Source organism: Streptomyces sp. JH002 (genome assembly GCF_050916115.1).
Lineage (GTDB): Bacteria > Actinomycetota > Actinomycetes > Streptomycetales > Streptomycetaceae > Streptomyces > Streptomyces xiamenensis.
Map to the genome: position 1 here is coordinate 1,995,749 of NZ_CP087989.1, position 54,896 is coordinate 2,050,644.

Sequence of the window (54,896 nt, forward strand, 5' to 3'; positions counted from 1 at the left end):
TCGCTGCATCTGGTGGTTCCCAAGGGGCAAGAGGGTGTCGAGCCTGGCGGACCAGCCTGTCAACGGCCGGTGACAGGGCCGCTCCCGTCAGGTTTCCCGGGTGTAACGCCGCGGGCCGCCGTCATACACCCGCGTAGGCGGGTTGTGCGCGCTGTCCGGCGGTATCGGCCGTCCCGCCGTCCTGCGGGCGGCCGGTGCCCGTGCCGCGCAGGTATACGACCCAGGTGACCACGCAGCATGCCACGTAGAAGGCGAGGAAGGACACGAAGGCGGCGGTGCCGGTGCCGGTGGACAGGAAGGACTGGCGGAAGGCGAGGTTGATGCCGAGGCCGCCGAGCGCGCCCACCGCGCCGATCAGCCCGATGGCCGCGCCGGACAGCCGCCGCCCGTAGGCCGCCGCGGCCTCGCCGGTGAGGCCGAGGGCGTGCGCCTTGGCGTGGTAGATGCCGGGGATCATCTTGTACGTCGAGCCGTTGCCGAGTCCGGTGAGGACGAACAGGGCGATGAAGCCGATCAGGAAGACCGGCAGCGACTCCTGTTGCGAGGCCAGGATCACCACGCCGGTGGCCGCCGCCATGCCGCAGAAGGTGTACAGGGTGATGCGCGCCCCGCCGAACCGGTCCGCCAACGCGCCGCCGACGGGCCGGATGAGCGAGCCGAGCAGCGGGCCGAGGAAGGTGATGGAGGCGGCCTGGAGCGGGGTGCGGTCGAACTGGTTCTGGAGCACGAGCCCGAAGGCGAAGCTGTAGCCGATGAACGAGCCGAAGGTGCCGATGTACAGGAACGACATGATCCAGGTGTGGCCGTCGCGCACCGATTCGCGCGCGGCGCCGGTGTCGTTGGTGACGGTCTCCAGGTTGTCCATGTGGCGCCAGGCGAGGACGGCGGCGAGCACGATGAGCGGGGCGTAGACGGCGAGCAGCACGCGCGGGCTGCCGTCGCCCGCGGTGGCGATGACCAGCAGGCCGGCGAGCTGGATGACGGGGACGCCGATGTTGCCGCCGCCCGCGTTGAGGCCGAGCGCCCAGCCCTTCTTCCGCAGCGGGAAGAAGGAGTTGATGTTGGTCATGGAGGAGGCGAAGTTGCCGCCGCCGACGCCGGTGAGGACGGCGACCAGCAGGAAGGTGGTGTACGAGGTGCCCGGTTCCATCACGATCCAGGCGGCGGCGGTGGGCAGCAGCAGCATGGCGGCGGAGACCACCGTCCAGTTGCGGCCCCCGAACCGGGCGACGGCGAAGGTGTACGGGACGCGGACGATCGCGCCGACGAGGGTGGCGACCGAGACGAGGAAGAACTTGCCGGCCGCGTCGATGCCGTACTCCGGGCCCATGAACAGCACCAGGACCGACCACAGGGTCCAGATGGAGAAGCCGATGTGCTCGGAGAGGATGGAGAAGGCGAGGTTGCGGCGGGCGATGCGTTCGCCCTTCTCGGCCCAGAACCGCTCGTCCTCGGGGTCCCAGTGCTGGATCCAGCGCCCGCCGGGGCGACGGGTGCGGGCTCCGGCGGCCGGGGCCGGCCCGGCTCCCGCCTGTGGTGCTGGTCCTGTCATGGCGCCTCCCTCGGGGGTGTGTCTGCACGGGCACCGTAGACGGGCCGGATGTCCGTGGCGATCGCCTCAGATGTCACGCAGGCAACCGTGCACTCACGGCGGGCCCGCGGGCCCGGTGAGCGTCCCCGGCCCGCCGGTCTGCTAAGCATGGAGGGGTCCGAACTCCCGTACTGCACAAGGCGACAAGGACCTCTACATGCCCGAATCCCCCACATCCCCCACACCCCCCACCTCCCACCGGCCCGCCTCGCGGGTCACCCGCCGGGCGCTGATCGGCACCGCCGGCGCGGTGGCGGCGGGCGCCGTGGTGACCCCGGCGGTCATCGCGGCGACGGGCGGCTCCGGTGACGGCGACAGCGCCGGTGACGGCGCCGGCAAGGCCGGTGACGCGGCACCGGCCGGTACGACGCCGCAGTCGTTCCCGAAGACCCGCAGCGCGGCGGCCACCGGCGAGGAGGCGGTGCGTACCGCCTTCCCGATCGGCTTCGTCGGTGTCGCCTGGGCCGGCGCCCGTCACGCCACCGGCGGCGGCATACGGTTCACCGGCGCGGACGGTGACGAGGCCGGCGCGTGGACGCCGCTGAGCGGCGGCGGCTGTTCCGACAGCAACGGCGGCCGGCTGCTGGTGGCCGCCCGGCAGGCCACCGGTTACGAACTGCGGGCGCCGCAGGGGGCCACCGACTTGCTGTCGGTCGCCCTGGACACCGCGCGCGGCCCGCGCCACGAGATCCCGGTGCCCACGGACCCGACCCGGGTGCGTGGCGTGGAGTACCTCTCCCGGGCGGCCTGGGGTGCGGACGAGTCGCTGCGTTTCCTGCCGGACGGCAGCGAGAACACCCCCACCGAGTTCTACGCGTTCCAGACCCTGACGGTGCACCACACCGTCACGCCGAACGACGACCCGGACCCGGCGGCCACGGTGCGCGGGATCTACGAGTTCCACGCGCTCACCAACGACTGGGGCGACATCGGCTACCACTTCCTCATCGACGAGGAGGGCCGGATCTACGAGGGCCGTTACTCGGGCGAGGGCGGCCTTCCGGCGCACAACGAGGAAGGCGACCTCGTGACCGCCTTCCACGTGGGCGGCTTCAACTCCGGGAACCTGGGCATCGCGCTGCTCGGCGATCTGACGGAGCGGCCTCCGACGGACGCGGCCCGCGCCTCCCTCACCCGCCTGGTGCGCACGGCGTTCCGGCTGCACGGCCGTGACCCGCTGGCGGACGTCACCTACGTGAACCCGGTCAACGGTGTCGAGAAGGACGTCGCGGAGATCAGCGGGCACCGTGACTGGCTGGAGACGGACTGCCCCGGTGAGGTGATGTACGCGGAGCTGGCGGCGCTGCGCGAGGCGGTCGCCTCGCAGCGCTGACCGCCGCCCGCGAGCAGGGCCCGTACGCCAAGTACGCCCCGTAGGGCCCCTGCGGCCCGCACCCCGGTGACGCCCAACGTGCCGCCCTCGCGTGTTCACGTGGGCGTCGCCGGGGGCCGGCCGCTGCGGCGCGCCGTGTTCATCCCCGCTCCCCAGGATCGGGATGTCGCGGTACAACGTGTCCGAGGAGGCCCCCATGATGCGAAAGCTCGCCGTCCTTGCCGTACTGTCCGGGCTGCTGTTGACCACCGTCACACCGGCGGTGGCGGCGGTGGCCGAGGAGGATCGGGGCAGGCCGCCGCTGCCCGCGCTCCCGAACGAGATCAACGGCGGTGCCTGGCCCACCTCCCACCTCCAGGGAGTGGCGGTGGACCGGGAGAAGGGCTTCATGTACTGGTCCTTCACGCAGATGCTGGTGAAGACCGATCTGCGCGGCAACGTCATCGGCACGGTGGAGGGCCTGACCGGGCACCTCGGGGATCTCGACCTGAACCCCCGGGACGGCCGGGTCTACGGCTCGCTGGAGTACAAGGCGGAAGAGGCGTTCTACATCGCCATCTTCGATGTGCGCAAGGTCGACCGCGTCGGCATGAACGCCGAGCGGGACGGCGTGATGACGGCCGTGTATCTGCCCGAGGTGGTCGAGGACTTCACCGCCGACATGGACGGTGACGGTCATTTCGACGGTGACACGGGCGACACCGCCGACCACCGGTACGGGTGCAGCGGCATCGACGGGGTGGCGTTCGGGCCGGGGTTCGGCAAGCGGCCCGGGCAGGGCCGGGACACCCTGAAGGTGGCGTACGGGGTCTACTCGAACACGGAGCGGACCGACAACGACCACCAGGTGATCCTGGAGTACGACGTGCGCGACTGGCGGCGGTACGAGCGCCCGCTGTCGCAGGCGGCCCCGCACCACAGCGGCCCGTCCCGTACGGACGGCAAGTTCTTCGCGTACACCGGCAACACCCGGTACGGGGTGCAGAACCTGGAGTACGACCCCCACACCGGCGACTGGTTCCTGGCGGTGTACGAGGGGGCGAAGGCCGGTTTCCCGAACTATTCGTTCTTCGTGGTCGACGGCACGGCGCGGCCGGTGCGCGGGGAGATCAAGGGGCAGCCCGAGCGTGAACGCGGTGACCTGCTGAAGGTGAGTGACGGCTTCGACTTCCACGGTCAGTACGGCTTCGAGGCGCTGGGCGACGGCACGTACTACGTGGCCGACAGCGTCCGGGTGGTCGGCCCGGACGGGGTGGCCCGGCAGGAGGGCTTCGCCGAGAAGTACCGCTGGACGGGGCGTTCGGCGGGCGCGGAGCGCGACCGGCCGCCGTTCTCACCGGTGGCCGCGGGCTGATTCGGCCTTCCGCCGGCTGCGGGCGCGGTGCCGGGCGACGTTGGCGCGGTTCCCGCACAGCTCCGGCATGCAGTAGCGGCGGCGCCCGGCACGGCTGGTGTCCACGAACAGGCCGTCGCAGGTGGGCGAGGCGCAGGGCCGGAAGCGGGTGTGGCCCAGGGTGCGCAGGGTGCCGAGCAGGCCGGTGGCGGTGAGCACGGCGAGCCGGTCGGCGAGGGGGGTGGCGGGGTCGGTGGCCACGTACCACTGCCACTCCCGGTCGGCGTCGCGTTCCAGTACGGGGGCGGTGGCGGCGCGGGTGAGCAGGGCGTTGGCGCCGGCGGCGGTCGCGTCCTCGGTGCCGGCCTCCAGGACGGCGCGCAGGTCATCGCGCAGGTGGTGGACCTGGCGGAGGTCGGCGGGGGTGGGGGCGGGGTGGTCGATGCCGTGTTCGTTGAGGAAGTCGGCCAGCCCGGCGGGGTCGCCGAGCATCTCGCCGGCGCTCTTCCACACGAGGGGCGAGGTGTTGACGAGGTCGGTGGCGAGTCCCGCCCCGGCGGCGTAATCGGAAAAAGAGACTTTCATGCCTTACCTCGTCCTGGTACGGTAACCGCTGTAACTCCTCTACACACCTTAACGCGGAGGTGGCGGTTTCCCATGCGGACCTCGACACGGGCTCAGGCACGGATACGGCACGGCTGGCGCTGGCTGCGCCGGGTCGGCGCGGACGCGGCGTACGGCATCGACGCCGGCAACGCGATCCGGCACGGCCATCAGCCCACCAAGCGGCGGCGCCCCGCGTAGCCTGGGGCGGCATGATCGTCTGGCTGAACGGCACCTTCGGGGCCGGCAAGACCACCACCACCCGGCACCTGGCCGGCCTGCTCCCGGGGTCGTACGTCTTCGACGCCGAGCAGGTCGGCTACCTGCTGCGAGGTGTCCTGGCCGGCCGGCACCCGGCACGGAACTTCCAGGAGTGGCACCCGTGGCGTTCGCTGGTCGTGGCGACCGCCCGGGAGCTGCTCGGCTTCACCGGCGGCGGGCCGCTGATCATCCCGCAGACGGTGCTGACCCGGGCGTACTGGGACGAGCTGGCGAACGGCTTCGCCACCGAACCCGCCGTCCCCGTACACCACTTCGTGCTGCACACCGACCCGGACACGCTCGCCCACCGGATCACCACCGACACCGCCCCGGAGACCAGCACCCCCGAGGCCAGGCAGTGGCGGCTCGGCCACATCGAGCGGTACACGACGGCCCTGCCCTGGCTGCGCACCGAGGCGCACCTCATCGACACCACCCACACTCCCCCGGCGGAGGTCGCGCGCACCATCGCCGGACGGCTCTAAAACGTTCGACGCGCGGGGCCTGTCTCGGGCAGCATCACGCGATGGAACCGCACGAGATCTGGCCGCTGTACGGCCTGCGCCTGACCACCCCCCGCCTTGAACTGCGCCTGCCCGGCCTGGAGGAACTGGCCGAGCTCGCGGCCGTGGCGGGGAACGGGGTGCACGAGGACGGCGCCATGCCGTTCAGCTTCCCCTGGAGCGACGCCGCCCCGCAGCAGCGGGCGCGCGCCACCTTCCAGCATCTGCTGGGCACCGTCGCCGCCTGGCGCCCGGAGGCGTGGGCGCTGAGCCTGGCGGTACGGCACGAGGGGCGCGTCATCGGCCGCCAGGACGTCATGGCCACCGACTTCGCGGTGACCGCGGAGGCCGAGACCGGCTCCTGGCTGGGCCTGCCGCACCAGGGCCGGGGCCTGGGAACCGAGATGCGGGCGGCGGCGCTACACCTGGCCTTCGAGGGTCTGGGCGCGCGCTCGATGACCTCCGCGGCGATGACCGACAACCCGCGCTCGCTCGGCGTCTCGCGCCGGCTCGGCTACCGCGACGACGGCATCACCACCGCGTCCGTGCAGGGCCGCCCGCGCACCCTCCAGCGGCTGCGGGTGGACCGCGCCGACTGGCAGGCCCACCGTACGGTCCCGGTGACGGTGCACGGGCTCACGGACGGCTGCCGGGAGCTGTTCGGCCTCAGCCTTCCCTGACCGCCAGCAGATAGCCCTGGTGGCGGCGGGAGTCGGCACCGGGCTCGCGCAGCGAACGCAGGCTGACGGTGAACCCGGCGGCGGTCAGCGCGTCCGCGAAGGTGTCCACCGGCCACAGCCAGCCCGGCGTCACCTTGTGATCGAAGGGCACCGGTTCCCGCGCGGCACCTGCCGCTGTGGACTGGAAGCCGAGCAGCAGGTGCCCGCCCGGGGCCAGCACCCGGTGGAACTCGGCCAGCGCGAGCGGCACCTGCGCGGGTGGCAGATGGATGAGCGAGTACCAGCCCAGCGCGCCGGCCAGCGAACCTCCCCCGGGGACGTGCGGGCGCAGGTCGAGCATGGTGCCGGTCTCGAACCGCAGCCCCGGGTACGCGGCGCGGGCCAGCGCGACGAACTCCGGGGTCAGGTCGACCCCGAAGGCGTCGACGCCGAGCCCGTCCAGATGCGCCGTCACATGACCCGGCCCACAACCGATGTCGGCCACCGGACCGGCGTCCCGGACCAGATCGGCGAAGACGGAGAGCAGGGCCAAGTCGTACGCCTGCCGGGGGAACTGCTCCTGCACGAACTCCTGATACATGCCGGACATCGCCCCGTAGGCGTCCCGGGTGGCGGCGGCGGTGGCTTCTTCGGAGGTGGCCATGGCCGCGGACTTTACGCGTCCGGGCGAGGCGATGCCGGAAGAGGTCCTGATGTTTTGCGGATGAGTGTCTAACCTGACGATCAGGACTGACCGTTCATTGAGTGGGGGCCCATGCACGGCAACGAAACGGGGGCGGGAAGCGGCGACGCCGAAGAGACCAGACGGCTGCGCCACGAGCCCGACCCCGACACGTACAAGCTGCCCGGCCGAACCCGGCCGGACCAGCCGGAACCCGTCGAGACCCCCACCACCGTCACCCAGCCCCTGCCGCCACCCGGCCCGTACCCGGTGATCGCCGGCCGCTACCAGCTGCGCAGGCAGCTCGGCCGCGGCGGGATGGGCGTGGTGTGGGAGGCCATGGACACGCGGCTGGGGCGGCCGGTCGCGGTCAAGGGCGTGCTGCTGCGCGGCGGCATCGACCCGTCCACCCAGGCCGAGCTGGTCGAACGCGCCCGCCGCGAGGCCCAGGCCATCGCCCGCATCGGCCACCAGAACGTCATCGCCGTCCACGACATCATCGAGGGCGCCGCCGAGATGGTGGAGGCGGAGGACGGCACCGGCGCCGAGGGCGAGGTGTGGATCGTCATGGAACTGCTCGACGCCCGCTCGCTCGCCGACATCCTGCGCGAGGAGGGCCGCCTCCCGGTGCACCGCGCGGCCCGGATCGCGCTCCAGGTGCTGCGCGGCCTGCGCGCCGTGCACGCGGCCGGAGTGCTGCACCGCGACGTCAAACCGCACAACATCCTCTTCCGGCGGGGCGGCAGGGCCCTGCTGATGGACTTCGGCATCGCCACCTTCGAGGGGGCGGCCCAGGTCACCCGCTCGCACTCGGTCATCGGTACGCCGCGCTATCTCGCCCCCGAACTGGGCCACTTCTCGCCCGGGCCCGAACGCAGGGCCTCGCAGGCCTCCGACCTGTGGTCGCTGGGCGTCACGCTGTACGAAATGGTGGAGGGCCGACCGCCGTTCAGCGGCCTGGACGCCCTGGAGATCCAGCAGGCTGCGCTCAACTCCCCCACCCCGCCCATGCGGTACGCGGGTCCGCTGGCACCGCTGATCGAGGGCCTGCTGCGCAAGCTGCCCCGGCACCGGATATCGGCGCAGGAGGCGGAGGACGGGCTGCGCCGGATCGCCCGCGAGGAGCCGCCGGCGATCCCCGGACCGCCGAAGGAGCCGCCACCGGAACTCCCGCCGCCCCCGGGCTCCCGCCGCCGGTGGGCGCCGGCCGCGGCGATCGCCCTGGTCCTCGCGCTGCTGGCGGGCGGCGGCTGGCTGCTGTGGGGCCCGGGAGGCGGGGGCGGGCTGTCCGACACCTCGCCCACCATCCAGGGCGCGGAGACCCGGGGCCTGCTGCGGATCGGCGTGAAGTCGGGACAGCCCGGCATGAGCGAGCTGGTCGACGGCGAATGGCGCGGCTTCGACATCGAGTTCGCCAAAATGATCGCCACGGACCTGGGCTTCGACCCGGACACCGAGGTGCAGTTCGTGCCGGTGTCGAGCGTGAACCGGGAGAAGCTGCTGGGCCAGCGGCAGCTGGACCTGGTCGTCGCCACATACAGCATCACGCCCGAACGCCAGGCGGAGGGCGTCACGTTCGCCGGCCCGTACTTCATCACCGGCCAGACGATGCTCATGCGACAGGGCATGTACGAGGACGTCTCGGGTCCGGCGGACTTCCCGCAGGGCACCCGGGTGTGCACCGGCGACAACTCCACATCGGTGGGCGCCCTGGAACAGGACTGGCCGGGGAGGTTCGTGGTGGACACCCGGTCGGACTACGACACGTGCGTGAACCTGCTCCTGGACCGCACCTACGACGCGGTGATCACGGACGATCTGATCCTGGCCGGATTCCAGGCCCAGCACCCGGACGAACTGGAGATGCTCCCCCGCTCCTTCACCACGGAACGCTACGGCGTCGGCCTCCAGTCCGACGAGGGCGCACTGCGCGACACGGTGTGCGGGGTGATCCGCGACGTGATCCGGGACGGGCGCTGGCAGCAGCTCTACCAGAACGAATTGCAGGACCTCCTGGGCGGCGAATCCCGCGACAGCCCGTCCCTCCAGGACCTGGAGCGGTGCGAGGACGGTTAGCCGCACATCCGCCGGAGGACCACCGGTCACGGCACCGTCGGCTCGCCGCCGCCCAGGCGCCAGCCGGGGGGCGGGGCGAGCCGGGCCGCGCGCACGGCGTCCTGATCGAGGACGAACTCGCACCACACCACCTTGCCGGGGTCCCGGGCCCCCACACCCCAGCAGTCCGACAGCGCCTCCACCAGCCACAGCCCGCGTCCGGTCTCCCCGCCCTCGTCCAGGTCGCGCACCCGTGGCCGCCCGTCGCCGCTGTCGTGCACCTCCAGGCGCAGGACGGCGTCGTTGGTGAGCCAGAGATGGAGGGAGAAGCCACGGCCCGGCGGCACGCCGTGCGTGATCGCGTTCGTCGCCAACTCGCTCACACACACCAGTACCTCGTCGGCCCGCCGCTCGATCCGCCAGTCGCTCAATGCTTTTCGGACAAACCGACGAGCCGCGAAGACGTTGCGCTTGTCGCGCCGGAAGAAGCGCTCACGTACACAGATCTGATGAAAGTCCTCGTCCACGCCCCCAACGGTGGCGTTGCGTGCATAAGCTCCAACAGTGCGTGAAGCCGTACGGCTTGAGCGTACGGACGGATTTCGGTCACGTACGGAACCCGATGGGGAGTGGGATCACATGGCCCCGAGGAGCAGTCAGCGCAAGAAGAACACCACGACGATGAAGACGGTCGGCGCCGTCCTCAGCCGCCTCCGCACGCACGCCGGCCTCTCACAGAGCGCCCTCGCGGAGCTTGCGTGCGTGGCCCAGGAAACCATCGCCTCCATCGAACAGGGAAGAAGGCCCCTTCTTCCGCACCTGGCGGAGCGGCTGGACGATGTCCTGGAGACCAAGGGGGTGCTCTGGGTGATGGTGGACAACCTGCCGGACGAGGCCAAGTTTCCGATCTGGGTCCTGGAGTTCGTGGCTCACGAGCAGGAGGCCGTCTCCCTTTCCACGTACGAGAACCAGGTGGTTCCCGGACTGCTCCAGACCGGGGCTTACGCGAGGGCCGTCTTCCAGAATGCCCTCCCCACATTGACCGACGAGGACATCGAGACCAAGGTCGCTGCCCGGCTGCAGCGGCAAGCAGTACTTCGCCGTGACACGGATCCGCTGTACGCCAGCTTCATCCTCTCGGAAGCGGTGCTGAGCGACAGGATCGGTGGCCAGGAGGTATACCGCGACCTGATCCGTCATTTGCGGGAGTGTGCTGATCTGCCCGGGGTGGCGATCCAGATCATGCCGCTTGGCCGAGAGCACCATGCGGGCCTGGATGGCCCGTTCGTTCTGCTGGAAACACCTGATCACCAGCACCTCGGCTACACCGAGACACAGCGCGGCAGCCATCTCTTCCAAGATCCCTATGAGGTGAGCATCCTGTCGCAGAAATATGCAATGCTGCGGTCACAGGCTCTCAACCCGGAGGAGAGCAAGCGCCTGTTGGACCGGTTGCTAGGAGAGTCATGAACAGCACACTGACCTGGTTCAAGAGCAGCTACAGCGGCACTGAGGGCGGCAACTGCTTGGAGGTGGCCTTCACCTGGCAGAAGTCCAGCTACAGCAACACCGAGGGCGGCGCCTGCGTCGAGGTGGCCCGCTGCCCGGGCGACACCGTGCACATCCGTGATTCCAAGAACCTCACTGGCCCCATCCTCACCGTAAGTCCGGACTCATGGTCGCACTTCACCGCATCCGTAGCGCGCATCAGCGACTGAAGCCGATGTTCGGCGGCGTGGGGATTCTGATCGCGGTCAGTCTCATCGCCCTCGCCGCCGTTCTCGGTTACCGGACCGGACGTGACCAGGAGCAGGGGCCGACCGTTGCCTCACTCATGCGTGAGCGCGCGCAGGCGACGGCCGAGGAGTACCGGTCCGTGTACCGGGACGACGAACTGGCGCAGAAGGTGACGCGCATTCACGTCACCCTGGACAACTCGGGTGCCCCGTACTTCATCGCCGTGCTGAGCGACGGCCGGGATGTCGACTCGGAGGCGCTGTGCGCGCAGGTGACGGACTTCCTCTCCCACCAGCGCGGGCTCGACTTCTCTCCCGGCCACACGGAGTTGGTGTTCACCGCCGAGGGCGAGATGCTGCGCAACTTCACCACCGTTCTGTCCAGGGTGACCGTCGCGACCGACGGTGACTCCTAGCCCTGGACCGTCACCGGGTAACGGGGGCCACCTTCGCCACATGCAGGGTGTAGCTCTGATTCCACGCTCGGCGCTCGGCACGAGAACGGCCGCGTAGGGCCGGAAGCGCAGGTCCGGGCGGTGTCACACCGGGGTGTTAGGGTCCGGCCATGCCGCGCACGGACACAGCGTCACGAACCATCGCCGCCCCTCTCGATCGCGTCTGGGACGCCCTCGTCGACCCGGAGGCGCTCGCGGTGTGGCTCCCACCGGCCGGGATGACGGGCAGGTTCGAGCGGTTCGACCCCCGGCCGGGTGGGTCGTACCGGCTGGTGCTGACCTACGCCGACGCGTCCGGCGCGCCGGGCAAGGCGACCGCGGACTCCGACATCGTCGAGGCGCGGTTCGTCGACATCGTCCCCGGGGTTCGGGTGGTGCAGGCGGTGGACTTCGTCTCCGACGATCCCGCCAACGCGGGCACCATGACCATGACCTGGCAGGTCAGCGCGGTCGCGGCGGGAACACGGGTCGACATCGTGGCAACCGATGTCCCGGACGGCATCACGGCGGAGGATCACGCCGAGGGCCTCGCCTCCTCGCTGGCGAACCTCGCCGCCCACACGGAGCGGTAGCCCTCGACCGAAGGGCCCCCTGCGCCTCGGCGGAACGGCCGGGCCGCGACCGTGAAGGCGCACGTCGCATCGACCACGAACGCCGCCGTCCGGTGGTGGCTGCCACCGGAGGGTCGCCGACAGCGCGGTGACGGTGCTCTGTGTCCGGTGGTCCACCGGAGCTTTGGCAAAGGTTCATGCCCTGCACCCTTCGGGCGGCGGGCCCCGGCCTCCCGATCGGTTAGCTTCTGCGGAAACCCTCGCCCCGGCCGGAAGGTCCGCCATGAGCCCGTCCCCGTCCCCGTCCTCCTCCCCGGCCGCCGGGCTCCGGCGGCGGCTCGGAGTGTTCGACGCCGTCGTGATCGGACTCGGGTCGATGATCGGGGCGGGGATCTTCGCGGCGCTCGCCCCGGCCGCCCGTGCGGCCGGGGGCTGGCTGCTGCTGGGGCTTGGGCTGGCGGCCGTCGTCGCGTACTGCAACGCGATGTCGTCGGCGCGGCTGGCGGCGAGGTACCCGGCCTCCGGGGGGACGTATGTCTACGGGCGCGAGCGGCTCGGACCGTTCTGGGGCTATCTGGCCGGCTGGGGATTCGTGGTCGGCAAGACCGCGTCCTGCGCGGCGATGGCCCTGACGGTGGGTGTCTACGCGTGGCCGGGACAAGCGCACGCGGTGGCGGTGGCGGCCGTGGTGGCGGTGACGGCCGTCAACTGTCTCGGGGTGCGGAAGTCGGCGCTGGTCACCCGCGTAGTGGTGGCCGTGGTGCTGGCGGTGCTCGCGGCGGTGGTGACGGCGTGTCTGGTGCCGGGGCGCGGTCCGGACGTGGCGGGCGGCGTTCCCGCGGCGGCGGTCGGCTGGGGCGGGGTGCTGGAGGCGGCGGGGCTGCTGTTCTTCGCGTTCGCGGGGTACGCGCGCATCGCGACGCTCGGGGAGGAGGTGCGGGATCCGGCGCGGACGATTCCGCGCGCGATCCCGGTGGCGCTGGGGATCACGCTGGTGGTGTACGTGCTGGTGGCGGTGGCGGTGTTGACGGCGCTGGGGGCGGGTGGTCTCGGCGCGTCCGGCGCGCCGCTGGCGGACGCGGTGCGGGCGGCGGGGTCCGGCTGGCTGGCGCCGGTGGTGCGGGTGGGTGCGGTGCTGGCCGCGCTCGGTTCGCTGCTGGCGCTGCTGCTCGGGGTCTCGCGCACGGTGCTGGCGATGGCGCGGGACCGGCATCTGCCCTCGGGGCTGGCGGCGGTGCACCCGCGGTTCGCGGTGCCGCAGCGGGCGGAGCTGGCGATCGGCGCCGTGGTGGCGGTGGTCGCGGCGACGGCGGATGTGCGGGGGGTGATCGGGTTCTCGTCGTTCGCGGTGCTGGTGTACTACGCGGTCGCCAACGCCTCGGCGTGGACGCTGAGCCCGGCGGAGGGGCGGCCGGTGCCGCTGATTCCGGTGGTCGGCTTCGTGGGCTGCGCGCTGCTGGCGGCGGCGCTGCCGGTGGCCTCGGTGGTGACGGGGGCGGCGGTGCTGACGGCGGGGGCGGTGGCGTACGCGGTACGGGGCCGGTGGCGCTGACGGCGCGCGCCCGGCCGTTGTCAGTGACGCGTGCGAGGGTGACGGCATGCTGGGGATCAGGGTGCGGACCGAGGACGGGCAGGCGCGGGACCGGCTGACGGCCGGTGAGCTGGCCGCGCTGGTGCGGCGGATCGGCGGCGCGGGAGACCGCTTCGTGGTGGTGGAGCGCCTTCCCGATGTGCCGGATGTCTACGTCCAGGTGTGGCACGAGGAGGGCGGGGCGTACACGCTGGAGCACCGGGACGGGGATCCGGAGCGGCACTTCACGACGACGGTGGACGCGCCCGGTCCGGTGGCCGAGGCGCTCACGGGCTGGGCGCGGTCGGGCGAGGGCTGGGACGCCGGGCTGGTGTGGGAGCGGCTGACGTTCCCGCAGGAGGCGACGGACGGCGAGGACTCGCGGGAGATGGAGGACGCACAGGCACCGCCGCTGACCCGGGCGTTCGCCGAGCTGGAGGCGGCGGGCATCACGGCGCGGGAGAACTTCGCCTGCTGCCGCGCCTGCGGCCTCGCGGAGATCCGCGGGGCGGGCGCGCCGGACGCCCGGGGGTTCGTCTTCCTCACCTCCGAGCCGTACCGCGAGGCGTCGCTGCTGTACGGCGGGTTCGACGGCTCGGCGCAGACCACGGCCGCCATCGGCCGGGAGGTGGTGGCCGGGCTGGAACGGCGGGGGCTGAGCGTGGTGTGGGACGGGGATCCGGGCTCGGCGATCACCGTGCGCACGCCCGCCGCGAACGGCACCCCCGGCGGCGCATGAGGCGCCGGGGGGCACCGGGGAGCACCGGGGGTCCCCTTGCCGGGGTGCGAGGGGATTCCGCCGCGACGGTCCGGCCGGGACGCGTGGTCCATCGGCGGCGAGGGCGGCCGGGTGCACGGGGCGATCCGGACGGAGGCGCCGCGCGCGGCCGATCTCAGTCGCGCGGTGCCGACACCTGGCCTCTGGTGACGAGCCACCACAGGGCGAACGCGCCCAGCGCCGCCGTCTTGAGCGCCGGCCACCAGTCCCACTCCTGTGGCCAGGCGCTCAGGGTGAGCCCGGCGACGACGGCGGCGGAGGCGAGCGGCAGTTGGGCGGTGGCGGCGAAGGTGGTGCGGGTGCCGAGGTCACCCGCGCCCATGGCGCGGGCGGCGGCCCACGGCAGCGGGGCGGTGGCGAGCAGCAGAACGGTCACCCACGGGGTCACCAGGCCGCACAGGCCGAGCGCGGCGACCGCGCCGTACACCCCTGCCTGGCCGGCCGCGTAGAGCCGGACGGTGCGGCGCGGGCCGAGCAGTCCGGTGACGGTGAGTTTGCCGACGGCGCGGTCACCGTCCAGGTCGGCCAGGTTGAGCACGAGCAGTTGCAGGAACTGCAGGGCCGCCAGGACGGCGACGCAGGCCCATGCCTGGGCGGTGACGCCCCCGAGCTGGGCGAGGCAGGCGAGCAGCGGCAGCAGCCCGTGCAGCGAGAGCGCGCAGGCGAGTTCGCCGCCGGCCCGGTAGTTGAGGCGGAACGGTGGCGCGGTGTAGAACCACGCGAGCAGCAGGAAGCCGACCGCCAGCAGCCGGGTGCCGGGGGTGGGCAGCAGGGCGAGCAGGAACACCGTGCCCAGCAGCAGCACGAACGCGGCGGCCAGCCCGGTGGTGGGGGCGAGGGTCCGCTCGGTGAGCACGCGGCTGCCGCCGGACCAGGCGGTGGGGGCGGGGTTGGCGCGGTCGGCGTCCAGGTCGAAGTAGTCGTTGCAGTAGTACGTCATGAGGTGGGCGCCGCAGCCGAAGGCGAGCACCAGGGTGAACAGGCCGGCGTCGAACCGTGCCCCGGCGTGCACCGCGAGTTCCGTTCCGGCGCACAGCACCAGCAGGCTGTGGAAGAGGAACTTCGGCCTGCCGAGCCGGATCAGTGCCCCCAGCCGCCGTCCGGTTCCCCGTTCTGGCCGCGCGGGTGCCTGTGGGACCGCTGTCACCGTCAACTCCTCTGTTCCTCGGGTGCGTTGAGGCCCAGTGAAGCCGGGTGGGACGGGTGTCGAGCAGGGGGCACGCAGGGGCGCCTGGGGTGGGAGGGGCCTGAGTTACGCGCGGGTGCGCCGCGCGCGTTACGGCGTGCGCCGGTCGATCAGGGCGGCGAGGCCGTCCAGGACCCGGGCCAGGCCGAAGCTGTAGCCGTGGTCGGGGGCGTTCGCGCTGCGGTACGCCTGACCTGCGGCCGTGCCGACCCGGCCAGCGAGCGGGAAGCGTTCGGGGTCGTGGATCCTGGCCAGGACGGGGGCGTGGGCCTCCCACCACTGCTGGTCGGTGAGGGCGCTCCCCGCTTCGGTGGCGCGCTGGTCGAGGGCGGCGCGGGCGGTGCCCTGGACGAAGGCGAGGAGGTGGGTGAGCGCGGCGTCCATGTCGAGGTCGTCCAGCCCCAGACCGTCGAGGGCGCGCAGTTCGTGCTCGTACTTGGCGATCACGCCGGGCCCCAGGGGCGGGCGGCTGGTGGGGAGCCGGGCGACCCAGGGGTGGCGCTCGAAGAGGTCACGGTTGGCGTCGGCGACCGCGGTGACCCGGTCGCGCCAGGGGGTCTCCGGCGGCCACGGCGGGCGGGGCATGTCCTGGTAGACGGTGTCGAGCATGAGGTCGAGGAGGACGGCCTTGCCCGGGATGTAGGTGTAGAGCGTCATGGGGGTGACACCGAGTTCCTGGGCGACGCGGCGCATGGTGACGGCGTCCAGGCCGCCCGGGTCGGCGTCGGCCACGGCGATGGCGGCGCGGATCACCCCGTCGACGCTGCGTGCCGGGCGTGGGCCGCGGCCGACCGGCCCGGAGCCGGGTTCGCGCCACAGCAGCCGGAGGGCGCGGCCGGCGTCGGTCTCCCTGTCGGTGTCCATGGCCGTCATTTTCTCCCGCCCGCGCGCGTACTGCGTACAGCGTACTTTGTACTGTGTATAGAGTACGCTGTACGCCCGCTGTGTCCCCCCGCGCCCACCCCCGCACCGTCCCCGCGCCGCACCACCCACTCACCGAGGAGACCGCCCGCCATGCACCACGCCACCACGCCCGCGGACAGCCATGACGTCATCCAGGTCCGCGGCGCCCGGGAGAACAATCTGCGCGGCGTGGACGTCGACATACCCAAGCGCCGGCTGACCGTCTTCACCGGCGTCTCCGGCTCCGGGAAGTCCTCACTCGTCTTCGGCACCATCGCCGCCGAGTCCCAACGGCTGATCAGCGAGACGTACACGGCGTTCGTCCAGTCCTACATGCCGAGCCTGGGCCGCCCCGACGTCGACGGGCTGCACCACCTCACCGCCGCGATCGTCGTCGACCAGGAGCGGATGGGCGCCAACTCCCGTTCCACGGTGGGCACCGCCACCGACGCGTACACCATGCTGCGGATCGTCTACAGCCGCCTCGGCATCCCGTACGTGGGCACCTCCAGCGCCTTCAGCTTCAACAGCGCCGAGGGCATGTGCCAGCGCTGCGAAGGGCTCGGCGAGGTCTCCGAGATCGACATCGACCAGCTCGTGAACCGCGAACTCTCCCTCAACCAGGGCGCCATCACCGTCCCGAACTTCACCGTCGACTCCTGGTACTGGCAGACGATGGTGCTGTCCGGGTTCTACGACCCGGACGTCCCGCTCAAGGACTTCACCGCTCAGCAGTGGGAGGACTTCCTCCACAAGCCCGCGACCAAGGTGAAGATCAGCACCAACAACATCACCTACGAGGGCCTGCTGGTGAAGGTCCAGCGGGTGATCCTGGCCAAGGACCGCGACGCGATGCAGCCGCACCTGCGGGCGTTCGTGGACCGGGCCGTACGGTTCGCCCCGTGTCCCGAGTGCGGCGGTGCCCGGCTGAACGCCGCCGCGCTGGGCGCCCGGATCAACGGCTGGAACATCGCCGACTGCTCCTCCGCCCAGATCAGCGAACTCGCCACGTTCCTGCGGGACGTGCGGGACCCCTCCGTCACCCCGCTGCTGGAGAGCCTGCGTCATCTGCTCGACTCACTCGTGGAGATCGGCCTGGGTTACCTCTCGCTGGACCGCCCCTCGGGCACCCTGTCGGGCGGCGAGGCGCAGCGCGTGAAGATGGTGCGGCATCTGGGATCGAGCATCACCGATGTCACCTACGTCTTCGACGAACCCACCACCGGACTGCACCCGCACGACATCCAGCGCATGAACGACCTGCTGCTGCGGCTGCGCGACAAGGGCAACACCGTCCTGGTCGTCGAACACAAACCAGAAGTCATCCGCATCGCCGACCACATCATCGACCTGGGCCCCGGCGCCGGCACCGCCGGCGGCGAGATCTGCTACACCGGGGACGTGCCGGGGCTGCGGGCCTCGGGGACGCTGACCGGGCGGCACCTGGAGCACCGGACCACGCTCAAGGAGCGGGTGCGCACCCCGAGCGGGCACATCGCGGTGCGCGGCGCCGACCGGCACAATCTGCGCGGGGTGGACGTGGATGTGCCGCTGGGCGTGCTGACCGTGGTCACGGGGGTGGCCGGATCGGGGAAGAGCTCGCTGGTCCACGGGTACGTGTCGGGCCGGGAGGGGGTGGCGGTCGCCGACCAGTCGCCGATCCGGGGCTCGCGGCGCTCCAACCCGGCCACGTACACCGGACTGCTCGGCCCGATCCGTACCGCTTTCGCCAAGGCGAACGGGGTGAAGGCGGCGCTTTTCAGTGCCAATTCGGAGGGCGCCTGCCCGAACTGCAACGGTCTGGGGCTGGTGTACACCGACCTCGCGATGATGGCCGGGGTGGCGTCGGTGTGCGAGCGGTGCGAGGGGCGCCGGTTCACGGACGAGGTGCTCACGTACACGCTGCGCGGCAAGAACATCAGCGAGGTGCTCGGGATGTCGGTCGCCGAGGCGTACGCCTTCTTCCCCGGCGGGCAGGCGCACGCCGTGCTGGGCCGGCTGGCCGATGTGGGGCTGGGCTATCTGCGGCTGGGGCAGCCGCTGAACACCCTGTCGGGCGGGGAGCGGCAGCGGCTGAAGCTGGCGATCCACATGGCGGAGAAGTCGGCGGTGTACGTCCTGGACGAGCCGACGACCGGGCTGCACATGGCGGATGTGGACAAGCTGCTCGCGCTGCTGGACCGGCTGGTGGACGACGGGAACACCGTGGTGTGCGTCGAGCACCACCAGGCGGTGATGGCGCACGCGGACTGGATCATCGACCTGGGGCCGGGCGGGGGCTCGGACGGCGGGCAGGTGGTGTTCACGGGAACGCCGGCGGAGCTGGTGGCGGCGGCCGACGGGGAGCCGGCGTCGCTGACCGGACGGCATCTGCGGGAGTACGCCGGACGGTAGCGGCCGGCGTTCACGCGGGTGGGGCGGGGCGGAACCGCCCGGCCCCACCGCACAGCGGTCCGCCCTCAGCCGAGGTGCTGCGTCACCCGGTTGAGGGTCTCGGCCAGCACGACCTGGCCGTCCCGCGACCACAGGACATCGTTGAACAGCTCGACCTCGGTCCAGCCGGTGTAGCCGGCCTTGCCGACCTCGTCCGCGAACCAGCGCATGTCCACCGAACCGTCGCCGATCTGGCCCCGGCCGGTGAGCACACCCGCCGGCAGCGGGGTCACCCAGTCGGCCAGCTGGAAGCTGTGGATGCGGCCACCGGCCCCGGCCCGCGCGATGCCCTGCGCGATCCGGTCGTCCCACCACAGGTGGTAGGTGTCCACGACCACGCCCACCTGCTCGGCGGGGAACCGCTCCGCGAGGTCCAGCGCCTGGTCCAGCGTGGAGACGACGCAGCGGTCCGCCGCGTACATCGGGTGCAGCGGCTCGATGGCCAGCCGCACACCGCGCTCCGCCCCGTACGGGCCCAGCTCGGCGAGCGCGTCGGCGACCCGCTCGCGGGCCGCGACCAGATCACGGTCGCCGGCCGGCAGCCCGCCGGAGACCAGCACCACCGTGTCGGTGCCCAGCTCGGCAGCCTCGTCGATCGCCCGCCGGTTGTCGTCCAGCGCGGCGGCCCGCTCGGCACGGTCGGTGGCGGTGAAGAACCCGCCCCGGCACAGCGTGGTGACCGTCAGCCCGGCGTCGCGCACCAGGCGCGCGGCGGCGGCCACCCCGTACTCCTGTACCGGCTCACGCCACAGGCCCACACCCTCGATGCCCAGGTCGGTGCAGCCCTTGACCAGTTCGGGCAGGCTGAGCTGCTTGACGGTCATCTGGTTGATCGAGAACTTCACGGCTGCTCCACCCCGTAGACCGACAGCAGGGACTTCATCCGGGCCTGCGCGAGCGCCGGGTCCGGGAACAGGCCAAGGCCGTCCGCCAGTTCGTAGGCGCGGGCGAAGTGCGGCAGAGAGCGCGCCGACTGGAGCCCGCCGACCATGGTGAAGTGCTCCTGGTGGCCCGACAGCCAGGCCAGGAAGACCACGCCGGTCTTGTAGTAGCGGGTCGGGGTCTGGAACAGGTGCCGGGACAGCTCCACGGTCGGGTCCAGCAGCGCCCGGAAACCGGCCGTGTCGCCGGTGTCCAGGGTGCGCACGGCCTGCGCCGCCACCGGGCCCAGCGGATCGAAGATGCCCAGCAGCGCGTGGGAGAAGCCCTGTTCGTCGCCGGCGATCAGCTCGGGGTAGTGGAAGTCGTCGCCCGTGTAGCAGCGCACGCCCCGGGGGAGGCGGCGGCGCAGCGCGACCTCGCGGCCCGCGTCCAGCAGCGACACCTTGACGCCGTCCACCTTGTCGGGGTGGTCGGCGATGATCTCCAGGAAGGTCTCGGTGGCCGCGTCCAGGTCCTCGCTGCCCCAGTAACCGGTCAGCGCGGGATCGAACATCGGGCCCAGCCAGTGCAGGACGACCGGCTCGGCGGCCTGCCGCAGCAGCTCGCCATAGATCTTCAGATAGTCGTCCGGACCGGTGGCGGAGGCGGCCAGCGCGCGCGAGGCCATCAGGATGGCCTGCGCGCCGGTCTCCTCCACGACGGCCAGCTGTTCCTCGTAGGCCGCGCGCACCTGGTCCAGCGTGTACGGACCCGCGCCAGTCAGCTGGTCGGTGCCCACGCCGCAGGCGATCCGGCCGCCCACGGCCCTGGCCTCGGCGCCGGAGCGGCGGATCAGCTCGGCGGCACCGGCCCAGTCCAGGCCCATGCCGCGCTGCGCGGTGTCCATCGCCTCGGCCACGCCGAGGCCGTGCGACCACAGGTGGCGGCGGAAGGCGAGGGTGGCGTCCCAGTCCACGACGGCCGGGCCGTCGGGGGTGGTGTCCGCGAACGGGTCGGCCACGACATGCGCGGCCGAGAAGACGATGCGGGAGGTCAGCGGGCCCTCACCGGCGGCGGGGAGAGCGGGGGCGGTACGGGGCGTGTAGTCCCGTACGGTGCCCGTCGCGTCGGGGAGTCGGATCATCGGTTCGGTCTCCCCGTCCTTACAGGCTCAGCTCGGGAACGTCCAGGCGGCGGCCCTCGGCGGAGGACTTCAGGCCCAGCTCGGCCAGCTGCACACCGCGCGCGCCGGCCAGCAGGTCCCAGCTGTAGGGCTCGTCCAGCACCACGTGGCGCAGGAACAGCTCCCACTGGGCCTTGAACCCGTTGTCGAACTCGGCGTTGTCCGGCACCTCCTGCCACTGCTCGCGGAAGGTCTCGGTGGCGGGCAGGTCCGGGTTCCACACCGGCTTGGGGGTGGCGGAGCGGTGCTGCACACGGCAGTTGCGCAGCCCGGCGACGGCGGAGCCGTGCGTGCCGTCCACCTGGAACTCCACCAGCTCGTCACGGTTGACGCGCACCGACCAGGAGGAGTTGATCTGGGCGACGGCGCCGCCGGCCAGCTGGAAGATGCCGTAGGCGGAGTCGTCGGCGGTGGCCTCGTACGCCTGGCCGTTCTCGTCCCAGCGGCGCGGGATGTGGGTGGCGGTCAGCGCCTGGACGGTCTCGACGCGGCCGAACAGCTCGTGCAGCACGTACTCCCAGTGCGGGAACATGTCGACGACGATGCCGCCGCCGTCCTCGGAGCGGTAGTTCCAGGACGGGCGCTGGGCGGGCTGCCAGTCGCCCTCGAAGACCCAGTAGCCGAACTCGCCGCGCACCGAGAGGATCTCGCCGAAGAAGCCGCCGTCGATGAGCCGCTTGAGCTTGAGCAGGCCGGGCAGGAACAGCTTGTCCTGGACCACGCCGTGCTTGATGCCCGCGTCGCGCGCCTGGCGGGCCAGCGCGAGGGCGCCGTCCAGGCCGGTGGCGGTGGGCTTCTCGGTGTAGATGTGCTTGCCGGCGGCGATGGCCTTCTTCAGGGCCTCCTCGCGGGCGAGCGTGATCTGGGCGTCGAAGTAGATGTCGACGCTGTCGTCGGCCAGGACGGAGTCCAGGTCGGTGGAGATGTGGGAGGCGTCCAGGCCGTGCTGGTCGGCGAGCGCCTTGAGGGCGTGCTCGCGGCGGCCGACGAGGATCGGCTCGGGCCAGATCACGGTGCCGTCGGCGAGCGGGAGGCCGCCCTGTTCGCGCAGGGCGAGGATCGAACGGACCAGGTGCTGGCGGTATCCCATGCGCCCGGTGACGCCGTTCATGGCGATGCGGACGGTCCTGCGGTTCGGCGTATCGGTCATGGGCCGGATTCCCTCTCGGAGTGGCAGCGCGGCGGCGGCACCGTTAGTAAGCGCTTTCTATCAGGGGAGACGCTAACCTGCCCACAGCGGATGGGACAAGTGGCAGCACGGAAAGCGGGGCGGAGCATGTCGGTGACGCTGGCGGATGTGGCGGCGCGGGCGGGGGTGTCAGCGGCAACGGTCTCCCGGGTGCTCAACGGCAACTACCCGGTGGCCGGTTCCACCCGCTCCCGGGTGCTGCGCGCCGTGGACGAACTGGAGTACGTGGTCAACGGCCCCGCCAGCGCGCTCGCCGCCGCCACCTCCGACCTGGTGGGGGTACTGGTCAACGACATCGCCGACCCCTTCTTCGGGGTGATGGCCTCCGCGATCCAGTCCCAGATCGGGCCGGACGGGGAACACGACGCCCCGCACAGCCAGAAGATGGCGATCATCTGCAACACCGGCGGATCCCCCGAGCGCGAACTCACCTACCTCACCCTGCTGCTGCGCCAGCGCGCCGCGGCCGTGGTACTCACCGGCGGCACGGTCGAGGACCCCGAGCACCTGGCAGCCCTGGCCACCCGGCTGCGGCGGCTGGAGGCCGGAGGCACCCGGGTGGTGCTGTGCGGCCGGCAGCCGCTCGGGCCGGTGGCGGCCGACGGGGGCCCGGCGGGGACCCGGGAGACGGAGCGGGAGACCGCGCGGGAACCGGAACGGGACGAGTCCTGGGGCCCCTCCCCCGTGGCGCTCACCTTCGACAACTTCGGCGGCGCGCGCCGCCTCACCGCGCACCTGCTCTCCCTGGGCCACCGCCGGATCGGCTACCTCGCCGGGCCGGCCGCCCGCACCACCACCCGGCACCGGCTGGAGGGCCACCGCGCCGCGCTGGCCGGGGCAGGCGCGGGAGGCCCGCAGGACACGGAACGGCTCACCGTGCACGGCGGCTACGACCGGTCCTCCGGCTACGACGGCGCGCTGGAACTGCTGCGCCGCGAGCCGGAGCTGACCGCCGTGGTGGCCGCCAACGACACCGTCGCCCTGGGCGCCTGCGCGGCGCTGCGCGACCGGGGACTGCGCATCCCCGAGGACATCTCGGTGGCCGGCTTCGACGACCTCCCGTTCGCGATCGACGCCGCGCCCGCGCTGACGACCGTACGGATCCCGCTGCACGAGGCAGGGGCGCGCGCCGGCCGGCTGGCGCTCGGCCGCGAGGACGCCCCCGCCGGCCGCGTGGCCACGCTCCCGGCCGATCTCATGGTCCGCGCCTCCACCGCGCCGCCCCGCACCACCGCCTGATCCGGCCGCACCCGCGGCGGCACCGGTCGTGGCGGCGGACTCCGGTCCTCCCGCACCGAAGGTGCGGCATTCCGCATCCACGCTACGGTGGATGCGGAGGGTGACCACATGGCTTCCTTTCGATCCCCGTTCCGTCGCCTCCAGGGCGCCGCCGTCCTGGTCCTGCTGCTCGTCTACATCGCCGCCATCACCGTGGTGCAGTACCAGACGGCCTCCGGCCACCTCGCCCGCTGGGCCAGCTTCTCGCTGCTCGCCCCGCTCGCCGCCGCCGGACTGCTCGTCTTCTGGCAGGCGCTGGTCATCGCCGTGGTCACCTTCGGTGCCGCCTTCACGCTGTACGGGTTCCACGTCCCCGATCTGTCCATCGGCGGCCGGATCACCGTGCTGCTCGCGGTCGCGCTCGCCTGCCTGCTGTCGCTGGTGGTCACCCGCATCCGGGAGGACCGCGAGCGGCGCGTCACCCGGCTGACGGTGGCCACGGAACGGCTGACCCTGCTCAGCGACGCCAGCAGCCGGATCGGCAGCACCCTGGACGTGCGCCGCACCGCCGACGAGCTGACCGAGGTCGCGGTCCCCCGGCTGGCGGATCTGGTGACGGTGGATCTGTACGACTCGGTGCTGCGCGGCGAGGAGCCCCGCACCCAGCGGTTCCCCGGCCCGGTCACGCTGCGCCGGGTGGCCCAGCGGTCGGTGCTGGAGGGCATCCCCGAGGTCATGCTGGACATCGGCGAGTCGCTGGAGTACCCGTCGGAATCGCCGCACGGGCGCGCCGTGGCGGCCAGTGGGGAGTACCGGGCGCGGGTGCTGGACTCGGCGGCGGTCGCCGACTGGTTCGCGAGGGATCCGGAGCGGGCGGAGCGGGTGCGCGAGTACGGCGTGCACTCCGGCGTGGTGGTGCCGCTGCGCGCCCGGGGCGCGACGCTGGGCGTGGCGATGTTCGTACGGCACCGCCGTCCGGAGGGCTTCGACCAGGCCGATCTGCTGCTCGCGCAGGAGATCGGCGCGCGGGCGGCCGTATGCCTGGACAACGCGCGCCGCTACACGCACGAGCGGTCCACCTCGCTGACGCTCCAGCGCAGTCTGCTGCCGCGCGGCCGGCCCGACCTGGCCGCCGTGGAAGTGGCCTCCCGCTATCTGCCGGCCGACTCGACGGCGGGGGTGGGCGGCGACTGGTACGACGTCATCCCCCTGTCCGGGGCACGGGTGGCCCTGGTGGTGGGCGATGTGGTGGGGCACGGCCTGCACGCCTCCGCCACGATGGGGCGGCTGCGGGCCACGGTGCGGACCCTGGCCGACATCGATCTGCCGCCCGACGAGCTGCTCACCCACCTCGACGATGTCGTGATCCGGATGCGGGGCGAGAACGAACAGCCGCAGGACTGGCCCGAGGAGCCGGGAGGACCGGGCGGCGCGCAGAGCATGGAGACCGGAGCCACCTGCCTGTACGCGGTGTACGACCCGGTGTCGCGGACCTGCGCCCTCGCCAGGGCGGGGCACCCGGCCCCCGCCCTGGTCCGTCCCGATGGCACGGTGGAGATGATCGATCTGCCGGCCGGGCCGCCGCTCGGTCTCGGCGGCCTGCCGTTCGAGTCGGTGGAGATCACGCTGCCCGAGGGCAGCGTGCTGGCCCTGTACACGGACGGCCTGCTGGAGTCGTACCGCCAGGATCTCGATCAGGGCCTGGCCGAGCTGAGCGGGCTGCTGGCCCGGCCCGCCGCCTCGCTGGAGGCGACCTGCGACATGGTGCTGAAGTCCCTGGTGGACCAACACCACACCGACGACATCGCGCTGCTGCTGGCCCGCACCCGCGCCCTCTCCCCGGCCCAGGTCTCCACGTGGGAGGTGCCGGCCGAGCCCACGGCCGTGAGCCGGGCCCGCGAACTGGCGGCCCGGCAGCTGACCAGCTGGGGCCTGGAGAACGCGGTGTTCACCACCGAACTCGTCGTCAGTGAGCTGGTCACCAACGCCATACGGCACGCGGGCGGCCCCATCCAGCTGCGGGTGATCCGCGAGCGCGGCGTGATCTGCGAGGTGTCGGACGGCAGCAGCACCTCGCCCCATCTGCGCCGGGCGCGGGCGTACGACGAGAACGGCCGCGGGCTGTTCATCGTCGCCCACCTCACGCAGCGGTGGGGCAGCCGGCAGAGCAGCACCGGAAAGACGATCTGGGCCGAGGTGCCCGAGGAGCCGGAGGACTTCCCGGGCATCGCCGAGGTGCCGGCCCTGTGAGGGCCGCGGCGCGGGGGCGACGAACTCCGGCTGCGCCGTACCCGCCGGCCGTCGCTCCCCCGCGGTCCGGGCCCGTCCCCTGACCCGCGCCCCCCTGTGGGGCCCGGCGTCCGCACGAGGGCTCCGCCGTTGTCAGAGCGCCGCAGTAGGGTCGGCGGCATGACGGAGGATCAGCGCGAGACCCTGCCCGAGCCCCTGGCGACCGGCCCCCTGGACGTACGGCTGCTCGCGCTCGAACAGGTGCCGGAGGAGACCACGTTCGACGACGCGCCGATCACGTACAGCCTGGTGGCGCTGTGGCACGGGCAACGGCTGCTGCTGGTCCTGGAACGCAAGCGCCGGACGTGGGAGCTGCCGGGCGGCGGCATCGACCCGGGCGAGACCCCGCGCGTGGCGGCGGCCCGCGAGCTGCGTGAGGAGGCGGGCCAGCTGATCGCGCCCGAGGCACTGCGTTTCACGGGCTTCGCCAAGACCGCCTTCGGTGACCGTCCCATGGCGTACGGGGCGGTGTACGAGGCGCAGACGACGGCACCGCAGCCGTTCGCGCCGAACGAGGAGATCGAGGCCATCCACTGGTGGGCGGGGGAACCCAGCCTCCCCGGCGGCTCCCTGCAGACGGTGGACACCTACCTGGGCGAGCGCACCCGGGCACCGGGCCCGGCACGGCCCTGACCCTCAGCCGACCTCGCGCGGTTCCCCGTCGGCGAAGCCGACCCATCCGCCCACTGCCCGTTCTCCCGCTTCGCTCCGCGCGGTACTCGGCGTAGCGCACTCGGCGTACGCTGCCGCTCATGGGGAGAGCAGAGGGTTTCACGTACCGCGAGCTGGGCGACGGGACGGTGCGGATCACGCACCGGGAGCGGCCCGCGGGGAGGCTGCGCGGGGAGCGGGCCGCCGCGTTTCTCGCCGAGATCGCCGGCGGCGCCGACCCACAGCTGGTGATGGCGCGCTGGACCGGCAACTACCGGCGCGGCAACGAGCGCACGGCGAAACAGCACCCGCGCAACCGCTGACCGGCGCCGCTAGGACCTAGCCCGCGACCGGCGCCGTTTCCTCCTCGCCCGCGTAGGTGCGCCACAGCGCCGCGTACCGGCCGCCGCGTGCCAGGAGTTCGGCGTGGGTGCCGTCCTCCACCACCGCGCCGTGGTCCAGCACCACCACCCGGTCGGCGCGGGCGGCGGTGGTCAGCCGGTGGGCGACGACCAGGGTGGTGCGGCGCACCGCCAGCCGGTCGGTGGCCCGGTTGACCAGGGCCTCGGTCGCCAGGTCCAGGGCCGCCGTGGCCTCGTCGAGCAGCAGGATGTCCGGGCGTACCAGCTCGGCGCGGGCGAGCGCGATCAGCTGCCGCTGACCGGCCGACAGGGCGCGGCCCCGCTCCCCCACCTGCTGCCGGAAGCCGCCGGGCAGCGCGGCGATCATGTGGTGGGCGCCGACCGCGCGGGCCGCCGCCTCCACCTCCGCGTCGCTCGCGTCGGGGCGGCCGTACGCGATGGCGTCCCGCACCGTCCCCTCGAACAGGTACGGCTCCTGCGGGACGACGCCGAGCCGGTGCCGGTAGCCGGGGAGGTCGAGGGTGCGCAGGTCGGCGCCGTCCACCCGGACCGCGCCCGCGGTCGGGTCGTAGTAGCGGGCGACGAGCTTCACCAGCGTGGACTTGCCGGCGCCGGTCTCGCCGACGAAGGCGACGGTCTGGCCGGCCGGGATGGTGAGGTTCACCCCGCGCAGGGCCTCCTCGCCCGCCTCGGCGGCGGCCTCGGTGCCCCGGTAGGCGAACCGGACGTTGTCGAACTCCACCTCCCCGCGCAGCCGCTCGGCCACCGCACGGGGCCGTTCGGCGGCCGGGGTGGTGGTGGGCTCGGCGAGCAGTTCCTGGATGCGGCCCAGCGAGACCACAGCCTGCTGGTAGCCGTCGAAGACCTGGGAGAGCTGCTGCACGGGGGCGAAGAACAGCTCGATGTACAGCAGGTACGCCACCAGCGCGCCCGCCGTGAGCGTCCCGGCGCCGACCCGGCCGGCGCCCACCAGCAGCACTCCGGCGGTGGCCAGGGTGGCGAGCAACTGCACGAAGGGGAAGTACACGGAGATCAGCCACTGGCCGCGCAGCCGCGCCCGGCGGTAGCCGTCCGAGCGGTCGGTGAACCGCTCGTACCCGTCGCTCTCGCGGCGGAACGCCTGCACCATCCGCAGCCCGGCGACGGACTCCTGGAGGTCGGCGTTGACGCCGCTGACCCGCTCGCGGGCCAGCTCGTACGCCTTGACGCTGTGCCGCCGGAAAACAACGGTGCCCACGGTCAGCGGGATCAGGGTGGCCAGGACGACGAGGGCGAGTTGGAGGTCGATGGCGACGAGGACGCCCATGATGCCGAAGAACGTCATCACGGCCACCAGCGCCTGCACCAGGCCGGTCTGGAGGAAGGAGGTGAGGGCGTCGACGTCGGTGGTCATCCGGGTCATGACCCGGCCGGTCAGCTCGCGCTCGTAGTAGTCCAGGCCCAGCCGCTGGAGGTGGGCGAAGATCTTGACGCGCAGGGAGTACAGGGCGCGTTCACCGGTGCGGCCCACCGCGCGGATGGCGCCGGCCTGTGCGGCCCACTGGGTGAGCACGACCAGCAGCGCGAGGACGGCGGCGGTCCACACCGCGCCGTAGGCGGCTTTCTCCACACCCTGGTCGATGCCGTGCCGGATGAGGACGGGCAGCAGCAGCGCGGCGGCGGCGTCGGCGACCACCAGCAGGAGGGCGAGGAGCAGCGGGACGCGCAGTCCGGCCAGCAGGCGGCGCAGTCCGTAGCCGCCGGTCTCGGCGCGGGCGGCGGCGTCCTCGTCGATGTCGGGGGTGTCGGTGGCGGGCGGCAGGGCGGCGACCTGGGCGAGCAGCTCGGGGTCGGCGGCGGTGCCGCCCATCAGGGCGGTGGCGGCGGTGTCGGGGCCGCCCGCCGTGCGCTGCCACAGGCCGGGGGTGGTGCCGTCCGCGCCGGGGCCCCCGTCCGCCCGGCCGCCGTCGGCGCCGTCGTCGTCACCATCGGCGAGCGGGGCGGCCGGGGCGAGCCCGGCCGGGTCGCGGGGGGCCGTGCCCCACTCGTCGGGGTCGCTCAGCAGCCGGCGGTACAGCTCGCTGCGGGCGGAGAGTTCGGCGTGGGTGCCGGTGTCGGCGAGGCGTCCGCCGTCGAGGACGGCGATGCGGTCGGCGAGCTGGAGGGTGGATTGCCGGTGGGCGATGAGCAGAGTGGTGCGCCCGGCCATCACGGAGCGCAGCGCGTCGTGGATCTCGCGCTCCACGCGGGCGTCGACGGCGGAGGTGGCGTCGTCGAGGATGAGCAGCCGGGGGTCGGTGAGGATGGCGCGGGCGAGTGCGACGCGCTGGCGCTGGCCACCGGACAGGGTCATGCCCTGTTCGCCGACGACGGTGTCGTAGCCGTCGGGCAGGGCGCGGATGAAGTCGTCGGCCTGGGCGGCGCGGGCGGCGGCGGTGATCTGCTCGTCGGTGGCGTCGGGGTGGCCGTAGGCGAGGTTGGCGCGGATGGTGTCGGAGAACAGGAAGCTGTCCTCGGGGACGAGACCGATGGCCGCGCGCAGCGAGTCGTAGGTCAGCTCGCGGGTGTCGTGGCCGCCGACCCTGATGGTGCCGCTGTCGGGGTCGTAGAAGCGGGGCAGCAGCAGCGAGACGGTGGATTTGCCGCTGCCGGAGGGGCCGATGACGGCGAGGGTCTCGCCGGGTTCGATGCGCAGGCTGAGGTCGGTGAGGACGGGGTTGGCCTCCCCGTAGCCGAAGCCGACGCGGTCGAACTCGACGCTGGCGGGGGCGTCGGCGGGCAGCGCGCGGGCGTCGGGGGCCTCGGTGATCTCGGGTTCGGCGTCGATGAGTTCCAGGACGCGTTCGACGCCGGCGCGGGCCTGCTGGCCGACGGTGAGGACCATGGTGAGCATCCGGACCGGGCCGACCAGCTGGGCGAGGTAGGTGGAGAAGGCGACGAAGGTGCCCAGGGTGATCTCGCCGCGGGTGGCGAGCCAGCCGCCGAGGGCGAGCATGGCGACCTGGCCGAGTGAGGGGATGGCCTGGAAGGCGGGGACGTACCGGGCGTTGAGCCGTACGGTGCGCAGCCGGGCGGCGAACAGTTCGCGGCTGATGGCGCGCAGTTTGCCGCTCTCCTGCTCCTCCTGGCCGAAGCCCTTGACGACGCGGACGCCGGTGATGGCGCCGTCGACGACGCCCGCGACGGCGCCGGCCCGGTTCTGGGCGTGCCAGGTGGCGGGGTAGAGCCGACGGCGGCTGATGCTCGCGATCCAGGCGAGCAGGGGGATGACGGCGAGGGAGACGAGGGTCAGCAGGGGGGACAGGACGAGCATCACCGCCAGGGAGACGGCGAAGAGCATGAAGTTGCCGATGACCATCGGCATCATGAAGAGCAGGCCCTGGATGAGGCTGAGGTCGCTGGTGGCGCGGCCGACGACCTGCCCGGTGGAGAGCTGGTCCTGGCGGCGGCCGTCCAGGCGGGTGAGGGAGCGGAACATCGCGGTGCGCAGGTCGTGCTGCACGTCGATGCCGAGGCGTCCGCCGTAGTAGCGGCGGGCGAAGGTGAGGCCGTAGATCACGGCGGCCGCGGCGAGGAGCAGGCCGATCCACAGGCCGAGTCCGCCCTGGCCGCCGACGACGATGTCATCGATGATGATCTTGGTGATGAGCGGCATGAGGGCCATGACGCCCATGCCGGCCAGGGAAGCGCCGAGGGACAGCAGCATGTTGCGGCGGTGACGCCAGCAGTACGCGGTGAGCCGTCGTATCCAGCCCTTGGTGCCGCTGTGGTCGGTGTCCGCCACGTGATGCCTCCCGTTGATCAGTGCCGGAGTGCTCAACACCAGCGTCGGGTCATTTCATCCCACCGCAACAGTGTGAAGAAAGGGATTTGCACGTTCCGCGCGACGATCCGTATCGTCTCACTCATGTCAGCTTCCCAGGCAATCACGAACGGGCTGTGCGCCGCCGCGCGGCAGTTCCAGCTCAGCCCCCGCCCGCGCGTGCGGCGTCCGGCCCTGGTCCGCCAGGACTCGCCCGCCGTCCCGACCGTCTGACCACAGCTTTTCCCGAGTCCTCACGCCACCAGGGCCGTCCGGTGTCAGCTCATCGACACGGACAGGCCCGCCGCCTTGGCGCTGCCTGTCCTCACACCCGAGGACCTCACCCGTGGCACGCCGTCGTCTCGCCCTTTCACAGAACTTTCTGCATCACACCCCCAGCATTCGTACGATCGTGCACGCCTCCGGCGTGCGCCCCGGCGAACTGGTCGTGGAACCCGGCGCCGGGGAGGGCCACCTCTCCCACGCGCTGGCCGCCGCCACCGGCCGGGTCATCGCCTACGAGATCGACCGGACACTGGCCGGCCGGTTCCCCGACCACCCCCGCATCCGCCTCGTCCAGGGAGACTTCCTGCGCGCCACGCCACCCCGCGAACCGTTCGCGGTGGTCGGCAACATCCCGTACTCACGGACCACCGACATCGTCCGCTGGTGCCTGGCCGCACCCCGGCTGACCTCGGCCACCCTCCTCACCCAGCTGGAGTACGCGCGCAGGCGCACCGGGGACTTCGGCAGCTGGCCGCTGCTGACCGTCCGCAGCTGGCCCTGGTACGCGTGGCGGCTCGGGCCGCGCGTCCACCGGCAGCACTTCGTCCCGGTGCCGCGCGGCGACTCGGCCGTGCTGCGCCTGGAACGCCGCCCCGAAACGCTGCTGCCGGCGGCGGACCTGGGACCGTACGGCGCATTCGTCGACCTGGGCTTCACCGGCCGGGGCGGCTCCCTGCACGCGACCCTGACCCACCACTACGGCCGCCGCCGTACCCGCGCCCTGGACCTCGACCGCTCCCTGCCGTGCGGTCTGGTGCCGCCGGAGGTCTGGCTGCGGCTGTACCGGGAGCTACGCTGCCGGGCATGACGGACGAGGGGCGGACGGACGAGGGCTGTACGGACGAACGGCTCGCGGGCGGACTCGGCAGCGGCGGGGAGGTGATCCGCCGGGGCCCGGTGGTGAACCGCCCCGCCCCGCCGAACGCGCCCGACCTGCACCGGTACCTGCGCGCCCTGCGCCGGGCCGGGTTCACCGGGGCGCCGGAGCCGGTGCGGCTCACCCCGGACGGCCGGGAGGAGGTCACCTTCCTGCCGGGCGAGGTGGCCGTGCCGCCCTTCCCCGCCTGGTCGCGGACGGCGGGCGCGCTGCGTTCGGTGGGCGCGCTGCTGCGCGCGTTCCACGAGGCGAGCGCGGCCCTCCCGACCGCCCCGGACGCCGGATGGTCGCGGGAACTGGCCGACCCCGAGGGCGGCCCGCTGCTGTGCCACAACGACGTCTGCCGGGAGAACGTCGTCTTCCGCGACGGCCGCGCCGCCGCCCTCATCGATTTCGATCTCGCCGCGCCCGGCCGGCCGCTGTGGGACGTGGCGATGACCGCCCGCTACTGGATCCCGATGCGGCCCGGCGAGACCTCCGACGCACCGGCCCGGCTGCGCGTGCTGGCGGACGGCTACGGCCTGGCGGCGGCGGAACGTGCCCAGCTGCCCACCGTGATCGAGCAGGCCACGGCCGTGGGCCGGGCCTTCGTGACCCGCAGGGTGACGGCGGGCGAGGAGGGTTTCGTCCGGATGGTGGCCGACCGGGGCGGCTGGCCCTACTGGGACCACCTCCAGGAATGGCTCGTCACCCACCGCGCCGCCTTCACCACCGCCCTCACCCGCGACACCTGAGAGCCGGCCCGCGACGGCGCCCGCGCCGGGTCAGCGCGCCCGCAGCGCGCGGCCCAGGGCGGCCATGCCCTCCGCGATCCGGTCCCGGCCGCTGGCCGCGTAGCCCAGCACCAGGCCGGGCGGCCCTGGATGCCGCCGGTGCCAGGCCAGCGGCTGCACCTTCACCCCGTGCGCGAGCGCGAGCGAGGCCAGCTCCAGGTCGCAGCGGCCCCGCACCAGCGGCGCGTCCGGCGGGAAGGTGATCATCAGATGGACGCCGGCCGCCGCGCCGTGCACCACCGCGCCCGGCAGATGCCGCCCGATGCCCTCGATCATGGTGTCCCGGCGCCGCTGGTGCCGCCGCCGCAGCATCCGTAGCTGCCGTTCCAGCTCCCCCGACTCCATGAGGCGGGCCAGCACCAGCTGCGGCAGCACCCCGTTGCCCAGATCCGTGAACCGCTTCGCCGCCACCAGTGCCTCGCGGTACGCGGGCGGCGGCAGCAGCCAGCCGATCCGCAGCGCCGGGGCCAGCAGCTTGGAGACACTGCCGGTGTACGCGACGGCCTCCGGCAGCATCGCCCGCACCGCGGGCACCGGCGGCCGGTCGTAACGGTGCTCGGCGTCGTAGTCGTCCTCCACGATCAGCCCGCCGCTCTCCCGCGCCCAGGCCATCAGCTCCCGCCGCCGCTCGCCACTGAGCACCACCCCGGTGGGGAACTGGTGCGCCGGGGTGAGCAGTACGGCCCGGGCGCCACTGGCACGCAGCGCGTCCACCCGTACCCCCTCCCCGTCCACCGGCACCGCGGGCATCGCCATCCCGCCGTACCGCAGATGATGCCGGGCGCCCAGTGACCCCGGCTCCTCGACGGCGAGTTCGCCGATGCCGCGCGCCCGCAGCACGTGGGCCAGCAGGATCAGCGCCTGGGAGACCCCGGCCACGATCAGGATGTCGGCCGGGTCGGCGGCGATGCCCCGGTTCCTGGCCAGCCAGTGCGCGACGGCGGCACGCAGCGCGGGCGCACCGCGCGGATCGCCGTACCCGAGGTCGGAGGCGGACAGTCCGGCGAGCACGGCACGCTCGGCGCGCAGCCAGGCGGCGCGCGGGAAGGCAGCCAGATCGGGGACGCCCGGGGTGAAGTCGAACGGAGCCTCGACGGCCCGCAGCGAGTCGAAGACATCGGTGCCGGGCGCCGCCCCGAACAGCGCGCCCTCCGGCAGCGCGCCGCACGGCCGGGCCGGGTCCCGGACCGCCCCGGACTCCGGCACCGGTACGGGGGCCGCGACCACCACGGTGCCCGCCCGCCCCCGGCCCGCGACATGGCCGTCCTCGGTGAGGCACTGGTACGCCTCGGTCACCACGCCCCGCGAGACCCGCAGTTCGGCGGCGAGCACCCGGCTGGCGGGCAGCTTGCTGCCGAGGGGCAGCCGGCCGTCCGCGATGGCGGCCCGGATCTCCCGGGACAGCCAGTCGGCACGGCCGCCCGGCGGGGCTTCCTCGATGCGCAGCTGAAGGAAGTCGGAACCCGTTTTGGCCCTGCCAACCGGCCCTTCATTGGCTCTGTCCACCGGGCCATTGTGCGACCGACGCTGGGGCCATGAACAGTACGACCGTCACAGCCCGTTATCTGCACGGCTATTCGGCCGGCGAGACCCGCCGGCTCGGCGACCAGGCGAACAGCCTCGCGGACCTGCTGCACCACGACACCCGCTACCCGGCCGGCAGCCGCGTGCTGGAGGCGGGCTGCGGGGTGGGCGCCCAGACCGTGCACCTGCTGGCGGGCAGCCCCGGCATCCGGCTGACGGCGGTGGACATCTCCGCCGAGTCGCTGGCCTCCGCCGGGAGCCGGGTCGCGGCCGGGTTCCCCGACGCCCGGGTGGCCTGGCTCCAGGCCGATCTGCACGAGCTGCCCTTCCCGCCGGACACCTTCGACCACGTCTTCGTGTGCTTCGTCCTGGAGCACCAGAGCGATCCGGGACGCACCCTGGCCGCGCTGCGCCGGGTGCTGCGCCCCGGCGGCACCCTCACCGTGATCGAGGGGGACCACGGCGCCATCGTGATGCACCCGGAGGGCGCCGCGGCCCGGGCCGTGATCGGCCATCTCGTCCGCCTCCAGGCGGCGGCCGGCGGGAACGCGCTGCTGGGGCGCACGCTCCAGCCGCTGCTGACCGCCGCCGGCTTCACCGGGGTCCAGGTCACCCCGCGCCCCCTGTACGCCGACAGCACCCGGCCGCGGCTGGTGGACTCCTTCACCCGCGACACCTTCATCGCGATGGCCGGCTCCTTCCGGGCCGACGCCCTCGCGGCCGGTCTGACCACCGGGGCGCGGTGGGACCGGGGCATCACGGAGCTGCACCGCTGCGCGACGGAGGGCGGAACGTTCCAGTACTCCTTCTTCAAGGCCACCGCGACCGGCCCGGCATGCTGATCACCGCCGCCGCCGTCCTGCTGGCCTGGGCCGCCCTGGAACGCAACCACCGCCGCCACCGGCGCCCCACCCGCGAACCGGCGGGCAGCACCGACCTCCGCGACCGCGACGCCGAACGCACCGCGGCGGATCTGCGGGTCGCCAGGGAGTGCCCGACCCATGGCGCGCGGCCGGGCGGGACGGGTCAGCCAGACCCTAGGCGGCCACCGGGGCCGGCTCCGGCTCGGCGCAGCGTGCCACCACCTGATCCAGCGGCAGCTCCAGCGCCTGCGCCAGCGCCGCGACGGTGAAGAAGGCGGGGGTGGGGGCGCGGCCGGTCTCGATCTTGCGCAGGGTCTCGGGGGAGATTCCGGCGGCCGCCGCCACCTCCGCCATGCTGCGCGGGCCACGCGCGGCCCGCAGCAGCAGCCCGAGCCGCCGGCCGCGTTCGCGCTCTTCGGGGGTGAGAGGAGTACGTACCATGCCTGTGATACTAATACCGGTATAAGAATTGGTCACGCGCATGAAGCGCCCGTCCGGCGGAGATCACAGCTCGGCGACAGGACCCCCGCAGCGGACCGCCGGGGGCGATACTGGGCCCTATGCCGTCCCTGTCCTTGGTGCCCTCCCGTCCGGAACTGATCGAACACCTCATACGCTCCCGGATCGCCGGGGAGGTGGCCACGCCGCGGGAGAACAATCTCGCCCACTACCGCGAACTGGCCAACGGCAACCGGCACTACTGGCTCGGCCTGGAACTCGGCGACCGCTGGGTGGACGAACAGGACGTGCTCGCGGTCATGACCGAGCGCTGCGGCGTCAACGAGGACCCCGAGCACCGGCAGGGCCAGGACACCATCGACCCCGAGCTGACCGTCGACGCCCTGGGGCGCGCCGCCGACACCCTGCGCAAGGCGGCCGAAGGACGCTCCCGGGTGCTGCTGGCCACCGGGCACCCGGGCGGCTTGCTGGACGTCCACGCCCGCACCGGCTTCGCCCTGGCGGCGGCCGGCTGCGACATCGTCAAGGTGCCGATCGGGCTCACCGCCGACGAGGGCGTGGTCGCCCAGATGGCCGGGGTCGCCATGTACGAGCGCGGCGCGACCCTGTGGCACACCCACTCGCCGCACCCGATGGCCACCATCCTCGACGCGCTGGCGGCGGACGGCCAGGCCCCGCCCGACCTGGTGGTCGCCGACCACGGGTGGGCGGGCTGCGCGGCGCAGTACGGCATCGACACCATCGGGTACGCCGACTGCAACGACCCGGCGCTGTTCCTCGCGGAGGCCGAGGGCACCCTCTCGGTCTGTGTACCGCTGGACGATCATGTGACCAATCCCCGCTATTACGAGCCGATGACCGCTTATCTCCTCCACGCCGCGGGGCTGCTGCCGTAGGCTCCGGCCGTGACGCCCGTGACCCGTACGAGCACGAACACGACCACCCCCATGGAGACCCGGCTGCGGGTCCTGGACCCCCTGCTGCCCTCCGTGCACGCGCTGCCGGCACCGGTCGAGGGCGACATCACCTTCACCCTCCCGGGCGCCGAGGGCCGCTACCGGCGGCGGCGCGTCGATCCGCAGGCGTACGAGGCCAGTTGGGCGGCGCTCGATCAGCATCAGCTGTACGCCCGGCTCACCGGCCCCGACCCGGCCCGCGCCCTGGACACGCTGCTGACCGCCTGGGACCGGCGGATGGCCGCCGCCCGCCCGGCGCCGGCCGACAGCGAGGCCGTGTTCACCTGGCCCAGCCGCGACACCGAGGTCACCGCCACCCTGCTCGCCCACGGCTTCACCCCGAAGACCGTCACCGCCGTCCGCACCGCCACCACCGGACCGCCGCCGGGCCGCGCCGCACGGGCCGGCGATCTCCTGGTGCGCCCGCTGACGCCGGCCGACGCCGGCGATCTCGACCGGGCGGTGGCCCTGTGGCTGGACGAGCTGCGCTGGGACGCGCAGTTCGGCTCGACGATGCCGCGCGAGTCCTCCGCGCACCACGCCCGGCAGCGGCTGGCCGCCCCCGGCGCCTGGGTGTGGCTGGCCGAGCGCAACCGCCGGATCACCGGGCTGCTCTCGGTCGAACCGCCGGAGGAGGCCGCCTGGGCCGCCCGGCAGGTCGCGGCCCGGCGTGTGGGCTATCTCTCCACCCTCATGGTCGAGGCGGCCGAGCGCGGCTGCGGCACGGGTACGGCCCTGGTCCGCACCGCGCACCTGGCCCTGGCCGAGGCGGGCGCCACCCACACCCTGCTGCACTACGCCGCGCTCAGCCCGCTCTCGGGCCCGTTCTGGCACCGGGCGGGCTACCGCCCGCTGTGGACCACCTGGGCCCGGCGCCCGCCGGCCCACTGAGGGGCCGCCCCCGGCGCACCCCGCGCCCGGGTCGGCCGGCCGCCCAGGGCCCGCGCGATCAGTCCTGCTCGCGCCGGGGCACCCGGACGACGCCCTCCTGGATCACCGAGACCGCCAGCCGGCCGTCCCGGGTGAAGATCCGGCCCCTGGCCAGCCCGCGCCCGCCGCCCGAGGTCGGCGAATCCGTGTCGTACAGCAGCCACTCGTCGGCCCGGAACGGCCGGTGGAACCACATCGCGTGGTCCAGGCTCGCGCCCACCACGTCGCCCACCGCCCAGCCGCCGCGCCCGTGCGCCAGCAGCACCGAGTCCAGCAGCGTCATGTCCGAGACGTACGTGGCCAGGCAGATGTGCAGCATCGGGTCGTCGCGCTCGCCGTCCAGCTTCCCGTTGGTGCGGAACCACACCTGCGAGCGCGGTTCGCGCCGCTCCCCCGCCGTGGCGAACGGCGGCTCCGCCACGTACCGCAGGTCCACCGCCCGCCGCGCCTCCAGCAGCAGCTCGGCCACCGCCGGGTGCGCGAACCGGTCCGCGTACCGGTGCAGCACCTCTTCCCCGCCCGGCAGCGTCTCGGGGTCCGGGGCGTCGGGCATCGGCTCCTGGTGTTCGAGCCCGGGCTCCGGGAGCTGGAAGGACGCCGACAGATGGAAGATCGGCTGCCCGTGCTGGACCGCCACCACCCGCCGGGTGGTGAAGGAACGGCCGTCCCGGATGCGGTCCACGGTGTAGACGATGGGCGCGCCAGGATCCCCGCCGCGCAGGAAGTAGGAGTGCAGCGAGTGCGGCAGCCGGTCCGGCGGCACCGTGCGGCAGGCGGCGACCAGGGCCTGCGCCGCGACCTGCCCGCCGAAGACCCGGGGGATGACCGAGGGGTGGCTGGCGCCCCGGAAGATGTCCTGCTCGATCGGCTCCAGGTCGAGCAGGTCCAGAAGATACTGAAGAGTAGCGTCCATGGCGTTGATTCTCCCCGTTCGCTCCCGGAACGTGCGAAGGGCCCGGATCCTGATCGGATCCGGGCCCTTCGGCTTCCGTAGCGGGGACAGGATTTGAACCTGCGACCTCTGGGTTATGAGCCCAGCGAGCTACCGAGCTGCTCCACCCCGCGGCGATGGCTTAACTCTAACCCCACGCTGCCCAGCTGGGCAAATCAGCTGCGAAGAGGGTTCGAACAGCTCGGGCAGCGCCCGTAGTACGTGACCGCGACCTCCGAGACGGTGAAGCCGAACCGCTCGTCCTCCGGCAGCGCCCGCAGCGGATCGGTGGCCAGCCGGACGTCGCGGATGGTGCCGCAGCCGGAGCAGACCAGGTGCTGGTGCGGATGGTGCGCGTTGGGGTCGTACCGCTTGGCGCGCCCGTCCGTGGTGACCTCGATGATCTCCCCGAGGGCGACCAGCTCGCCCAGCGTGTTGTAGACGGAGGCGCGCGAGATCTCCGGCAGGCGCGCGACGGCGCGGGCGTGCACCTCGTCCGCCGTGTAGTGCACATGCTCACCGTCCAGCACCTCGGCGATGACACGCCGCTGCGCGGTGAGCCGCCAGCCACGGTCCCGGAGTCGTTGTAGCAGGTCACTCATGGTTCCACCCTAGCGTGAGCCTCCCGGGGGCCCGACTTCGTATGACTTCGGGCCACGTCTTGACTTGGACTAAGTCCAATATAGGATCGGATTCAGCGGAGGCCAAGAGTCCGCACCGAAGCCGCTTGAGGATGCATGAACGAAGGGCGTGAAGAGGGATGACCGACCAGACCGCGGCGGGACCGCTCACCACGGAGGCCGGCGCACCGGTAGCCGACAACCAGAACAGCCAGACGGCGGGCGCGGGCGGCCCCGGCCTGATCCAGGACCAGCACCTCATCGAGAAGCTGGCCCACTTCAACCGGGAGCGCATCCCCGAGCGCATCGTGCACGCGCGCGGCGCCGGCGCCTACGGCACCTTCACCGTCACCGCGGACGTCACCCCGTACACCCGGGCGAAGTTCCTGTCGGAGATCGGCAAGGAGACCGAGGTCTTCCTGCGCTTCTCCACCGTGGCCGGCAACCTCGGCTCCGCCGACGCCGTCCGCGACCCGCGCGGCTTCGCGCTGAAGTTCTACACCGAGGAAGGCAACTACGACCTCGTCGGGAACAACACGCCGGTGTTCTTCATCAGGGACGCCATCAAGTTCCCGGACTTCATCCACACCCAGAAGCGCGACCCGTACACCGGCTCCCAGGAAGCGGACAACGTCTGGGACTTCTGGGGTCTGTCGCCCGAGTCCACCCACCAGGTGACCTGGCTGTTCGGCGACCGGGGCATCCCGGCCTCCTACCGCCACCTGGACGGGTTCGGTTCGCACACCTTCCAGTGGACGAACGAGGACGGCGAGGTCTTCTGGGTCAAGTACCACTTCAAGACCGACCAGGGCATCAAGAACCTCACCTCCGAGGAGGCCGCGGTGCTGGCGGGCCAGGACCCCGACAGCCACCAGCGCGACCTGCGCGTCTCCATCGAGAACGGTGACTTCCCGAGCTGGACCGTGCAGGTGCAGATCATGCCGGCGAACGAGGCGGCCACCTACCGCTTCAACCCGTTCGACCTCACCAAGGTGTGGCCGCACGCGGACTACCCGCCGATCACGATCGGCAAGCTGGAGCTGAACCGCAACCCGGAGAACATCTTCGCCGAGGTCGAGCAGTCGATCTTCTCCCCGCACCACTTCGTGCCGGGCATCGGCCCGTCCCCCGACAAGATGCTCCAGGGCCGGCTGTTCGGGTACGGCGACGCCCACCGCTACCGCGTCGGCATCAACGCCGACCACCTGCCGGTGAACCGTCCGCACGCCACCGAGGCCCGCACCCACGGCCGGGACGGCGTCATGTACGACGGCCGGCACGGCGGCGCGAAGAACTACGAGCCGAACTCCTTCGGCGGCCCGGCCGAGACCGGCCGCCCGCTGTGGGAGCCGGTCACCGTCACCGGCACCACCGACGGGCACGCGACGCCCTCGCACGCCGAGGACGACGACTTCGTGCAGGCCGGCAACCTCTACCGGCTGATGTCGGAGGAGGAGAAGGAACGCCTGATCAACAACCTGGCCGGCTTCATCGCCCAGGTTTCGCGGGACGACATCGCCGAGCGGGCGATCGAGAACTTCCGCCGGGCGGACGAGGATTACGGCAAGCGGCTGCAGACCGCGGTACAGGCCCTCCGTGGCTGACCGGCGCCTGCCGTAACAAAACCGGAGCGGCCGGACCCCGTGGGCGGGGACGGCCGCTCCGGCCTGTGCGGAGAACGGAACGGAACGGCCGCGGCGTGGCTACTCGGCGCCCGGCACGTACCCCAGATGCGCCAGCAGCGCGTCGTGCAGCAGCCCGTTGGAGGCCGCGCCGTCCGCACCGAGCGGACCGTCCGTACCGTCCAGCGCGGTGAACCGGCCCCCGGCCTCGGTGACGATGATCGCGTTGGCCGCCATGTCCCACACCGACAGCTCCGGCTCGGCACACAGATCGACCGAGCCCTCGGCGACCATCATGTACGGCCAGAAATCCCCGTAGGCGCGGGTGCGCCACACCTTGCGGGACAGCTCCAGGAAACTGCCCAGCTTGCCGCGCTCCTGCCAACCGGTGAGCGAGGAGTACGCGAACGAGGCGTCCGCCACCTCCCCCACCTGCGAGACCCGCATCCGGGTCGCGGAGGCCAGGTTGCGCCCGGTGAACGCGCCGGACCCCAGCGCCGCCCACCAGCGGCGGTGCAGCGCCGGGGCGGAGACCAGGCCGACGACGGGACGTTCCACGCCGTCCGCGTCCCGCTCCAGCAGCGCGATCAGGGTGGCCCACACCGGGACACCGCGCACATAGTTCTTGGTGCCGTCGATGGGATCGATGATCCAGCGCCGGGCGGTGTCCGCCCCCTGGCTGGTGCCGTACTCCTCGCCCAGGACGCTGTCGCGCGGCCGGGCCCGGCCCAGCTGGGAGCGGATCAGCTCCTCCACCGCGCGGTCCGCCTCGGTGACGGGCGTCATGTCGGGCTTGGTGGCCACCTGGAGGTCGATCGCCTTGAAGCGGTCCATGGTGAGCGCGTCGGCGGCGTCCGCCAGCACATGGGCCAGCCGCAGATCGTCGTGGTAGTCGGCCATGCGGACCAGTATCCCCGGCGGATCAGTACGCCTGAGCGTCGCCCCGGTCGCGCAGCATCCACAGGCCGATGCCCGAACCGATGAGCACCACACCGGAACAGACGCTCAGCAGAATCTGCAACGCCCCCTCGCCGACGACGAAGTTGACGCTCAGATTGACGGTCAGGGCGATGAGAAGGACACACCAGAGCAGCGGTTTCATGGGCCCCAGTCTGGTCCGCCCACCGCGGCGTGCCGAGCGTGCGGACCCCCCGGAGCATGGTGGAGCGGGCTCCACCGCGCCCGCGCCGTCCGCTCCCCTACGCTGTGCGGGTGCCTGAGCTGCTCCGGACGACCTGGCGGGCCTCGATCCCTCTGCTGATCGGCGGCGCGCTCGGCCTGTTCAACTATCTGATGGTCGGCGTGGGGCTGACGGCGGCCGGCGCCTCCCTGCTGGTGATCGGCGCGGCGGCGCTGCCGGAGTTCGTCCTGCTGCTGCGCCGGGTGGCGCACTTCGAGCGCACCCGCAGCGCGCGGTGGAGCGGCGTACCGGTCCCCGAGCACTACCCGCCGCTGACCGGCAACCTGTACGAACGGGTACGGCTGTCCGTCACCGACCCCAGCACCCACCGCGACCTGCGCTGGCTGGGCGCGCACCTGCTGTACGGGCCCGCTCTGAGCTACGCGGTCCTGCTGCTGTGGCCCATCGGGCTGCTGGTGGACGGCGTCTGGCACGGCCTGCTGCGCCGCCCGCCCCTGGTCCTGCCCCTGATCACCCGGCTCGCCGACCTCTCCGCGCGCTGGTCCCGGATCCTGCTGCTGCCCTCGCCCACCGCCCGGCTCGCCGAACGCGTGGAACAGCTGACCGCGACCCGCGCCGGCGCGATCACGGCGCACGGCGCCGAACTGCGCCGGATCGAGCGCGACCTGCACGACGGCGCGCAGGCCCATCTGGTGGCGCTGTCCATGCGCCTGGGGCTGGCCCGCCGCGCCTACGACCGCGACCCGCAGACCGCGCGGCGGCTGCTGGACGAGGCACAGGACCAGGCGGAGGAGGCACTGGGCGAGCTGCGGCACGTCGTCCGCGGCATCCACCCGCCGGTGCTCACCGACCGCGGCCTGGCCGGCGCCGTGCGGGCGCTGGCGGCCGGCAGCGGCCTGGAGGTCGCCGTCACGGTCGCCGACGCCCTGGAGAGCGGGCCGCGCGCCCCGGCCTCGGTGGAGACCGCCGCGTACTTCACCGTCGCCGAATCGCTGACCAACGCCGCCAAGCACAGCGGTGCGCAGCACGCCACCGTGGACCTGGACCTCGCCGGGGACGCCGGGCGTACCGTGCTGCGGGTGCGGGTGCGCGACACCGGCCGGGGCGGCGCCGACGAGACCCGGGGCACCGGTCTGAGCGGCATCCGCCGCCGGGTCGCCGCCCTGGACGGAACCGTGCGGGTGCAGTCGCCGGCCGGAGGACCGACCGAGATCGAAGTGGAGCTGCCGTGCGTGTGGTGATCGCCGAGGACAACGCCCTGCTGCGGGAGGGCATGGTCCTGCTGCTGCGCTCGGCCGGCCACGAGGTGGCCGGGGTGGCGGCCACCGGGCCCGAGGTGCTGCCCCTCCTCCTGGAACACCGCCCGGACGCGGCGGTCCTGGACGTGCGGCTGCCGCCGGGCTTCCGCGACGAGGGCCTGCGGGCGGCGCTGGCGGCCCGCGAACAGCTTCCGGGGCTGCCGGTGCTGGTGCTGTCGCAGTACGTGGAGCAGACCTACGCCGCCGAACTGCTCGGCGGCGGCGCACGCGGCGTGGGCTATCTGCTCAAGGACCGGGTGGGCCGGGTCGACGACTTCCTGGACGCCCTGGACCGGGTGGTGGCGGGCGGCACCGCGCTGGACCCCGAGGTCGTCACCGAGCTGATGTCCCGGCAGCGGCGCGGCGACCCGCTGGGCGAACTGACCCCGCGCGAGCGGGAGGTCCTCCACCTGATGGCGGAGGGCCACGACAACGCGACCATCGCCGCCGCCCTCGTCATCACCGAACGCTCGGTCCACAAGCACATCGGCAACGTCTTCCTGAAACTGAACCTGCCGCCCACCGACTCCGGGCACCGCCGGGTCAGGGCGGTGCTCGCCTACCTCAACGCCTGACCCGCAGCGCGCGGCGGGCCGGCAGCAACGCGCCGGCGGCCGTGGTGAGGAGCACCGCCGTGCCGATCAGCGCCGCCTGGAGCGGCGGCAGCCACGGCAACGTGTGCAGCACGGCCCAGCTGAAGCCCAGCAGCGGCACGGCGGCCACGGCGACCCCGAGCAGCAACCCGGTCAGCGCCACCAGGGCGGCTTCCAGCACCAGCATCGTCCACAGCTGCCCGCGCCCCGCGCCCAGCCGGTGCAGCAGTTCCAGCTCGGGGCGGCGGCCCACGGCGGAGACCGCGAGGGTGGAGAACACGGCGAGCAGCGCCAGCGCGCACAGCCCGGCCACGGCGGTGGCCGAGAGCCCGCTCTCCAGCGCGGCGCCCTCCAGGGCCACCGGGGTGCGCACGGGCGCCGCCGGTGCGGCCGGGTCCGCGACATGGGCGGCGAGCTGCGCGCGGTCGAAGAGGAAATCGCCCACCGCGAGGGAGCGCGTGTAGACGGCGACGATCCGCAGGCTCTCCTCCACGCCGTCGCCGTACCGCAGCGTGACGGTGTCCCCGACCCCGGCGCCGAGCGTGCGGGCCCGGTCCGCGCCGACCGCGACCGTCCCCGCCCCCAGACCGGCGAGGTCCCCCTCACGCACCCCGGGGTCGAAGGCCGGGTCCCCGGGGGTGACCCCGAGCACCGGCAGCCGGTCGAGCACGGCCTCGCCCAGCTCGCTGCGCGCGACCAGCACGGTGCTGTGGATCCCTTCGGCCGGGCCGGTGGCGCGGGCCTGGTGCTCCCCGGCGCGCTGCGCGGTGGCACCGGCCGCGAGCTGGACGACGGCGAAGGCCGTCACCAGCACGATGGACACGACGGCGGCGCCGAGCCGGGGGGCTGCGGCCCGCCCCTGCGCGGCGGCGAGCCGGCCGCCCACTCCGCCGAACCTGCGCAGCGCCCCGCCGGTGACCGCCACCATCCACGCCGCGATCCACGGCCCGAGCAGCGCACAGCCGATGACCATGACCACCACGGCGGCACCGGCCGCGGCGGCGGCCCCCTCCCCCGGCAGCACGGCACCACCGGCGGCGGACATCAGCCCCATCCCCAGCAGCACCAGCCCACCGGCCTTCCGCCCACCGGGGCCGGGGGGCGGGCCGGGCGGGACGGCGTTGACGGGGCGGGCGGGACCGGCAGGAGCGCCCGGGTTGGCAGACAAGACGGGCGCACCTGAGCCGACAGGTCCGGCGAGCTGAACAGGCGCGGCGGAACCCGCAGGGGCGGCGGGGTCGGCGAGAGCGGTTGCCCCGGTGGAAACGGCGAGGCAGGCGGGCCTGGCCGGCCCTGCCGTGCTGGCGGCGGCCGGGGCGGAGCCGGCATGACCGGCCGCCGGAGCGGGACCGGCGGGAGCGGCAGAGCCGACGAGTTGGGCGGCCGGGGCGGGAACAGCCGGAACGGCAGAGCCGGTCCCGGAGCCAACCGGTCCGCCGGCAGCGGCGGGTGACGGTTCGGAGCCGGTGGCCCGGGGCCGTACGGGCCGGTGCCCGGTCCGGGAGCGCCGGCCGCCGGTCGCCCCGCCGGTGGCGGGCAGCGTGGCCAGGACGGCCGTCGCCACGGTCAGGCCCGCCGTGATCAGCGGTGCCGGGAGCGTCCAGGGGAGGACCGGCAGCGCCAGACCGTACGGCGCGGCCTCCGCCGTCACCAGCGGCCACAGCACCACGAACAGCGGTACGGAGGCCACCGCCCCCAGCAGCGCCGCGCGCGCCGCGACGACGGCCACCTCACGGGCCACCGCACCGCGCAGCTGCCCCGCGGTGGCCCCCACCGCGTGCAACAGCGCCAGCTCCCCGGCGCGTTGCCGCAGCGCCCGCGCCACCAGCGTCGCCAGGACCAGTCCTGCGATCAGCAGCACCGACCCGGCGATCGCGCCGAACAGCGCCAGCAGTCCCGTCCGCACCGGCTGCGCCGTCAGGGACTCCGCCGCGCCGCGTCCGTCGCCGGTCAGGGCCCGCAGCGTGCCGGAATCCCCGGCCGGGCGCACCTCCTGCGGCCGGGCGTCGACCGCGCCCGCCGCGTCCAGTGCCTGCCGCACCGCCGTGTGCACCGCACCCGCGCCCACGCCCGGTTCGGCGAGCAGCCCGATCGCGTCGACGGAGTCCGGGTGGCCCGCCAGCGCGGCGGCCTCCGGCGCCGTGAACCACAGCGCCGCCGGGCCCTCGGCCAGGCCCACCACCCGGCGTACGGACGTGTCCTGCCCGACCCGCACGTCCAACTCGGCGCCCAGCGGCACCCCCAGCCCGGCCGAGGCGACGACCTCGTCCGCGGCGACCGGCTCCCGCCCATCCACCAGCCCCCAGGGGGCCAGCGCGGCGGCCGGCCACGGCCGGCCCGGCAGCTGGGCCACGGTGTCCGTCCGTACCGTGAACTCCTCGTCCGCGACGGCCCGCGCCACCCCCGGCACGGACTCCAGCAGGTCCACCAGCGTGCGCGGCACCCGCACCCGTTCCGTCAGCGGCGCCGTCACGCCGCCGTGGCGGGTGTGCTGATCCGCAGCCACCACGACCTCGGCGCCCGCGTAGCGTTCGGGTTCCGGGTGCCCGAACGCGGTGGTCAGCGCGGCGAGCGCGAAGCAGCCGAGCAGCAGCGAGGTCGCCGCCAGCGCGACGGACACCGCGCGCCACGACCGCCGGTGGTACCGCCCGGACGCCCGGGCCAGCAGCCCGAGGGACTCCTTCACGCGGCCACCGCCCGCAGCGCGCCCAGCACCTGGCCGGCGGACGGCCGTTCCAGCCGCCGTACGATCCGGCCCCCGTCCAGGACGATGGCCTCGTCCGCGTGCCCGGCGGCGACCGGGTCGTGCGTCACCATCACCACGGTGTGCCCGTGCGCGTCCACCGCCCGGCGCAGCAGGGCGAGGACACCCTCGGCCGTCACCGGGTCCAGCGCGCCGGTGGGTTCGTCCGCGAAGATGATGTCCGGCTCGGTGATCAGGGCGCGGGCGATGGCGACCCGCTGCCGCTGTCCGCCCGAGAGCCGGCCCGGTGGTTCGGCGGCGCGGTCCGCCAGCCCCACCTCGTCCAGCACCCGCAGCGCCCGCGCCCACGTGGCCTCCCCCTCGCCCGCCCCGGCCAGCAGCAGGGGCAGCGCGGCGTTCTGGAGGACCGTCAGCGAGTCCACCAGATTGAGTTCCTGGAAGACGAAGCCGATCCGGTCGCGGCGCAGCCGGGTCAGCGCTGTCGCGCGGAGCCCGGCCAGCGGCACCCCGCCCAGGTGGACCGCGCCGCCCGTGGGGCGTTCCAGGCCGGCCGCGCACCGCAGCAGCGTGGACTTGCCCGAGCCCGAGCGGCCCAGCACGGCGAGGAACCGGGCGCGCGGCACCTCCAGGTCGATCCCGTCCAGCGCGGGGGCACGCCCGCCCGGGTACGTCCGGCTCACCCGGTCGAGCCGCAGCGCCGGTTCCCCGGCCGCCGCGCTCACCGTTCTGTCGTCCTCTCGCATAACCGGCACGCTACGAGCGGCGGATGCCCGGCCACGAGCGTGCTGCCACCCCTGCCGGGGTGGAGCCCGCTCCACCGTGCGGGGCGGCGGCTACGCTGCCGCAATGTTCTCCGTACTCCGGTTGCCCGTCCCGATCGTCCAGGCCCCGATGGCGGGAGGGCCGGCCACTCCGGAGCTGGTGGCGGCGGTGGTCCGGGCGGGCGGGCTCGGCTTTCTCGCCGCCGGCTATCTGAGCCCCGGGGCGCTGGGGGAACGGATCGCGCGGACCCGGGAGCTGGTGGGCCCGGGGCCGTTCGGCGTCAACGTGTTCGTGCCCCGCCCGCTGCCGGAGGATCTCGCCCCGGTGTACCGCTACCGCGCCGAACTGGCGGTGGAGGCCGAGCGGTACGGGGTCGCGCTGCCCGAACCCGACGTCCACGACACCGATCACTGGGAGCGCAAGCTGGAGGTGCTGCTCGCCGACCCGGTGCCGGTGGTGTCCTTCACCTTCGGCCCGCCGCCGGCCGCGACGGTGGACGCGCTGCACGCCGCCGGGACGGCTGTGGTCGCCACCGTCACCTCACCGCGGGAGGCGGCGGAGGCGGCCGGGCTGGGGGTGGACGCGCTGTGTGTGCAGGGCCCGGAGGCGGGCGGTCACCGGGGCTGCTTCGATCCGGAGGCCGACCCGGACGACACCCCGTTGCCGCTTCTGCTGGCACGGGTGCGGGAGCGGACCGGCCTGCCGCTGATCGCCGCCGGTGGCCTGGCCACGGGCGCGGACATCGCGGCCGTGCTGCGCGGCGACACCACGGCGGCGGCGCAGCTGGGCACGGCGTATCTGCGGACCCCGGAGGCGGGTACGGGCGCGGCGTACCGGGCGGCGCTCGCCGATCCCGGCATGTTCGGGGGGACCACGGTCACCCGGGCCTTCTCCGGCCGCCCGGCGCGGGGCCTGCGCAACCGTTTCATCGATGACCACACCTCCACCGCCCCGGCCGGCTACCCGCTGCTGCACCAGCTGACGAAGCCGCTGCGCGCGGCGGCGGCCGCCGCTGGTGACCCGCACGGGCTCAGCCTGTGGGCGGGCACCGGCCACCGGCACACCACGGACGAGGGCGCCGAGGCCCTGACCCGCCGACTGTGGCGGGAGGCGGAGGGTGTACGTGGCACCACCCCCTCCTGACGCCCCAGGCCGCTGTTGAACAGCGGTGCGCGGCAAGAGGATTGGTCCCATGAGCACACCGACTTCCTCCTCCCGCGGCCGTTTCCCGCGCGAACTGTCGTATCTCCTGCGCGGTCTTCCGGTCGGCATCGTGGCCCTGACGGTCGCCGTCACCGGTTTCCTGCTGGGGATCGGCACACTGGTGATCGTGTGCGGCGTCCCGGTCCTGGCGGGTACGCTGCGGGCCGCCCGGGGCATGGCCCGCGTGGAGCGGCGCGAGCTGGAAGCCCTCCGCGGGCGCCCGCTGCCGCCGCACCACTACCGGGTCGCGGGCGGGACCGGCTTCGCCCGGATGGCCCGTTCGCTGACGGACCCGCAGTCGTGGCGCGACCTGGCGCACATGGTGGTGTCGTTCCCGCTGCGCGTGGTGAGCTTCTGTCTGGCCCTGGTCTGGACGGTGGGCGGGGTCGGCGGGCTGCTGTACGTCGCCTGGGCCTGGGCGCTGCCGCGCGGCGAGGACAACCAGGGCCTGTACGAGCTGATCACGGGCAACGGCTCCTTCGCCGCCGATGTCGTCTTCACCACCGCCGCAGGGGTGTTCCTGCTGGTGACCGCGGTTCCGCTGGTCCGTGCGCTGGCCGCGCTGCACCGCTCGCTGGCCAGTGCGCTGCTGACTAACCGGACCGCCGCCGCCCGCGCCGCCGCCACCGCAGCGACGGCCGGCTCCGGTACGGCACCGCAGCCCGCCGCAACGCAGCCCACCGAGCCGCTGACAGCCGCCCGATAAGGGCGGCGTTCCGCGCGGGAGCGGTGCGTCAGTCCCCGGCGGTCCGCTCCCGGGTGGCCAGCAGCCGGCGCAGCGAGTACAGCCGGGCCGGGTCCGCGTGGCCCTCGGCCACCCACGCGTCCAGGGCGCAGTCCGGTTCGTCGTGACTGCATGCCCGGGGGCAGTTGGCCGCGCCCGGCTCCAGGTCGGGGAAGGCACCGATGACCCGCGAGGGGTCGACGTGGTGGAGGCCGAAGGACCGCACGCCCGGGGTGTCGATGACCCAGCCCGCCGAGTCGGGCAGCGGCAGGGCCAGGGCGGAGACGGTGGTGTGCCGGCCCCGGCCGGTGACCGCGTTGACGTGGCCCGTCGCCCGCTGCCGCTCCGGCACCAGGGCGTTGACCAGCGTCGTCTTGCCGACGCCGCTGTGCCCCACGAACGCGGTGGTCCGGTCCGCCAGCAGTTCCAGGACCGGCTGCACCGATTCCGCGTCCTCGAACCGTTCGGCGCTGGTCACCACATAGCGCACCCCCAGCGGCGCGTACGTCTCCAGCAGCGGCCCGGCCGGGGCCAGGTCCGCCTTCGTCAGGATCAGCAGCGGCTGGAGCCCGGCGTCGTAGGCGGCCACCAGGCAGCGGTCGATCAGCCGCGGGCGGGGCTCGGGGTCGGCGAGGGCCGTGACGACGGCCAGTTGGTCGGCGTTGGCGACCACCACCCGCTCGAACGGATCGTCGTCGTCGGCCGTACGCCGCAGCACCGACGTGCGTTCCTCCACCCGCACGATCCGTGCCAGGGTGTCGCGCTTGCCCGACAGGTCGCCGACCACCGCGACCCGGTCACCCACGACCACGGCCTTGCGGCCCAGTTCGCGGGCCTTCATCGCGGTGACGGTCACCTCGCCCACCAGGCAGGTGATCCGGCCCCGGTCCACCGTCAGGACGAATCCCTCCGCCGCGTCCTCGTGCGCGGGGCGCCGGTGGGTGCGGGGGCGGCTGCCGTGCCGGGAAGGCCGGACCCGTACATCGTCCTCATCACTGTGCTTGCCGTACCGGCGCATCGCGGTGCCGCCCGGCCCTAGCCGCGTCCCGCCAGCATGCCGTGCCAGAGTTCGGGGAAGTCGGGCATGGTCTTGCCGGTGGTGGCGATGTCCTCCACCTCCAGGTCCTTCACCGCCAGCCCCAGAACGGCGCCCGCGGTCGCCAGCCGGTGGTCCTCGTACGTGTGGAACACGCCGCCGTGCAGCGGGCGCGGCCTGATCCGCAGCCCGTCCTCGGTCTCGGTGACATCGCCACCCAGCGCGTTGATCTCCCGGGTGAGGGCCGCGAGCCGGTCGGTCTCGTGCAGCCGCAGATGGGCCACTCCGCGCAGCACCGACTCGCTCTCCGCCAGCGCCGCGACGGCCGCGATCCCCGGGGTGAGTTCGCCCACCTCGCCGAGGTCGATGTCGATACCGAGGATCCGGCCGCTGCCGGTCAGGGTGAGACCGCGGTCATCCAGCACGCAGTCGCCGCCCATCGCGGAGAAGATCTCCCGCAGGGCGTCGCCGGCCTGGGTGGTGTGGAAGGGCCAGTCGGGGATGGTCACGCTGCCGCCGGTGACCAGCGCGGCGGCCAGGAACGGCTGAGCGTTGGACAGGTCGGGCTCGATGACCAGGTCACGGCCGAGCAGCGCGCCGGGCGCCACCCGCCACAGGTGGGGCTCGCCCCCCGATTCGGGGGAGTCCACCTGGGCGCCGGCCCGGCGCAGCATGTCCACCGTCATCCGGATGTGCGGCAGCGAGGGCAGGACGGCACCGGTGTGCCGCACCTCCACGCCCTGGTTGAAGCGGGGCGCCGACAGCAGCAGGGCGCTGATGAACTGGGAGGACGAGGAGGCGTCCACCTCCACCCGTCCGCCGTCCAGCGAGCCGGCGCCGTGCACGGTCAGCGGCAGCGCGCCGCGCCCGTCGTCGTCGATGCGGGCGCCGAGCACGCGCAGCGCGTCGATGACGCCGTGCAGCGGGCGCTCGTGCGAACGGGCGTCGCCGTCGAAGCGCACCGGCCCCTCGGCGAGGGTGGCCAGCGGCGGCAGGAAGCGCATCACGGTGCCGGCGTTGCCGACATCGACGGTCGCCGGGGCCTGCGGGGTGGCGGGGATGATCCGCCAGGATTCACCGCCGGCCGCGGCGGTGCCGGTGACGGCGGAGCTGGAGGAGGAGGTGATGGTCTCCTCGATGCCGATGCCCAGCGAGCGCAGCGCCTCCGCCATCAGCAGGGTGTCGCGGGACCGCAGCGGGCGGCGTACCCAGCTGGGGTCGGCGGCGAGCGAGGCGAGGATCAGCGCCCGGTTGGTGACCGACTTGGAGCCGGGCACCGTGACGGTCGCCTCGACCGCGCCGGAGGCGAGCGGGGCGGGCCAGTGGTCGGCGGTCAGACTGTGGTCGGTCATGGTTCTCACTTTAGTGCGCGACGGAGGGTGATCGGCGGGGATGGGGCCCGGTCAGGGGGCGGCGGCGTCCAGCAGGCTGCCACCGCCGGCTATCAGGCAGGCGAGCACGACGGCATGGAAGAACAGCAGCCAGATCAGCGCGGGCATCCTGGTCAGCCGGGCCAGCTGGTCGGCGTCGGAGTCCCCCGCGCCGCCGCGCCGCCGTTTGGCCTGGAGCTCCCACACCGGGCGGACCCCGCCCAGCAGCAGGAACCACACCACGCCGTAGGCGAAGGCGGCCTGCACCTCGGGGTCGGTGAGCCAGGAGACCAGGATGAACAGCGCTCCGGTGAGCAGCACGGTGAGCATCCCGTACGCGTTGCGCACCATGACAAGCAGGGCGAGCAGCAGCGCGGTGGCGCCCCACAGCAGGGCGGTGATGCGGCCCGAGGCCAGCAGCGCGGCGCCGCCCAGGCCCAGCAGGGAGGGGGCGGTGTACCCGGCGGCGGCGGTCAGGATCATGCCGAGGCCGGTGGGTCGGCCCCGGGAGACGGTGAGCCCCGAGGTGTCGGAGTGCAGCCGGATGCCTTCGAGCTTGCGGCCGGTGAGCAGCGCGACCAGTCCGTGACCGCCCTCGTGGGCGATGGTGATGGTGTTCCGGGCGACCCGCCACACCCCGTACGGGGTGACCACGGCCAGTGCCACGGCGGCGGTCGCCAGCACCAGCCACAGCTCGGGCGCGGGCTGCGTCCCGGTGACCCGGTCCCACAGCTCCCCGATGTCAGCGATCTCCACGGCTGCCCATCCTCTTTCCCCGGTACTCTCCGGGTGCTCCCCGGATCCCCACTCCTGCCAGGCGATCCTATGGGAGGCTGCCCACGGCCCGTCCGGGTCTGTGGACAACAGGTGAATGCGTGAAAACGCGGCGGCGGAGAACGCACGGAACGGACAGGGGGAATGCATGGGCGTACTGGTGGTGCTTGGCGTCGTGTTGCTGGTGACGATAACGGGAGTCGCCGTCCGGGCCTTCCGGGGCGAGCAGCCGAAGGGCGGCGGCCGGCGGCCGAGCGGCACGGGGACGGCCGACCCCGGCACGTCCTCCCACGACAGCGGAGGCAGCGGGTCGGGCTGGGGCTGGAGCTGGGGAAGCGACAGCGGTAACAGCGGCGACGGCGGCGGCGATGGAGGCGGCGGAGGCGGCGACTGACCCGGCCCGCGCGGCACCGGGAGGCCCCCGATCGGCGCCCGTCGGCGGCGGCGTTCGCCGGCCCCGCCGCCGACGGAGGCCCTTCCGGGGCGGGGTGGCCCGCCGTGCGGTGTTCCGCACGGTTTCCCCATCGGGCCACCCCTGGTCGGCCGGGCCCGGGCCGCACGCCTCGGTCGAAGCACCGGGTACCGCCGCGACCCCGCCGCATTGCCGTCAGCACTGTCTGCCGGCGTGCCGCTCCGTCGTGGTCAGTACAGGTTGATCGCCCACGTCTTGAACGCGGCCTGGGTACCCGGCCCGGCGAGTCCGTCGATCGGACCGTCGTAGCCTGCCGTGCGCAGCAGGCGTTGCAGCGACTGAATCGTGCCGCCTCCCACGACGCCATCGATCGCTCCGGAGTAGCCATAGCTCCGGAGCATGCGCTGCATGGCCTTCCAACTCTGGGTGCCCAACTGCCCGTCGACCGCCCCCGTGTAGCCGTAGTAGACCTTCAGGTAGCTCTGAACGTTCTTGGCCTGGTTGATGGTCAGGCCAAGGTTGACCACCGCGAGCGGAGCGACATCGGCGGTCGCCACCGTCTGCTTCTCGCTCGGGGCGGCCACCGCGGTACCCGCGGTCGCCAGGCTGCCCGCGCCCACCGCGATGGCGGCGGTCGCCGTGACAAGAGTCCTCGCTATGACCTTCGAACGCATTCTTTCCCCTTTTTCGGTCGCGAGGGGCAGCACGGTACGGCTCGCAACGTTCTCCCCCCAACGGCGCTCCCTCGCCGGGGCGCCGCTCGCTTGCTGACGAGTCCATTCCATCGGCGCGACGTGGCGTGGGCCAGGGATACGGGGCGAAGTGGCGGGGGTGGTCAAGAAGCCTGTCGCTCCTGATCAAGGACGAGGCGGGTGTGGGTGGGGGAACTGCCGTAGTGCTGGGTGTAGGTGCGGGTGAAGTGGGCGTGGGAGGTGAAGCCCCAGCGGGCGGCGACGGCGTGGATGGGGGTGCGGGCGTGGGCGGGGTCCGTCAGGTCGCGGTGGGCGCGTTCCAGTCGGCGGCGCCGGATGTGGGCCGCCGGGGTGGTGCCGTGCTGCTGGAAGAGCCGGTGCAGGTGTCGGGTGGAGATGTGGTGGTGGGCGGCGATGGCGGTGGGCTTCATCCCGGAGTCGGCGAGGTTCTGCTCGATGAACAACTTGATGGCCAGGAGCAGCGTGTGTTCCGCCCTGTCCGGGTCGGGCGGCGGGCCCGCGTCGAGGGTCTGGTTGATCAGGCCGGTGATGAGATCGCTGACGAGGGCCGCGAGTTGGGGTATGTCGGACGGCCGGTAGGTGTGGTGCTGCGCACACAGATGGCTGAGGTGCTGGGCGAGCAGCCCGCCGAAGCCGCGGGTGGCGGACATCGAGCGGCCCAGGAGCCCGCCGACCGGCGTGCTCCCGGGCAGATTGAGGCGGCTTCTGGGGATCTCGACGCACAGGCCCTTGGCGTGCTTGTCCTGCTCGGTGCTCCCGACGGTGAACGGGCGGGAGGAATCCACCATGTACAGCTGCCCGGGCCCGGTCACGTCCTGGCCGGCCCCCTGGGTGACGGCGAGCGGGCTGGCGCCCGGGAACACGACGGCCAGGTGGTAGTTCTCCGGGTCGGACCGCCGGATGAGGCCGGGCGTGCGCCGGGACTGGAACGCCTGCATGGTGATGGGGAAGACATAGACGTCCTCCAGGGCAATCAGCCGCATCCGGCCGTGGTAGTCCGACGTGGTGTGACTGGTCAGGTCCAGCGGGGAGACGACGGTGGCCATCGTGTGACGCCAGAAGTCGAAGCGCTCACGCGGCTCCAGCTGACCGGTGTCGAACACGGTGGTGGGAAGCATGCGGGCCCCTCCCGAGGATACGGCGTCGGATCGCGCGTGACGGCGGCCCTTCCCGGGGCTGCCGAAGTACGGCACGCCCCACCCTCACCTCAGGTCCCGCCCCCACGACCGTTCACATTCTCCCCACGCGAACCGGCGGACACGCTGTGGCCCGCGCCACCCCCACCGCACGACAAAGGGCCCGACCCGCGTTTCCGCAGGTCAGGCCCTTGATCTAGGAGGGTGAGTGACGGGACTTGAACCCGCGGCCACCTGGACCACAACCAGGTGCTCTACCAACTGAGCTACACCCACCATGACCGACTCGGGAGGCTTTTTAAGGCTCTCCCCGCTCGGCCGTACTGAGTGTACAGGGTGCGCGGGGCACTTCGCTCCCGCGTTCCCCGCGGCCCACCCGGGTCACTGCGCGGCGTGCCGCGCCGCGATCCGCTTGGCCGTGTCGGAGTCCGGTCCCGGCTGCGGTACGAAGAGCGCCTCACGGTAGTAACGCAGCTCCGCGATGGACTCCTTGATGTCCGCCAGCGCCCGGTGCTGTCCGCCCTTGGGGGGGCTGTTGAAGTAGACCCGCGGGTACCAGCGGCGGGCCAGCTCCTTCACCGAGGAGACGTCCACGATCCGGTAGTGCAGGTGCCCCTCCAGGGCCGGCATGTCCCGGGCGAGGAATCCCCGGTCGGTGCCGACGGAGTTGCCGCACAGCGGGGTGCGGCCGGCCTCCGGCGCGTACGTGCGGACGTACTCCAGCACCTGCCGCTCGGCGTCCTCCAGCGTCGTGCCGTCGTCCAGCTCGTCCAGCAGCCCCGAGGTGGTGTGCATGGTGCGCACCACCTCCGGCATGGTGGCCAGCGCGGCGGCGGGCGGGCGGATCACGATGTCCACGCCCTCCCCGAGTACGTTCAGCTCAGAGTCGGTGACCAGCGCGGCCACCTCGATGAGCGCGTCGTCGATCAGCGAGAGACCTGTCATCTCGCAGTCGATCCACACCATCCGGTCGTTCATGCGGGCAACCCTACGCCGGGCGTTCGGGGCCCACGGGACGGCCCGC

54 protein-coding genes and 2 tRNA genes (1 of these 56 cut by a window edge) are annotated in these 54,896 nt (G+C 73.2%); 29 read left to right on the forward strand and 27 right to left on the reverse strand.

Going from position 1 to position 54,896, the window contains the following annotated elements; all coding sequences use genetic code 11:
* On the reverse strand, positions 1 to 9 hold the start of the coding sequence (locus H7827_RS08625; RefSeq protein ID WP_432743909.1) for a uroporphyrinogen-III synthase. The gene continues 1,140 nt to the left of window position 1, outside the view; 9 of the gene's 1,149 nt are visible here — the first part of the coding sequence; it begins with the start codon at positions 7 to 9; its stop codon lies beyond the left edge, outside the window.
* A gap of 112 nt (positions 10 to 121) precedes the next feature.
* The gene (locus H7827_RS08630; protein WP_432743911.1) at positions 122 to 1,552 is read right to left on the reverse strand and encodes a nitrate/nitrite transporter; all 1,431 of its coding nucleotides are present in this window, start codon (positions 1,550 to 1,552) and stop codon (positions 122 to 124) included.
* 196 nt (positions 1,553 to 1,748) lie between these two features.
* On the opposite strand from H7827_RS08630, the gene H7827_RS08635 reads away from it, so the two are divergent.
* Together H7827_RS08635 and H7827_RS08640 are read left to right on the forward strand one after the other, a co-directional pair.
* Positions 1,749 to 2,924: a peptidoglycan recognition protein family protein gene (locus H7827_RS08635; protein WP_432743913.1), complete on the forward strand. Its 1,176-nt coding sequence runs from the start codon at positions 1,749 to 1,751 to the stop codon at positions 2,922 to 2,924.
* 199 nt (positions 2,925 to 3,123) lie between these two features.
* On the forward strand, positions 3,124 to 4,278 hold the full coding sequence (locus H7827_RS08640) for a hypothetical protein (protein WP_432747956.1): 1,155 nt from the start codon (positions 3,124 to 3,126) through the stop codon (positions 4,276 to 4,278).
* Here H7827_RS08640 and H7827_RS08645 read toward each other — a convergent pair.
* Positions 4,258 to 4,842, reverse strand: a complete 585-nt coding sequence (locus H7827_RS08645) for a CGNR zinc finger domain-containing protein (protein WP_432743915.1) — start codon at positions 4,840 to 4,842, stop codon at positions 4,258 to 4,260. The genes H7827_RS08640 and H7827_RS08645 overlap by 21 nt on opposite strands.
* A 72-nt stretch (positions 4,843 to 4,914) precedes the next feature.
* Between H7827_RS08645 and H7827_RS08650 the strand changes: the two genes are divergently transcribed.
* The 3 genes from H7827_RS08650 to H7827_RS08660 are packed head-to-tail and all read left to right on the forward strand — an operon-like array spanning position 4,915 to position 6,304.
* The gene (locus H7827_RS08650) at positions 4,915 to 5,061 is read left to right on the forward strand and encodes a hypothetical protein (protein ID WP_432743917.1); all 147 of its coding nucleotides are present in this window, start codon (positions 4,915 to 4,917) and stop codon (positions 5,059 to 5,061) included.
* An 11-nt stretch (positions 5,062 to 5,072) separates the two neighbouring features.
* The gene (locus H7827_RS08655; RefSeq protein ID WP_432743919.1) at positions 5,073 to 5,606 is read left to right on the forward strand and encodes an AAA family ATPase; all 534 of its coding nucleotides are present in this window, start codon (positions 5,073 to 5,075) and stop codon (positions 5,604 to 5,606) included.
* 41 nt (positions 5,607 to 5,647) lie between these two features.
* Positions 5,648 to 6,304, forward strand: coding sequence for a GNAT family N-acetyltransferase (locus tag H7827_RS08660; RefSeq protein WP_432743921.1), 657 nt, complete (start codon positions 5,648 to 5,650; stop codon positions 6,302 to 6,304).
* On the opposite strand, the gene H7827_RS08665 is transcribed toward H7827_RS08660, so the two are convergent.
* Positions 6,291 to 6,947: a class I SAM-dependent methyltransferase gene (locus H7827_RS08665; RefSeq protein ID WP_432743923.1), complete on the reverse strand. Its 657-nt coding sequence runs from the start codon at positions 6,945 to 6,947 to the stop codon at positions 6,291 to 6,293. The two genes, H7827_RS08660 and H7827_RS08665, sit on opposite strands and share 14 nt — an antisense overlap.
* A gap of 111 nt (positions 6,948 to 7,058) precedes the next feature.
* Here H7827_RS08665 and H7827_RS08670 point away from each other — a divergent pair, with 111 nt between their 5' ends.
* On the forward strand, positions 7,059 to 9,041 hold the full coding sequence (locus tag H7827_RS08670) for a bifunctional serine/threonine-protein kinase/glutamate ABC transporter substrate-binding protein (RefSeq protein WP_432743925.1): 1,983 nt from the start codon (positions 7,059 to 7,061) through the stop codon (positions 9,039 to 9,041).
* Positions 9,042 to 9,067: 26 nt separating this feature from the next.
* On the opposite strand, the gene H7827_RS08675 is transcribed toward H7827_RS08670, so the two are convergent.
* A complete protein-coding gene (locus H7827_RS08675) occupies positions 9,068 to 9,547 on the reverse strand; it encodes an ATP-binding protein (RefSeq protein WP_432743927.1) in 480 nt (159 codons plus the stop codon).
* A 112-nt stretch (positions 9,548 to 9,659) separates the two neighbouring features.
* Between H7827_RS08675 and H7827_RS08680 the strand changes: the two genes are divergently transcribed.
* From H7827_RS08680 to H7827_RS08705, 6 genes are all read left to right on the forward strand, one after another.
* A complete protein-coding gene (locus H7827_RS08680) occupies positions 9,660 to 10,490 on the forward strand; it encodes a helix-turn-helix domain-containing protein (RefSeq protein WP_432743929.1) in 831 nt (276 codons plus the stop codon).
* On the forward strand, positions 10,487 to 10,738 hold the full coding sequence (locus H7827_RS08685) for a DUF397 domain-containing protein (protein WP_390117153.1): 252 nt from the start codon (positions 10,487 to 10,489) through the stop codon (positions 10,736 to 10,738). The genes H7827_RS08680 and H7827_RS08685 overlap by 4 nt, the downstream gene beginning before the upstream one ends.
* A 17-nt stretch (positions 10,739 to 10,755) precedes the next feature.
* Positions 10,756 to 11,172, forward strand: a complete 417-nt coding sequence (locus H7827_RS08690) for a hypothetical protein (RefSeq protein WP_432743932.1) — start codon at positions 10,756 to 10,758, stop codon at positions 11,170 to 11,172.
* Positions 11,173 to 11,321: 149 nt separating this feature from the next.
* Entirely contained in the window at positions 11,322 to 11,783 is a 462-nt protein-coding gene (locus H7827_RS08695) for an SRPBCC family protein (protein ID WP_432743934.1), read from the forward strand.
* Between the two features lie 262 nt (positions 11,784 to 12,045).
* Entirely contained in the window at positions 12,046 to 13,314 is a 1,269-nt protein-coding gene (locus H7827_RS08700; protein WP_432743936.1) for an APC family permease, read from the forward strand.
* A gap of 46 nt (positions 13,315 to 13,360) precedes the next feature.
* Positions 13,361 to 14,071 (forward strand): DUF6891 domain-containing protein, encoded by a 711-nt coding sequence (locus H7827_RS08705; RefSeq protein WP_432743938.1) that lies wholly within the window; start codon positions 13,361 to 13,363, stop codon positions 14,069 to 14,071.
* 154 nt (positions 14,072 to 14,225) lie between these two features.
* Here the strand turns inward: H7827_RS08705 and H7827_RS08710 are convergent, their stop codons facing one another.
* Positions 14,226 to 15,257, reverse strand: a complete 1,032-nt coding sequence (locus H7827_RS08710; RefSeq protein WP_052385429.1) for a prenyltransferase — start codon at positions 15,255 to 15,257, stop codon at positions 14,226 to 14,228.
* A gap of 129 nt (positions 15,258 to 15,386) precedes the next feature.
* Positions 15,387 to 16,160 (reverse strand): TetR/AcrR family transcriptional regulator, encoded by a 774-nt coding sequence (locus H7827_RS08715; protein WP_432743940.1) that lies wholly within the window; start codon positions 16,158 to 16,160, stop codon positions 15,387 to 15,389.
* Between the two features lie 150 nt (positions 16,161 to 16,310).
* On the opposite strand from H7827_RS08715, the gene H7827_RS08720 reads away from it, so the two are divergent.
* A complete protein-coding gene (locus H7827_RS08720; protein WP_432743942.1) occupies positions 16,311 to 18,593 on the forward strand; it encodes an ATP-binding cassette domain-containing protein in 2,283 nt (760 codons plus the stop codon).
* Positions 18,594 to 18,658: 65 nt separating this feature from the next.
* Here H7827_RS08720 and H7827_RS08725 read toward each other — a convergent pair whose 3' ends face one another.
* The 3 genes from H7827_RS08725 to H7827_RS08735 are packed head-to-tail and all read right to left on the reverse strand — an operon-like array spanning position 18,659 to position 21,826.
* Complete coding sequence (locus tag H7827_RS08725) at positions 18,659 to 19,456, reverse strand: sugar phosphate isomerase/epimerase family protein (protein WP_432747957.1); 798 nt, start codon at positions 19,454 to 19,456, stop codon at positions 18,659 to 18,661.
* 17 nt (positions 19,457 to 19,473) lie between these two features.
* Entirely contained in the window at positions 19,474 to 20,637 is a 1,164-nt protein-coding gene (locus H7827_RS08730; protein WP_432743944.1) for a dihydrodipicolinate synthase family protein, read from the reverse strand.
* 19 nt (positions 20,638 to 20,656) lie between these two features.
* The gene (locus tag H7827_RS08735; RefSeq protein ID WP_200364508.1) at positions 20,657 to 21,826 is read right to left on the reverse strand and encodes a Gfo/Idh/MocA family protein; all 1,170 of its coding nucleotides are present in this window, start codon (positions 21,824 to 21,826) and stop codon (positions 20,657 to 20,659) included.
* Between the two features lie 126 nt (positions 21,827 to 21,952).
* Between H7827_RS08735 and H7827_RS08740 the strand changes: the two genes are divergently transcribed.
* From H7827_RS08740 to H7827_RS08755, 4 genes are all read left to right on the forward strand, one after another.
* Positions 21,953 to 23,104: a LacI family DNA-binding transcriptional regulator gene (locus H7827_RS08740; protein ID WP_432743946.1), complete on the forward strand. Its 1,152-nt coding sequence runs from the start codon at positions 21,953 to 21,955 to the stop codon at positions 23,102 to 23,104.
* A gap of 108 nt (positions 23,105 to 23,212) precedes the next feature.
* Positions 23,213 to 25,333, forward strand: coding sequence for an ATP-binding SpoIIE family protein phosphatase (locus H7827_RS08745; protein ID WP_432743948.1), 2,121 nt, complete (start codon positions 23,213 to 23,215; stop codon positions 25,331 to 25,333).
* Positions 25,334 to 25,492: 159 nt separating this feature from the next.
* The gene (locus tag H7827_RS08750) at positions 25,493 to 26,005 is read left to right on the forward strand and encodes an NUDIX hydrolase (protein WP_432743950.1); all 513 of its coding nucleotides are present in this window, start codon (positions 25,493 to 25,495) and stop codon (positions 26,003 to 26,005) included.
* A gap of 119 nt (positions 26,006 to 26,124) precedes the next feature.
* The gene (locus H7827_RS08755) at positions 26,125 to 26,346 is read left to right on the forward strand and encodes a hypothetical protein (RefSeq protein WP_432743952.1); all 222 of its coding nucleotides are present in this window, start codon (positions 26,125 to 26,127) and stop codon (positions 26,344 to 26,346) included.
* Between the two features lie 16 nt (positions 26,347 to 26,362).
* Here H7827_RS08755 and H7827_RS08760 read toward each other — a convergent pair whose 3' ends face one another.
* Positions 26,363 to 30,148, reverse strand: coding sequence for an ABC transporter ATP-binding protein (locus tag H7827_RS08760; RefSeq protein WP_432743954.1), 3,786 nt, complete (start codon positions 30,146 to 30,148; stop codon positions 26,363 to 26,365).
* Positions 30,149 to 30,271: 123 nt separating this feature from the next.
* Between H7827_RS08760 and H7827_RS08765 the strand changes: the two genes are divergently transcribed.
* From H7827_RS08765 to H7827_RS08775, 3 genes are all read left to right on the forward strand, one after another.
* Entirely contained in the window at positions 30,272 to 30,400 is a 129-nt protein-coding gene (locus H7827_RS08765; RefSeq protein ID WP_386532756.1) for a hypothetical protein, read from the forward strand.
* An 85-nt stretch (positions 30,401 to 30,485) separates the two neighbouring features.
* On the forward strand, positions 30,486 to 31,259 hold the full coding sequence (locus tag H7827_RS08770; protein WP_432747958.1) for a ribosomal RNA small subunit methyltransferase A: 774 nt from the start codon (positions 30,486 to 30,488) through the stop codon (positions 31,257 to 31,259).
* Entirely contained in the window at positions 31,256 to 32,062 is an 807-nt protein-coding gene (locus H7827_RS08775; protein ID WP_432743956.1) for a phosphotransferase, read from the forward strand. The genes H7827_RS08770 and H7827_RS08775 overlap by 4 nt, the downstream gene beginning before the upstream one ends.
* 30 nt (positions 32,063 to 32,092) lie before the next feature.
* On the opposite strand, the gene H7827_RS08780 is transcribed toward H7827_RS08775, so the two are convergent.
* Positions 32,093 to 33,607: a PLP-dependent aminotransferase family protein gene (locus H7827_RS08780; protein ID WP_432743958.1), complete on the reverse strand. Its 1,515-nt coding sequence runs from the start codon at positions 33,605 to 33,607 to the stop codon at positions 32,093 to 32,095.
* Between the two features lie 29 nt (positions 33,608 to 33,636).
* Between H7827_RS08780 and H7827_RS08785 the strand changes: the two genes are divergently transcribed.
* Complete coding sequence (locus H7827_RS08785) at positions 33,637 to 34,467, forward strand: methyltransferase domain-containing protein (protein WP_432743960.1); 831 nt, start codon at positions 33,637 to 33,639, stop codon at positions 34,465 to 34,467.
* A gap of 195 nt (positions 34,468 to 34,662) precedes the next feature.
* On the opposite strand, the gene H7827_RS08790 is transcribed toward H7827_RS08785, so the two are convergent.
* Complete coding sequence (locus tag H7827_RS08790; RefSeq protein ID WP_030737089.1) at positions 34,663 to 34,929, reverse strand: helix-turn-helix domain-containing protein; 267 nt, start codon at positions 34,927 to 34,929, stop codon at positions 34,663 to 34,665.
* 119 nt (positions 34,930 to 35,048) lie between these two features.
* Here H7827_RS08790 and H7827_RS08795 point away from each other — a divergent pair, with 119 nt between their 5' ends.
* On the forward strand, positions 35,049 to 35,843 hold the full coding sequence (locus H7827_RS08795; RefSeq protein WP_432743963.1) for a phosphatase: 795 nt from the start codon (positions 35,049 to 35,051) through the stop codon (positions 35,841 to 35,843).
* Positions 35,844 to 35,852: 9 nt separating this feature from the next.
* On the forward strand, positions 35,853 to 36,794 hold the full coding sequence (locus H7827_RS08800; protein WP_432743965.1) for a GNAT family N-acetyltransferase: 942 nt from the start codon (positions 35,853 to 35,855) through the stop codon (positions 36,792 to 36,794).
* 58 nt (positions 36,795 to 36,852) lie between these two features.
* Here H7827_RS08800 and tesB read toward each other — a convergent pair whose 3' ends face one another.
* The 3 genes from tesB to H7827_RS08815 form a co-directional block, all read right to left on the reverse strand.
* Complete coding sequence (gene tesB / locus H7827_RS08805) at positions 36,853 to 37,746, reverse strand: acyl-CoA thioesterase II (RefSeq protein WP_432743967.1); 894 nt, start codon at positions 37,744 to 37,746, stop codon at positions 36,853 to 36,855.
* Positions 37,747 to 37,824: 78 nt separating this feature from the next.
* Positions 37,825 to 37,898: transfer RNA gene (locus H7827_RS08810), tRNA-Met, on the reverse strand.
* A gap of 42 nt (positions 37,899 to 37,940) precedes the next feature.
* Positions 37,941 to 38,366 carry a Fur family transcriptional regulator gene (locus H7827_RS08815; protein WP_432743969.1) on the reverse strand — a complete coding sequence of 142 codons (426 nt, stop codon included), beginning with the start codon at positions 38,364 to 38,366 and terminating at the stop codon, positions 37,941 to 37,943.
* A 158-nt stretch (positions 38,367 to 38,524) separates the two neighbouring features.
* On the opposite strand from H7827_RS08815, the gene H7827_RS08820 reads away from it, so the two are divergent.
* Positions 38,525 to 39,988, forward strand: a complete 1,464-nt coding sequence (locus H7827_RS08820; protein WP_386532778.1) for a catalase — start codon at positions 38,525 to 38,527, stop codon at positions 39,986 to 39,988.
* A 99-nt stretch (positions 39,989 to 40,087) separates the two neighbouring features.
* On the opposite strand, the gene hisN is transcribed toward H7827_RS08820, so the two are convergent.
* Positions 40,088 to 40,906, reverse strand: coding sequence for a histidinol-phosphatase (hisN, locus tag H7827_RS08825; protein WP_432743971.1), 819 nt, complete (start codon positions 40,904 to 40,906; stop codon positions 40,088 to 40,090).
* Between the two features lie 22 nt (positions 40,907 to 40,928).
* Positions 40,929 to 41,108 (reverse strand): hypothetical protein, encoded by a 180-nt coding sequence (locus tag H7827_RS08830; RefSeq protein ID WP_432743973.1) that lies wholly within the window; start codon positions 41,106 to 41,108, stop codon positions 40,929 to 40,931.
* A gap of 110 nt (positions 41,109 to 41,218) precedes the next feature.
* Between H7827_RS08830 and H7827_RS08835 the strand changes: the two genes are divergently transcribed.
* Entirely contained in the window at positions 41,219 to 42,388 is a 1,170-nt protein-coding gene (locus H7827_RS08835) for a histidine kinase (RefSeq protein ID WP_432743975.1), read from the forward strand.
* The gene (locus H7827_RS08840; RefSeq protein ID WP_200364540.1) at positions 42,376 to 43,020 is read left to right on the forward strand and encodes a response regulator transcription factor; all 645 of its coding nucleotides are present in this window, start codon (positions 42,376 to 42,378) and stop codon (positions 43,018 to 43,020) included. The genes H7827_RS08835 and H7827_RS08840 overlap by 13 nt, the downstream gene beginning before the upstream one ends.
* Here H7827_RS08840 and H7827_RS08845 read toward each other — a convergent pair.
* A complete protein-coding gene (locus tag H7827_RS08845) occupies positions 43,010 to 45,724 on the reverse strand; it encodes an FtsX-like permease family protein (RefSeq protein WP_432743978.1) in 2,715 nt (904 codons plus the stop codon). The genes H7827_RS08840 and H7827_RS08845 overlap by 11 nt on opposite strands.
* Positions 45,721 to 46,485 (reverse strand): ABC transporter ATP-binding protein, encoded by a 765-nt coding sequence (locus H7827_RS08850; protein ID WP_432743980.1) that lies wholly within the window; start codon positions 46,483 to 46,485, stop codon positions 45,721 to 45,723. The genes H7827_RS08845 and H7827_RS08850 overlap by 4 nt, the downstream gene beginning before the upstream one ends.
* A gap of 103 nt (positions 46,486 to 46,588) precedes the next feature.
* On the opposite strand from H7827_RS08850, the gene H7827_RS08855 reads away from it, so the two are divergent.
* Both H7827_RS08855 and H7827_RS08860 read left to right on the forward strand, forming a co-directional pair.
* Positions 46,589 to 47,647: an NAD(P)H-dependent flavin oxidoreductase gene (locus tag H7827_RS08855; RefSeq protein WP_432743982.1), complete on the forward strand. Its 1,059-nt coding sequence runs from the start codon at positions 46,589 to 46,591 to the stop codon at positions 47,645 to 47,647.
* A 49-nt stretch (positions 47,648 to 47,696) separates the two neighbouring features.
* A complete protein-coding gene (locus tag H7827_RS08860; RefSeq protein WP_432743984.1) occupies positions 47,697 to 48,413 on the forward strand; it encodes a sensor domain-containing protein in 717 nt (238 codons plus the stop codon).
* A 28-nt stretch (positions 48,414 to 48,441) separates the two neighbouring features.
* On the opposite strand, the gene rsgA is transcribed toward H7827_RS08860, so the two are convergent.
* From rsgA to H7827_RS08875, 3 genes are read right to left on the reverse strand one after another with little or no spacing between them, the layout of a single operon-like run.
* Complete coding sequence (rsgA, locus tag H7827_RS08865; RefSeq protein ID WP_432743986.1) at positions 48,442 to 49,449, reverse strand: ribosome small subunit-dependent GTPase A; 1,008 nt, start codon at positions 49,447 to 49,449, stop codon at positions 48,442 to 48,444.
* 17 nt (positions 49,450 to 49,466) lie between these two features.
* Positions 49,467 to 50,819, reverse strand: a complete 1,353-nt coding sequence (gene aroA / locus H7827_RS08870) for a 3-phosphoshikimate 1-carboxyvinyltransferase (protein WP_432743988.1) — start codon at positions 50,817 to 50,819, stop codon at positions 49,467 to 49,469.
* A gap of 51 nt (positions 50,820 to 50,870) precedes the next feature.
* A complete protein-coding gene (locus tag H7827_RS08875) occupies positions 50,871 to 51,593 on the reverse strand; it encodes a M50 family metallopeptidase (RefSeq protein WP_030737137.1) in 723 nt (240 codons plus the stop codon).
* Positions 51,594 to 51,708: 115 nt separating this feature from the next.
* Here H7827_RS08875 and H7827_RS08880 point away from each other — a divergent pair, with 115 nt between their 5' ends.
* Complete coding sequence (locus H7827_RS08880) at positions 51,709 to 52,005, forward strand: hypothetical protein (RefSeq protein ID WP_432743990.1); 297 nt, start codon at positions 51,709 to 51,711, stop codon at positions 52,003 to 52,005.
* 248 nt (positions 52,006 to 52,253) lie between these two features.
* Here the strand turns inward: H7827_RS08880 and H7827_RS08885 are convergent, their stop codons facing one another.
* The 4 genes from H7827_RS08885 to orn form a co-directional block, all read right to left on the reverse strand.
* Positions 52,254 to 52,697 carry a peptidoglycan-binding domain-containing protein gene (locus H7827_RS08885; protein WP_432743992.1) on the reverse strand — a complete coding sequence of 148 codons (444 nt, stop codon included), beginning with the start codon at positions 52,695 to 52,697 and terminating at the stop codon, positions 52,254 to 52,256.
* Between the two features lie 161 nt (positions 52,698 to 52,858).
* Positions 52,859 to 53,854: a helix-turn-helix domain-containing protein gene (locus tag H7827_RS08890; RefSeq protein ID WP_432743994.1), complete on the reverse strand. Its 996-nt coding sequence runs from the start codon at positions 53,852 to 53,854 to the stop codon at positions 52,859 to 52,861.
* Between the two features lie 221 nt (positions 53,855 to 54,075).
* A tRNA-His gene (locus tag H7827_RS08895) sits at positions 54,076 to 54,148 on the reverse strand.
* A gap of 105 nt (positions 54,149 to 54,253) precedes the next feature.
* Positions 54,254 to 54,850, reverse strand: a complete 597-nt coding sequence (gene orn / locus H7827_RS08900) for an oligoribonuclease (protein ID WP_030737149.1) — start codon at positions 54,848 to 54,850, stop codon at positions 54,254 to 54,256.
* Between the last annotated feature and the right edge of the window lie 46 nt (positions 54,851 to 54,896).

What these genes read in the sequence shown, in the direction of transcription:
- rsgA (WP_432743986.1), bottom strand. Translation starts at nt 49,449, where the DNA reads ATGCGCCGGTACGGCAAGCACAGTGATGAGGACGATGTACGGGTCCGG.
- H7827_RS08635 (WP_432743913.1), top strand. Translation starts at nt 1,749, where the DNA reads ATGCCCGAATCCCCCACATCCCCCACACCCCCCACCTCCCACCGGCCC.
- H7827_RS08790 (WP_030737089.1), bottom strand. Translation starts at nt 34,929, where the DNA reads ATGGTACGTACTCCTCTCACCCCCGAAGAGCGCGAACGCGGCCGGCGG.
- H7827_RS08765 (WP_386532756.1), top strand. Translation starts at nt 30,272, where the DNA reads ATGTCAGCTTCCCAGGCAATCACGAACGGGCTGTGCGCCGCCGCGCGG.
- H7827_RS08680 (WP_432743929.1), top strand. Translation starts at nt 9,660, where the DNA reads ATGGCCCCGAGGAGCAGTCAGCGCAAGAAGAACACCACGACGATGAAG.
- H7827_RS08745 (WP_432743948.1), top strand. Translation starts at nt 23,213, where the DNA reads ATGGCTTCCTTTCGATCCCCGTTCCGTCGCCTCCAGGGCGCCGCCGTC.
- H7827_RS08715 (WP_432743940.1), bottom strand. Translation starts at nt 16,160, where the DNA reads ATGGACACCGACAGGGAGACCGACGCCGGCCGCGCCCTCCGGCTGCTG.
- H7827_RS08695 (WP_432743934.1), top strand. Translation starts at nt 11,322, where the DNA reads ATGCCGCGCACGGACACAGCGTCACGAACCATCGCCGCCCCTCTCGAT.
- H7827_RS08655 (WP_432743919.1), top strand. Translation starts at nt 5,073, where the DNA reads ATGATCGTCTGGCTGAACGGCACCTTCGGGGCCGGCAAGACCACCACC.
- H7827_RS08645 (WP_432743915.1), bottom strand. Translation starts at nt 4,842, where the DNA reads ATGAAAGTCTCTTTTTCCGATTACGCCGCCGGGGCGGGACTCGCCACC.
- H7827_RS08650 (WP_432743917.1), top strand. Translation starts at nt 4,915, where the DNA reads ATGCGGACCTCGACACGGGCTCAGGCACGGATACGGCACGGCTGGCGC.
- hisN (WP_432743971.1), bottom strand. Translation starts at nt 40,906, where the DNA reads ATGGCCGACTACCACGACGATCTGCGGCTGGCCCATGTGCTGGCGGAC.
- H7827_RS08755 (WP_432743952.1), top strand. Translation starts at nt 26,125, where the DNA reads ATGGGGAGAGCAGAGGGTTTCACGTACCGCGAGCTGGGCGACGGGACG.
- H7827_RS08855 (WP_432743982.1), top strand. Translation starts at nt 46,589, where the DNA reads ATGTTCTCCGTACTCCGGTTGCCCGTCCCGATCGTCCAGGCCCCGATG.
- tesB (WP_432743967.1), bottom strand. Translation starts at nt 37,746, where the DNA reads ATGGACGCTACTCTTCAGTATCTTCTGGACCTGCTCGACCTGGAGCCG.
- H7827_RS08890 (WP_432743994.1), bottom strand. Translation starts at nt 53,854, where the DNA reads ATGCTTCCCACCACCGTGTTCGACACCGGTCAGCTGGAGCCGCGTGAG.
- H7827_RS08820 (WP_386532778.1), top strand. Translation starts at nt 38,525, where the DNA reads ATGACCGACCAGACCGCGGCGGGACCGCTCACCACGGAGGCCGGCGCA.
- H7827_RS08685 (WP_390117153.1), top strand. Translation starts at nt 10,487, where the DNA reads ATGAACAGCACACTGACCTGGTTCAAGAGCAGCTACAGCGGCACTGAG.
- H7827_RS08850 (WP_432743980.1), bottom strand. Translation starts at nt 46,485, where the DNA reads ATGCGAGAGGACGACAGAACGGTGAGCGCGGCGGCCGGGGAACCGGCG.
- orn (WP_030737149.1), bottom strand. Translation starts at nt 54,850, where the DNA reads ATGAACGACCGGATGGTGTGGATCGACTGCGAGATGACAGGTCTCTCG.
- H7827_RS08785 (WP_432743960.1), top strand. Translation starts at nt 33,637, where the DNA reads ATGAACAGTACGACCGTCACAGCCCGTTATCTGCACGGCTATTCGGCC.
- H7827_RS08660 (WP_432743921.1), top strand. Translation starts at nt 5,648, where the DNA reads ATGGAACCGCACGAGATCTGGCCGCTGTACGGCCTGCGCCTGACCACC.
- H7827_RS08885 (WP_432743992.1), bottom strand. Translation starts at nt 52,697, where the DNA reads ATGCGTTCGAAGGTCATAGCGAGGACTCTTGTCACGGCGACCGCCGCC.
- H7827_RS08730 (WP_432743944.1), bottom strand. Translation starts at nt 20,637, where the DNA reads ATGATCCGACTCCCCGACGCGACGGGCACCGTACGGGACTACACGCCC.
- H7827_RS08640 (WP_432747956.1), top strand. Translation starts at nt 3,124, where the DNA reads ATGCGAAAGCTCGCCGTCCTTGCCGTACTGTCCGGGCTGCTGTTGACC.
- H7827_RS08720 (WP_432743942.1), top strand. Translation starts at nt 16,311, where the DNA reads ATGCACCACGCCACCACGCCCGCGGACAGCCATGACGTCATCCAGGTC.
- H7827_RS08630 (WP_432743911.1), bottom strand. Translation starts at nt 1,552, where the DNA reads ATGACAGGACCAGCACCACAGGCGGGAGCCGGGCCGGCCCCGGCCGCC.
- H7827_RS08705 (WP_432743938.1), top strand. Translation starts at nt 13,361, where the DNA reads ATGCTGGGGATCAGGGTGCGGACCGAGGACGGGCAGGCGCGGGACCGG.
- H7827_RS08795 (WP_432743963.1), top strand. Translation starts at nt 35,049, where the DNA reads ATGCCGTCCCTGTCCTTGGTGCCCTCCCGTCCGGAACTGATCGAACAC.
- H7827_RS08700 (WP_432743936.1), top strand. Translation starts at nt 12,046, where the DNA reads ATGAGCCCGTCCCCGTCCCCGTCCTCCTCCCCGGCCGCCGGGCTCCGG.
- H7827_RS08725 (WP_432747957.1), bottom strand. Translation starts at nt 19,456, where the DNA reads ATGACCGTCAAGCAGCTCAGCCTGCCCGAACTGGTCAAGGGCTGCACC.
- H7827_RS08815 (WP_432743969.1), bottom strand. Translation starts at nt 38,366, where the DNA reads ATGAGTGACCTGCTACAACGACTCCGGGACCGTGGCTGGCGGCTCACC.
- H7827_RS08735 (WP_200364508.1), bottom strand. Translation starts at nt 21,826, where the DNA reads ATGACCGATACGCCGAACCGCAGGACCGTCCGCATCGCCATGAACGGC.
- H7827_RS08670 (WP_432743925.1), top strand. Translation starts at nt 7,059, where the DNA reads ATGCACGGCAACGAAACGGGGGCGGGAAGCGGCGACGCCGAAGAGACC.
- H7827_RS08880 (WP_432743990.1), top strand. Translation starts at nt 51,709, where the DNA reads ATGCGTGAAAACGCGGCGGCGGAGAACGCACGGAACGGACAGGGGGAA.
- H7827_RS08665 (WP_432743923.1), bottom strand. Translation starts at nt 6,947, where the DNA reads ATGGCCACCTCCGAAGAAGCCACCGCCGCCGCCACCCGGGACGCCTAC.
- H7827_RS08750 (WP_432743950.1), top strand. Translation starts at nt 25,493, where the DNA reads ATGACGGAGGATCAGCGCGAGACCCTGCCCGAGCCCCTGGCGACCGGC.
- aroA (WP_432743988.1), bottom strand. Translation starts at nt 50,819, where the DNA reads ATGACCGACCACAGTCTGACCGCCGACCACTGGCCCGCCCCGCTCGCC.
- H7827_RS08860 (WP_432743984.1), top strand. Translation starts at nt 47,697, where the DNA reads ATGAGCACACCGACTTCCTCCTCCCGCGGCCGTTTCCCGCGCGAACTG.
- H7827_RS08740 (WP_432743946.1), top strand. Translation starts at nt 21,953, where the DNA reads ATGTCGGTGACGCTGGCGGATGTGGCGGCGCGGGCGGGGGTGTCAGCG.
- H7827_RS08830 (WP_432743973.1), bottom strand. Translation starts at nt 41,108, where the DNA reads ATGAAACCGCTGCTCTGGTGTGTCCTTCTCATCGCCCTGACCGTCAAT.
- H7827_RS08775 (WP_432743956.1), top strand. Translation starts at nt 31,256, where the DNA reads ATGACGGACGAGGGGCGGACGGACGAGGGCTGTACGGACGAACGGCTC.